This window comes from Azospirillum brasilense (assembly GCF_003349955.1).
In the GTDB taxonomy this organism is placed as follows: domain Bacteria; phylum Pseudomonadota; class Alphaproteobacteria; order Azospirillales; family Azospirillaceae; genus Azospirillum; species Azospirillum brasilense_B.
In genome coordinates, this window is sequence record NZ_QLKQ01000006.1 from 1 (window position 1) to 54,591 (window position 54,591).

Annotated in this window: 57 protein-coding genes; 25 read left to right on the forward strand and 32 right to left on the reverse strand. The window is 69.8% G+C overall.

What is annotated here, in order from left to right:
• Window positions 1-53: 53 nt before the first annotated feature.
• Together DXK32_RS03970 and DXK32_RS03975 are read right to left on the reverse strand one after the other, a co-directional pair.
• A complete protein-coding gene (locus DXK32_RS03970) occupies window positions 54-1,385 on the reverse strand; it encodes an ABC transporter substrate-binding protein (RefSeq protein WP_162801067.1) in 1,332 nt (443 codons plus the stop codon).
• Between the two features lie 51 nt (window positions 1,386-1,436).
• Window positions 1,437-2,456: an ABC transporter ATP-binding protein gene (locus DXK32_RS03975; RefSeq protein ID WP_114857352.1), complete on the reverse strand. Its 1,020-nt coding sequence runs from the start codon at window positions 2,454-2,456 to the stop codon at window positions 1,437-1,439.
• 267 nt (window positions 2,457-2,723) lie between these two features.
• On the opposite strand from DXK32_RS03975, the gene DXK32_RS03980 reads away from it, so the two are divergent.
• The 6 genes from DXK32_RS03980 (at window position 2,724) to DXK32_RS04005 (ending at window position 8,570) form a co-directional block, all read left to right on the forward strand.
• A complete protein-coding gene (locus tag DXK32_RS03980; protein WP_247876967.1) occupies window positions 2,724-3,452 on the forward strand; it encodes a GntR family transcriptional regulator in 729 nt (242 codons plus the stop codon).
• A gap of 68 nt (window positions 3,453-3,520) precedes the next feature.
• Entirely contained in the window at window positions 3,521-4,660 is a 1,140-nt protein-coding gene (gene hemH, locus DXK32_RS03985; protein ID WP_114857354.1) for a ferrochelatase, read from the forward strand.
• Between the two features lie 115 nt (window positions 4,661-4,775).
• On the forward strand, window positions 4,776-5,696 hold the full coding sequence (gene osmF / locus DXK32_RS03990; RefSeq protein ID WP_114857355.1) for a glycine betaine ABC transporter substrate-binding protein OsmF: 921 nt from the start codon (window positions 4,776-4,778) through the stop codon (window positions 5,694-5,696).
• A 17-nt stretch (window positions 5,697-5,713) separates the two neighbouring features.
• Window positions 5,714-6,886: an ABC transporter permease gene (locus DXK32_RS03995; protein WP_114857356.1), complete on the forward strand. Its 1,173-nt coding sequence runs from the start codon at window positions 5,714-5,716 to the stop codon at window positions 6,884-6,886.
• Window positions 6,883-7,821 (forward strand): ABC transporter ATP-binding protein, encoded by a 939-nt coding sequence (locus DXK32_RS04000; RefSeq protein ID WP_114857357.1) that lies wholly within the window; start codon window positions 6,883-6,885, stop codon window positions 7,819-7,821. Before DXK32_RS03995 ends, DXK32_RS04000 begins: the two co-directional genes overlap by 4 nt.
• A complete protein-coding gene (locus DXK32_RS04005) occupies window positions 7,818-8,570 on the forward strand; it encodes an ABC transporter permease (protein WP_282184563.1) in 753 nt (250 codons plus the stop codon). The genes DXK32_RS04000 and DXK32_RS04005 overlap by 4 nt, the downstream gene beginning before the upstream one ends.
• Window positions 8,571-8,573: 3 nt before the next feature.
• Here the strand turns inward: DXK32_RS04005 and DXK32_RS04010 are convergent, their stop codons facing one another.
• A complete protein-coding gene (locus DXK32_RS04010; protein WP_114857358.1) occupies window positions 8,574-9,461 on the reverse strand; it encodes a hypothetical protein in 888 nt (295 codons plus the stop codon).
• Between the two features lie 158 nt (window positions 9,462-9,619).
• Window positions 9,620-10,108, reverse strand: coding sequence for a peptidoglycan-binding protein LysM (lysM, locus tag DXK32_RS04015; protein ID WP_282184564.1), 489 nt, complete (start codon window positions 10,106-10,108; stop codon window positions 9,620-9,622).
• 190 nt (window positions 10,109-10,298) lie between these two features.
• Here lysM and DXK32_RS04020 point away from each other — a divergent pair, with 190 nt between their 5' ends.
• From DXK32_RS04020 to DXK32_RS04030, 3 genes are all read left to right on the forward strand, one after another.
• A complete protein-coding gene (locus DXK32_RS04020; protein WP_114857360.1) occupies window positions 10,299-11,279 on the forward strand; it encodes a S1C family serine protease in 981 nt (326 codons plus the stop codon).
• Between the two features lie 61 nt (window positions 11,280-11,340).
• On the forward strand, window positions 11,341-11,772 hold the full coding sequence (locus tag DXK32_RS04025; protein WP_114857361.1) for a PaaI family thioesterase: 432 nt from the start codon (window positions 11,341-11,343) through the stop codon (window positions 11,770-11,772).
• A complete protein-coding gene (locus DXK32_RS04030; protein ID WP_114857362.1) occupies window positions 11,769-12,560 on the forward strand; it encodes an oxepin-CoA hydrolase, alternative type in 792 nt (263 codons plus the stop codon). The genes DXK32_RS04025 and DXK32_RS04030 overlap by 4 nt, the downstream gene beginning before the upstream one ends.
• Before the next feature lie 113 nt (window positions 12,561-12,673).
• Here the strand turns inward: DXK32_RS04030 and gndA are convergent, their stop codons facing one another.
• Complete coding sequence (gndA, locus tag DXK32_RS04035; protein ID WP_205215642.1) at window positions 12,674-14,116, reverse strand: NADP-dependent phosphogluconate dehydrogenase; 1,443 nt, start codon at window positions 14,114-14,116, stop codon at window positions 12,674-12,676.
• Between the two features lie 65 nt (window positions 14,117-14,181).
• On the reverse strand, window positions 14,182-15,258 hold the full coding sequence (locus DXK32_RS04040; RefSeq protein ID WP_247876968.1) for a LacI family DNA-binding transcriptional regulator: 1,077 nt from the start codon (window positions 15,256-15,258) through the stop codon (window positions 14,182-14,184).
• Window positions 15,259-15,412: 154 nt separating this feature from the next.
• Here DXK32_RS04040 and DXK32_RS04045 point away from each other — a divergent pair, with 154 nt between their 5' ends.
• Entirely contained in the window at window positions 15,413-15,928 is a 516-nt protein-coding gene (locus DXK32_RS04045) for a gluconokinase (RefSeq protein WP_114857364.1), read from the forward strand.
• 43 nt (window positions 15,929-15,971) lie between these two features.
• Window positions 15,972-17,774 carry a phosphogluconate dehydratase gene (edd, locus tag DXK32_RS04050; protein ID WP_114857365.1) on the forward strand — a complete coding sequence of 601 codons (1,803 nt, stop codon included), beginning with the start codon at window positions 15,972-15,974 and terminating at the stop codon, window positions 17,772-17,774.
• Between the two features lie 173 nt (window positions 17,775-17,947).
• On the opposite strand, the gene DXK32_RS04055 is transcribed toward edd, so the two are convergent.
• The 7 genes from DXK32_RS04055 to DXK32_RS04090 form a co-directional block, all read right to left on the reverse strand.
• Complete coding sequence (locus tag DXK32_RS04055; protein WP_114857366.1) at window positions 17,948-18,700, reverse strand: 2-keto-4-pentenoate hydratase; 753 nt, start codon at window positions 18,698-18,700, stop codon at window positions 17,948-17,950.
• Between the two features lie 26 nt (window positions 18,701-18,726).
• Window positions 18,727-19,779, reverse strand: a complete 1,053-nt coding sequence (locus DXK32_RS04060; RefSeq protein ID WP_114857367.1) for a LacI family DNA-binding transcriptional regulator — start codon at window positions 19,777-19,779, stop codon at window positions 18,727-18,729.
• 12 nt (window positions 19,780-19,791) lie between these two features.
• Entirely contained in the window at window positions 19,792-20,730 is a 939-nt protein-coding gene (locus DXK32_RS04065) for a 2-hydroxyacid dehydrogenase (protein WP_114857368.1), read from the reverse strand.
• Between the two features lie 26 nt (window positions 20,731-20,756).
• The gene (locus DXK32_RS04070; protein ID WP_059399204.1) at window positions 20,757-21,545 is read right to left on the reverse strand and encodes an amino acid ABC transporter ATP-binding protein; all 789 of its coding nucleotides are present in this window, start codon (window positions 21,543-21,545) and stop codon (window positions 20,757-20,759) included.
• 139 nt (window positions 21,546-21,684) lie between these two features.
• Window positions 21,685-22,485, reverse strand: a complete 801-nt coding sequence (locus DXK32_RS04080; RefSeq protein WP_114857369.1) for a transporter substrate-binding domain-containing protein — start codon at window positions 22,483-22,485, stop codon at window positions 21,685-21,687.
• Between the two features lie 36 nt (window positions 22,486-22,521).
• Window positions 22,522-23,175 (reverse strand): amino acid ABC transporter permease, encoded by a 654-nt coding sequence (locus DXK32_RS04085; RefSeq protein WP_014197338.1) that lies wholly within the window; start codon window positions 23,173-23,175, stop codon window positions 22,522-22,524.
• Between the two features lie 14 nt (window positions 23,176-23,189).
• Complete coding sequence (locus tag DXK32_RS04090; protein WP_114857370.1) at window positions 23,190-23,864, reverse strand: amino acid ABC transporter permease; 675 nt, start codon at window positions 23,862-23,864, stop codon at window positions 23,190-23,192.
• 411 nt (window positions 23,865-24,275) lie between these two features.
• On the opposite strand from DXK32_RS04090, the gene DXK32_RS04095 reads away from it, so the two are divergent.
• Window positions 24,276-25,529, forward strand: a complete 1,254-nt coding sequence (locus DXK32_RS04095) for a molybdopterin molybdotransferase MoeA (RefSeq protein ID WP_114857371.1) — start codon at window positions 24,276-24,278, stop codon at window positions 25,527-25,529.
• Between the two features lie 181 nt (window positions 25,530-25,710).
• A complete protein-coding gene (locus DXK32_RS04100) occupies window positions 25,711-26,079 on the forward strand; it encodes a hypothetical protein (protein ID WP_247876969.1) in 369 nt (122 codons plus the stop codon).
• A gap of 135 nt (window positions 26,080-26,214) precedes the next feature.
• Here the strand turns inward: DXK32_RS04100 and DXK32_RS04105 are convergent, their stop codons facing one another.
• The 3 genes from DXK32_RS04105 to DXK32_RS04115 are packed head-to-tail and all read right to left on the reverse strand — an operon-like array spanning window position 26,215 to window position 28,060.
• A complete protein-coding gene (locus DXK32_RS04105) occupies window positions 26,215-26,541 on the reverse strand; it encodes a DUF1244 domain-containing protein (RefSeq protein ID WP_014197334.1) in 327 nt (108 codons plus the stop codon).
• A gap of 11 nt (window positions 26,542-26,552) precedes the next feature.
• The gene (locus DXK32_RS04110; RefSeq protein WP_114857373.1) at window positions 26,553-27,791 is read right to left on the reverse strand and encodes a DUF2478 domain-containing protein; all 1,239 of its coding nucleotides are present in this window, start codon (window positions 27,789-27,791) and stop codon (window positions 26,553-26,555) included.
• 32 nt (window positions 27,792-27,823) lie between these two features.
• Window positions 27,824-28,060: a sulfurtransferase TusA family protein gene (locus DXK32_RS04115; RefSeq protein ID WP_114857374.1), complete on the reverse strand. Its 237-nt coding sequence runs from the start codon at window positions 28,058-28,060 to the stop codon at window positions 27,824-27,826.
• 172 nt (window positions 28,061-28,232) lie between these two features.
• Between DXK32_RS04115 and DXK32_RS04120 the strand changes: the two genes are divergently transcribed.
• On the forward strand, window positions 28,233-29,300 hold the full coding sequence (locus tag DXK32_RS04120; protein WP_114857375.1) for an SDR family oxidoreductase: 1,068 nt from the start codon (window positions 28,233-28,235) through the stop codon (window positions 29,298-29,300).
• Here the strand turns inward: DXK32_RS04120 and DXK32_RS04125 are convergent.
• A complete protein-coding gene (locus tag DXK32_RS04125) occupies window positions 29,281-30,030 on the reverse strand; it encodes a sulfite exporter TauE/SafE family protein (RefSeq protein WP_114857376.1) in 750 nt (249 codons plus the stop codon). The two genes, DXK32_RS04120 and DXK32_RS04125, sit on opposite strands and share 20 nt — an antisense overlap.
• 158 nt (window positions 30,031-30,188) lie before the next feature.
• Here DXK32_RS04125 and DXK32_RS04130 point away from each other — a divergent pair, with 158 nt between their 5' ends.
• On the forward strand, window positions 30,189-30,593 hold the full coding sequence (locus tag DXK32_RS04130) for a four-helix bundle copper-binding protein (protein WP_114857377.1): 405 nt from the start codon (window positions 30,189-30,191) through the stop codon (window positions 30,591-30,593).
• A 13-nt stretch (window positions 30,594-30,606) separates the two neighbouring features.
• Here DXK32_RS04130 and DXK32_RS04135 read toward each other — a convergent pair whose 3' ends face one another.
• Window positions 30,607-31,482, reverse strand: coding sequence for a hypothetical protein (locus DXK32_RS04135; RefSeq protein WP_114857378.1), 876 nt, complete (start codon window positions 31,480-31,482; stop codon window positions 30,607-30,609).
• 159 nt (window positions 31,483-31,641) lie between these two features.
• Here DXK32_RS04135 and dcd point away from each other — a divergent pair, with 159 nt between their 5' ends.
• Window positions 31,642-32,226, forward strand: coding sequence for a dCTP deaminase (gene dcd, locus DXK32_RS04140; protein WP_014197327.1), 585 nt, complete (start codon window positions 31,642-31,644; stop codon window positions 32,224-32,226).
• Between the two features lie 85 nt (window positions 32,227-32,311).
• Here dcd and DXK32_RS04145 read toward each other — a convergent pair whose 3' ends face one another.
• The 3 genes from DXK32_RS04145 to gloB form a co-directional block, all read right to left on the reverse strand.
• Complete coding sequence (locus DXK32_RS04145; protein ID WP_114857379.1) at window positions 32,312-32,740, reverse strand: cupin domain-containing protein; 429 nt, start codon at window positions 32,738-32,740, stop codon at window positions 32,312-32,314.
• A gap of 38 nt (window positions 32,741-32,778) precedes the next feature.
• Entirely contained in the window at window positions 32,779-33,384 is a 606-nt protein-coding gene (locus tag DXK32_RS04150) for a glutathione S-transferase N-terminal domain-containing protein (RefSeq protein ID WP_114857380.1), read from the reverse strand.
• 86 nt (window positions 33,385-33,470) lie between these two features.
• A complete protein-coding gene (gene gloB / locus DXK32_RS04155) occupies window positions 33,471-34,232 on the reverse strand; it encodes a hydroxyacylglutathione hydrolase (protein WP_114857381.1) in 762 nt (253 codons plus the stop codon).
• Window positions 34,233-34,293: 61 nt separating this feature from the next.
• On the opposite strand from gloB, the gene DXK32_RS04160 reads away from it, so the two are divergent.
• The gene (locus DXK32_RS04160; protein ID WP_205215648.1) at window positions 34,294-35,070 is read left to right on the forward strand and encodes a class I SAM-dependent methyltransferase; all 777 of its coding nucleotides are present in this window, start codon (window positions 34,294-34,296) and stop codon (window positions 35,068-35,070) included.
• 61 nt (window positions 35,071-35,131) lie between these two features.
• Complete coding sequence (locus tag DXK32_RS04165) at window positions 35,132-35,695, forward strand: RBBP9/YdeN family alpha/beta hydrolase (protein WP_114857383.1); 564 nt, start codon at window positions 35,132-35,134, stop codon at window positions 35,693-35,695.
• An 18-nt stretch (window positions 35,696-35,713) separates the two neighbouring features.
• Here the strand turns inward: DXK32_RS04165 and DXK32_RS04170 are convergent, their stop codons facing one another.
• The 3 genes from DXK32_RS04170 to metX all read right to left on the reverse strand — a co-directional run bounded on the left by DXK32_RS04170 (window position 35,714) and on the right by metX (window position 38,243).
• Window positions 35,714-36,286 carry a PRC-barrel domain-containing protein gene (locus DXK32_RS04170; RefSeq protein WP_114857384.1) on the reverse strand — a complete coding sequence of 191 codons (573 nt, stop codon included), beginning with the start codon at window positions 36,284-36,286 and terminating at the stop codon, window positions 35,714-35,716.
• 98 nt (window positions 36,287-36,384) lie between these two features.
• Window positions 36,385-37,035, reverse strand: coding sequence for a methionine biosynthesis protein MetW (metW, locus tag DXK32_RS04175; protein ID WP_114857385.1), 651 nt, complete (start codon window positions 37,033-37,035; stop codon window positions 36,385-36,387).
• Window positions 37,032-38,243 carry a homoserine O-acetyltransferase MetX gene (gene metX, locus DXK32_RS04180; RefSeq protein WP_247876970.1) on the reverse strand — a complete coding sequence of 404 codons (1,212 nt, stop codon included), beginning with the start codon at window positions 38,241-38,243 and terminating at the stop codon, window positions 37,032-37,034. Before metX ends, metW begins: the two co-directional genes overlap by 4 nt.
• A 145-nt stretch (window positions 38,244-38,388) precedes the next feature.
• On the opposite strand from metX, the gene DXK32_RS04185 reads away from it, so the two are divergent.
• The 5 genes from DXK32_RS04185 to DXK32_RS04205 all read left to right on the forward strand — a co-directional run bounded on the left by DXK32_RS04185 (window position 38,389) and on the right by DXK32_RS04205 (window position 43,359).
• On the forward strand, window positions 38,389-39,300 hold the full coding sequence (locus DXK32_RS04185) for a chorismate mutase (protein WP_114857387.1): 912 nt from the start codon (window positions 38,389-38,391) through the stop codon (window positions 39,298-39,300).
• Window positions 39,301-39,324: 24 nt separating this feature from the next.
• Complete coding sequence (gene hisC / locus DXK32_RS04190; RefSeq protein WP_114857388.1) at window positions 39,325-40,419, forward strand: histidinol-phosphate transaminase; 1,095 nt, start codon at window positions 39,325-39,327, stop codon at window positions 40,417-40,419.
• Window positions 40,420-40,583: 164 nt separating this feature from the next.
• Window positions 40,584-41,489, forward strand: coding sequence for a prephenate/arogenate dehydrogenase family protein (locus DXK32_RS04195; protein ID WP_114857389.1), 906 nt, complete (start codon window positions 40,584-40,586; stop codon window positions 41,487-41,489).
• A gap of 193 nt (window positions 41,490-41,682) precedes the next feature.
• Entirely contained in the window at window positions 41,683-42,699 is a 1,017-nt protein-coding gene (locus DXK32_RS04200) for a sulfate ABC transporter substrate-binding protein (protein ID WP_114857390.1), read from the forward strand.
• Between the two features lie 48 nt (window positions 42,700-42,747).
• Complete coding sequence (locus DXK32_RS04205) at window positions 42,748-43,359, forward strand: helix-turn-helix domain-containing protein (protein WP_114857391.1); 612 nt, start codon at window positions 42,748-42,750, stop codon at window positions 43,357-43,359.
• 5 nt (window positions 43,360-43,364) lie between these two features.
• Here the strand turns inward: DXK32_RS04205 and DXK32_RS04210 are convergent, their stop codons facing one another.
• Window positions 43,365-44,321, reverse strand: coding sequence for a hydrogen peroxide-inducible genes activator (locus DXK32_RS04210; RefSeq protein ID WP_114857392.1), 957 nt, complete (start codon window positions 44,319-44,321; stop codon window positions 43,365-43,367).
• 234 nt (window positions 44,322-44,555) lie between these two features.
• Here DXK32_RS04210 and ahpC point away from each other — a divergent pair, with 234 nt between their 5' ends.
• Entirely contained in the window at window positions 44,556-45,119 is a 564-nt protein-coding gene (ahpC, locus tag DXK32_RS04215; RefSeq protein WP_114857393.1) for an alkyl hydroperoxide reductase subunit C, read from the forward strand.
• Window positions 45,120-45,350: 231 nt separating this feature from the next.
• The gene (gene ahpF, locus DXK32_RS04220; RefSeq protein WP_114857394.1) at window positions 45,351-46,931 is read left to right on the forward strand and encodes an alkyl hydroperoxide reductase subunit F; all 1,581 of its coding nucleotides are present in this window, start codon (window positions 45,351-45,353) and stop codon (window positions 46,929-46,931) included.
• A gap of 135 nt (window positions 46,932-47,066) precedes the next feature.
• Here ahpF and DXK32_RS04225 read toward each other — a convergent pair whose 3' ends face one another.
• The 7 genes from DXK32_RS04225 to DXK32_RS04255 form a co-directional block, all read right to left on the reverse strand.
• Complete coding sequence (locus DXK32_RS04225) at window positions 47,067-49,343, reverse strand: xanthine dehydrogenase family protein molybdopterin-binding subunit (RefSeq protein WP_114857395.1); 2,277 nt, start codon at window positions 49,341-49,343, stop codon at window positions 47,067-47,069.
• Window positions 49,340-50,338 carry an FAD binding domain-containing protein gene (locus tag DXK32_RS04230; protein ID WP_114857396.1) on the reverse strand — a complete coding sequence of 333 codons (999 nt, stop codon included), beginning with the start codon at window positions 50,336-50,338 and terminating at the stop codon, window positions 49,340-49,342. Before DXK32_RS04230 ends, DXK32_RS04225 begins: the two co-directional genes overlap by 4 nt.
• Window positions 50,335-50,871, reverse strand: a complete 537-nt coding sequence (locus DXK32_RS04235; RefSeq protein WP_114857397.1) for a (2Fe-2S)-binding protein — start codon at window positions 50,869-50,871, stop codon at window positions 50,335-50,337. The genes DXK32_RS04230 and DXK32_RS04235 overlap by 4 nt, the downstream gene beginning before the upstream one ends.
• 179 nt (window positions 50,872-51,050) lie before the next feature.
• Window positions 51,051-52,664 carry a hypothetical protein gene (locus DXK32_RS04240; protein WP_114857398.1) on the reverse strand — a complete coding sequence of 538 codons (1,614 nt, stop codon included), beginning with the start codon at window positions 52,662-52,664 and terminating at the stop codon, window positions 51,051-51,053.
• Between the two features lie 216 nt (window positions 52,665-52,880).
• Window positions 52,881-53,534, reverse strand: coding sequence for a metal-dependent hydrolase (locus DXK32_RS04245; RefSeq protein ID WP_114857399.1), 654 nt, complete (start codon window positions 53,532-53,534; stop codon window positions 52,881-52,883).
• Window positions 53,535-53,747: 213 nt separating this feature from the next.
• Complete coding sequence (locus tag DXK32_RS04250; protein WP_114857400.1) at window positions 53,748-54,167, reverse strand: hypothetical protein; 420 nt, start codon at window positions 54,165-54,167, stop codon at window positions 53,748-53,750.
• 26 nt (window positions 54,168-54,193) lie between these two features.
• Window positions 54,194-54,493, reverse strand: a complete 300-nt coding sequence (locus tag DXK32_RS04255; RefSeq protein ID WP_114857401.1) for a cupin domain-containing protein — start codon at window positions 54,491-54,493, stop codon at window positions 54,194-54,196.
• Window positions 54,494-54,591 lie beyond the last annotated feature (98 nt).

Below are 54,591 nucleotides of genomic sequence, written 5' to 3' on the forward strand. Positions count from 1 at the left end.
GCGGGGGAGGGAGGGACCCGCGAAGCGGGAGGGTGGGGGCAAGCGGGCCTAGGTTACGCCGCGACGAACTCGTTCCACTTGCGGACCATGTAGCGGTCCTCGTCCATCACCGCGTTCCAGCAGGCGACACGGCCCATGCGGTCCTGGAACGACCCGCCGTCGCGCACCGCGCCGGCCTTCTCCATCACCTTGCCCTCGGGGCTGAGGATGTCGGTCTTGGCCGGCTGGCCCTCCATCCAGAAGGCCCACTCGTCCGGCGACATGTGCTCCTTCGCGGTGTCGAGCACGGCGGAGTAATAGCCCTGGCGGTTCAGATAGGCGCCGACCCAGCCCGACAGGTACCAGTTGATGTATTCGTAGGCCGCTTCCAGCTCCAGCCCGCTCAGATGCTTGGCGATGCCGAGGCCGCCGCCCCAGGCGCGGTAGCCTTCCTTCAGCGGCTGATAGACGCACTGGATGCCCTTGGCGCGCACGGCGGCCACGGCCGGCGACCACATCGACTGGATGATGACCTCGCCCGAGGACATCAGGTTGACGCTCTCGTCGAAGGTCTTCCAGAAGGCGCGGAACTGGCCGGCCTTCTTGGCGTCGGTCATGATCTTGAGGGTCTTGTCGATCTCCTCCTTGGTCATGTTGCCCTTGTCGCCGTACTTCACCTCGCCCATGGCCTCGCAGACCATGGCGGCGTCCATGATGCCGATGGAGGGGATGTTCAGGATCGACGCCTTGCCCTTGAAGGCCGGGTCCAGCAGGTCGGTCCAGCTGGTGATCGGGCGGCCGACCAGATCGGGGCGGATCCCCAGCGTGTCGGCGTTGTAGATGGTCGGGATCAGCGTCATCCACTGGGTGGCCGACTTGGCGAACTTGATGCTGTCCTTGCCCTCCACGAAGCCGACGGTGTGCGGGGCGGTGCCCTGGGCGACGGCGCTCTCCGGGGTCAGCTTGCCGTTGACGAAGATCGGGACGATCTTGTCGAAGTTCTTGATCTTGGAGACGTCCATCGGCTGCATCACGCCGGCCGGGAAGACCTTCTTGCAGATCCAGTATTCGATGTCGGCGATGTCGTAGGACTTCGGCTGGGTCACCGCGCGCTGGGCCACCGCGTCACTGTCGAGCGCGGTCATCTGCAGCGTGAAGCCCAGATCCTCCTTCACCTTGTCGGCGACGGCGTTCAGGTTCGACACGCCGGTGCCGAACTGGCGCAGCGTGACGTTCTTGATGTTCTGCGCCCAGATGGTGGGGAAGCCGGTGATCGCCCCCGACCCGATGGCGACACCCGCGGCGGCGGCGGTGCCCTTCAGCAGCGTGCGGCGGCTGACGCCCGTTGTGGTTCCGCCCGTGGTGGTCCCGGCGGAAAGGGGCGAGCCGGTGCGCGTCTCGGTCATGCTCTGTGCCTCCAGTATGGTCGGTCGGTTTTTGGGGATTGGTCGGGGAAATCAGGCAACCAGGGGGTGGACGTCGCGCGCCTTCCAGCCCGCGGTCACGCGGTCGCCGATGGCAAGCGGGGCGTCGTAGAAGCGGGATTCGTCCAGCACCACGGCGAAGTCCTCGGCACCCGGCACGTCGAGCGTCAGGTGGACCGACGCGCCGTGATACTCCAGCGCGCGGACGGTGCCTTCCAACTGATGATCGGTGCCCTCGGGACGGCCGAGCAGGATGCGGTCGGCGCGCACGGCCCGGCGGCCGGCGGCGTCCTCCACCACGTTGTGGCCGCCGATGAAGCGGGCGACGAAGGCGGTGCGCGGCTGGTTGAAGACCTCGCGCGGCGGGCCGGCCTGCTCGATCCGGCCCTGGTTCATCACCACCACGAGGTCGGCCAGCGCCATCGCCTCGGTCTGGCTGTGGGTGACATGGACGAAGGTGATGCCAAGCTCGGTGTGCAGGCGCTTCAGCTCCTCGCGCATGCGGATGCGCAGGAAGGGGTCGAGCGCCGACAGCGGCTCGTCGAGCAGCAGGACGCCGGGCCGGGTGATCAGCGCGCGGGCCAGCGCCACGCGCTGCTGCTGGCCGCCGGAGAGTTGGGCGGGCAGCCGGTCCGCGTACTGGGACATGTGGACGAGGTCCAGCATCTCCCGCGCGCGCCGCCGCCGCTCCTCCTTCGCGACACCCTTCATCTTCAGGCTGAAGGCGACGTTGTCGGTGCAGTCCAGGTGCGGGAACAGGGCGTAGCTCTGGAACATCATGGCGGTGCCGCGGCGGGCCGGCGGCTCCCCGTTGACCACCGTGTCGCCGATCAGCAGGTCGCCGTCGGAGATGTCCTCATGCCCGGCGATCATGCGCAGCGTGGAGGTCTTGCCGCAGCCGCTGGGGCCGAGCAGGCAGCAATAGGCCCCGGCGGCGATGCGCAGGTCGATGCCGTCCACGGCGACGGTGGAACCGTAGAACTTGCGCAGCTTCACCAGCTCGACGGTTGATCCGGTGGCGGGCGATCCGGCTGCGGTCGTTCTGGCGGTCATGGCCCTCTCCGATTTTGTGCACAATCCGCAGGTCCCGCTGCGGCTGTCGAATACGTCCGCAAGTTCCATGCCAGCGTGTGAATGGCGGATTTCCGCGGCTTTCCGGCAGCGAAAATCAGCGATTGGTCAGGATTTCGGCGCTGTGGCGCGAAATTGTGCATGGGTGGGCTGTGCCCGATGCATGGGCAGGGCGCGGGAGTCGCGTTTGTCCGCTGGTCCGTTTTGTGCACAATCCGCGGCAACACATTGAACAGCGCCCGTGCCATCATGAAAACTGTCCTGAGCGCCCCCCGCCGCGCCGTCCGCGGGCGGGGGGAGGGGGCGGAGGCCCGCATCGTCCGCAGCATCGGCGAGGCCATCGCCGACCGCCGGCTGCCGCCCGGCACCAAGCTGGCCGAGGAGAGCCTGGCCGAGGTGTTCGGTGTCAGCCGCGAGCGGGTGCGCAAGGTGCTGCTTCTGCTGGCGCAGCGGCGCGTGGTGACGCTGATCCCCAACCGCGGCGCCTTCGTCGCCAAGCCCACCGCGCGCGAGGCGCGCGAGGTGTTCGAAGCCCGCCGCGTGATCGAGCGCGCCGTGGTCGAGGCGCTGGAGCGCACCGCCCGCCCCCTGCCGGACGAGATGTCGGCGAAGCTGCGCGCCCATCTGGCGCGGGAGGAGGAGGCCGACCGGGCCGGCGACCGCATGGCGCTGATCCGCCTGTCGGGGCAGTTCCATCAACTGCTGGCCGACTTCGCCGGGAACGCCACGCTGGCCGGTATCCTGGCCGACCTGATCGACCGCTCCAGCCTCGCCATCGCGGCGTTCGAGCGGCGGTCCTCCCATTCCTGCTCCGCCACCGAACACCGGCGCTTCGTCGAGGCGCTGGAGTCCGGCCCGCCCGGCGCGGCGATGCGGCTGATGATGGAGCATCTCGACGCGGTGGAGCGGCAGCTCGACCTCGACGCGCGGCCGGACGGCGCGGTCGATCTGAAATCCGTTTTCGCCGAACGAACGTAAGAGCCTGTCCGAACGGCCGGAGGATAGCCCAGCCCTATCGACCGCATAGGGACAAAGGGCTGCTTCCGATGGGTTCGGCTCGCTATTATGCTGCCCGCCGCGACATCGAGGTGACCGACATCATGCAGCCCATTCCCAAGCCCGCCGACCATCCGCCGGTTCCCGCGCGCCGCGTCGGTGTGCTTCTGATGAATCTCGGAACGCCGGAGGCGACCGACTACTGGTCGATGCGCCGCTATCTGAAGGAGTTCCTGTCGGACCCCCGCGTCATCGAGGTCCCGAAGGCCGTATGGTGGCCGGTGCTGAACGGCATCATCCTGACCGTGCGTCCGGGCAAGAGCGGCCATGCCTACAAAAGCATCTGGAACGAGGAGCGCAACGAAAGCCCGCTGAAGACCGTCACCCGCGCCCAGGCGGAGGGCGTCGCGGCGGAGTTGGCGGCGCGGCACGGCGAAGCGGTCGTGGTCGACTGGGCCATGCGCTACGGCCAGCCGGCGGTCGGCCCGGCGATCCAGCGGCTGAAGGACCAGGGCTGCGACCGCATCCTGCTGTTCCCGCTCTACCCGCAATATTCGGCGACCACGACGGCCACGGCCAACGATCAGGCCTTCCGTCACCTGATGACCATGCGTTGGCAGCCGGCGGTGCGCACCGTCCCCGCCTACCACGACGAGCCGGGCTACATCGAGGCGCTGGCCCGCTCGGTGGTGCGGCACATCGCGGCGCTGGACCACACGCCGGACGTGCTGCTGGCGAGCTTCCACGGTCTGCCCAAGGTCTATCTCGACCGCGGCGACCCCTACCACTGCTTCTGCGTGAAGACCGCGCGCCTGCTGGCCGAGCGGCTGGGCTGGGAGCCCGGGCGGGTGCAGTACAGCTTCCAGTCGCGCTTCGGCAAGGCGGAGTGGCTGAAGCCCTACACCGACAAGACGGTCGAGGAGCTGGCGCGCGCCGGTAAGACCAAGATCGCGGTGATCGCGCCGGGCTTCTCCGCCGACTGCGTGGAGACGCTGGAGGAGATCCAGTTCCAGGTGAAGGACGCCTTCATAGCGGCCGGTGGCGAGCGCTTCACCTACATTCCTTGCCTGAACGACCATCCCGACCATGTCATCTTCCTGTCCGACCTCGTCGAGCGCGAGCTGGGCGGCTGGGTGGACGGCGCCGGGGCGCGGGCGGCGCGCGATGCGGAGGACCACGTCACGGCGTGAGCCCCTTCTCCAAAATGGAGGGCCGTACCGGCGGAAAGGGTGGGTTGCCGCGGCGGCCCGGCTTCCCCATGCTGGCGGACGGACAAATTGGACGATGGTTGGGAGGATGCGGGGGATGCGGCGTGTGGTTCGGGCGGTGGCCGCCCTGGCGTTGGGAGCGCTGCTGACGGTGGGGAGTGCTGCGGCGGCGGACAAGGTCCGTGTCGGATCGAAGCTGGACGCCGAAAGCGGCCTGCTCGGCACGATGATCCTGCAGGTGCTGGAGGCCAACGGGATTCCGGTGGAGAACAAGATCCAGCTCGGCCCCACCCGGATCGTGCGCAGCGCCCTGCTGGCCGGGGAGATCGACGTCTATCCGGAATACACCGGCAACGGCGCCTTCTTCTTCAACATCGACAGCGATCCGGCCTGGAAGAACGCCGCCGCCGGCTATGAGACGGTGAAGCAGCTCGACCGCGACAAGAACAACATCGTCTGGCTGACCCCGGCGCCGGCGAACAACACCTGGGCCATCGCGCTGCGCCGCGACGTGGCGGCGCCCAACACCCTCGCCACCATGGAGGATTTCGCCCGCTGGGTCGGAGCCGGCGGCGCGGCGAAGCTCGCCGCCTCGGCGGAGTTCGTGGAAAGCCCGGCGGCGCTGCCCTCCTTCCAGAAATCCTACGGCTTCACGCTGAAGCCCGACCAGATCCTGGTGCTGGCCGGCGGCGACACGGCGGCGACCATCCGCGCGGCGGCCGAGGGCACGTCCGGAGTCAACACCGCCATGGTCTACGGCACGGACGGCGCCATCGCCGCGCTGGACCTCGTGGTCATGAAGGACACCAAGAGCGCGCAGATGGTCTACGCCCCGGCCCCGACCATCCGCGACGGCGTGCTGGACGCCCATCCGAAGATCCGCGACCTGCTGGACCCGGTGTTCAGATCCCTGGACACCGAGACCCTGCGCGGGCTGAACGCCAAGATTTCCGTGGAGGGGCAGGATCCGCGGGCGGTCGCCACGACCTATCTGAAATCCAAGGGATTTCTGAACTGACGGCCTGAACCGACGGAATGACCCGCGTCCGTCCGATCCACAACCGCGTCGCCCTGCTGCTCGCCGCCATGACCGTGGCGGCGGCGCTGGCTCTGCCGTTCCTTGGCTTCGCGCCCAACCGGCTGCTGTCGGGAAAGGCCATCGCGTTGAGCGCTGTGGCGGGCGCCGGATGGAGCGGGGCGGCGCTGCTGCCGGTCGCCCTGCTGCTGGCCGTGCCGTTCCTGCGGCCGGGCCGGGCGGTGAACATCTTGTATGTCGGGGCGGGGGTACTGGCGGCGGCGGGGCTGGTCTGGCTGGCCGGGCAGCACGCCGCGCTGCTCGCCGCGACGGCCAGCCCGGCGGCGCGGACCTCCTTCGGGGCGGGCTTCTGGGTGATGGAGGCGGCAGCTCTGCTCGCCGTCCTCGACGGGGTGCGGCGGCTGGGGCTGGGTCCCGCCGGGCGGGTCGCCGTGGGGGCGCTGGCGGCGGCGCTGATCGGCGGGCAGTTCGCCGCCGGGCACCTCGACCAGTTGTCGATCATGAAGGAATACGCCAACCAGCGGGACGTCTTCGCCGGGGCCGTGCTGCGCCACGCCGCGCTGGTCGCGGCGGCTTTGGTGCCGACCCTGGTGATCGGCGTGCCGCTGGGCATCGCCGCGCAGCGCTCCGCCGCCGTGGGGCGGCTGGTGTTTCCGGTGCTGAACGTGGTGCAGACGATTCCGTCCATCGCCCTGTTCGGGCTGCTGCTGGCCCCTCTGTCGGCGCTGGCTGCCGCCTTTCCGGGGCTGGGGATCGGCGGGGTCGGGCCGGTGCCGGCGGTGATCGCGCTGACGCTCTATTCGCTGCTGCCCATCGCGCGCAACACCGCCGCCGGGCTGGCCGGCGTGCCGGAGCCGGTGCGGGAGGCGGCGCGCGGCATCGGCATGACGCCGCGCCAGATCTTCTGGCGGGTCGAGGCGCCGCTGGCCCTGCCGGTGTTCCTGGCCGGGCTGCGCATCACGCTGGTCCAGGCGGTCGGGCTGGCCGCGGTGGCGGCGCTGATCGGCGCCGGCGGGCTGGGAGCCATCATGTTCCAGGGGCTGTTCGCCAACGCGCTGGACCTCGTGCTGCTGGGGGCGGTGCCGGTGATCCTGCTGGCCGTCGCCGCCGACGCGGCGCTGAAGCTGGCCTCGGCGCTGGCGCTGTCGCGACTGGGGAGGACGGCGGCGTGATCGCCTTCGAGGGAGTGACCAAGCGGTTCGGCGCCTGGACAGCCGTCGATAACCTGTCGCTGACCGTGGCGGCCGGGGAGTTCCGTGTGCTGATCGGGCCGTCCGGCTCCGGCAAATCCACGGTTCTGCGGATGATGAACCGGCTGATCGCGCCGGACGCCGGGACGATCCGGGTGGAGGGCGAGGACATCGCCCGCCTGAAGCCGGAGGCGCTGCGCCGCCGCATGGGCTACGTGATCCAGAGCGTCGGGCTGTTTCCGCACTGGACGGTGGAGCGCAACATCGCCGCCGTGCCGGACCTGCTCGGCTGGCCCAGGGCACGGGTGCGCGACCGGGTGACGGAGCTGCTGACCCTGCTGAATCTCGACCCGGAACGCTACCGCGGCGCCTACCCGCACGAACTGTCCGGCGGGCAACAGCAGCGCGTCGGCGTCGCCCGCGCTCTGGCGGCGGAGCCGCACATCCTGCTGATGGACGAGCCGTTCAGCGCGCTCGACCCGATCACCCGCGGCGCCCTGCAGGCGGAGATGGCGGCGATCCACACGGTGACCGGGACCACCATCGTCTTCGTCACCCACGACATGAACGAGGCGCTGGCGCTGGCCAGCCGGATCGCCATTCTGGACCGCGGGCGGCTGGTGCAGACCGGCACGCCGCTCGACATCCTGAGCGATCCCGCCGACGACCGGGTGCGCGATCTGGTGGGGCGCGAGGACTGGGGGCTGAAGCGGCTGGCCGTGGAGACGGTGGCGGAGCGGACGCGCCCCGGCGAAACGGCGCCGGGCGATCCCCTGGCGGCGGGGGCGTCGCTGCGCCAGGCGCTGGCCGCCATGGTCGCGCGCGGCACTGACCGGCTTCCCGTGGCGGACGGGCAGGGGCGCCCGATGGGCACGCTCCATCTCGCCGACCTGCTGCGCGGGCCGGACCGGCCGTGAGCCGCCTGCGGAGCCTGCTGACCGACCGGCTGGCGCTGGGGCTGCTCGTCCTGGCGGCGCTGGTGCTGGGGATGCCGGCGCTGAAGCCGCTGTTCGCCGCCGCCTTCCCGGCGCTCGACCGGCCCTTGTACGAGGCGGACGACTTCCTGGCCCTGACGCTGGACCATCTGGCGCTGGCCGGTGGGGCGAGCCTGATCGCGGTGCTGCTCGGCGGGGCGGCGGGCATCGCGGTGACCCGGCCCTTCGGCCGGGAATTCCGCGGCGTCCTCGACGCGGTGGCGGCGATGGGGCAGACCTTCCCGCCGGTGGCGGTGCTGGCCGTCTCCGTCCCCGTGCTCGGCTTCGGCCCGGCCCCGGCGCTGATCGCGCTGACGCTCTACGGGCTGCTGCCCATCGTGGAGAACACCGTGGCCGGTTTGGAAGCGGTGCCGGAGCCGGTGCGCGAGGCGGCGCGCGGCATGGGCATGGGGCCGGGCGCGCTGCTGTGGCGGGTGGAGCTGCCGCTGGCCGCCCCGGTGATCCTGGCCGGGGTGCGGACGGCGGCGGTCGTCAATCTCGGCACGGCGGCCATCGCCTCCACGGTCGGGGCGAAGACCCTCGGCCTGCCGATCATCGTCGGGCTGAATGGCTCCAACCCCGCCTACGTCATCCAGGGCGCGGTGATCGTGGCCGCCCTGGCGGTGGTGCTGGACGCCGGGTTCGACCGGCTGGCGGCGCGCCTGACCCGCTGGCGGCCCGGCGCTGTTTGAGGGTCACTTGTAACCGAGCTTGCGCAGGGCGGGTTCGCCGAGTTCCTGGGCGCGCTTCAGGGTGTCCCGGCTGACGACCAGCTCGACATGCTCCCGAATGTCCTTCAGGGCCTTCACATAGGTGCCCGTGCCGATCCCGTTGGAGAAATCGGTGCGTTGCTGGGCCGTGATGTTCAGGCTCTTCGTGCCGTTCGGGTCGATGAACAGGTTGTAGAGCTTCAGCGCTCCCCGCTGGTCGACGCCCTTGCGCGTGATCGACAGGAATTCGATGTTCTCGCCGTTGTGCTCCTTCTCGGCGCAGGCGTGCAGCAACAGCGTCAGCTTGCTGCTCTTCAGGATGTCCGCAAGGCTCTTGCCCTGGAAGGGGTTCACGAACTGGCCGCCGTTGTTTTGCTGCGCCGCCTTTTCGGCCGCCTTGCGCTGTTTTTCATGGGCCGCCTCGTCCTTGGCCAGACGGGCCTTGATGTCCTTGCGGTCCTTGTCGATGGCGTCCTCAAGGACCTTCACCAGCTTGGCTGTGACGCCCGGCACCGCCTTGGTGGCGGCAAGAGCCTTCTTCGCCACCGCGTCCTTCGGATTCGCCTTCGCCAGGGCGCCGAGATCCTTGGAGGCCGCGGCGGCCAGCGTGTTGAGCATCTTCATCTTGCGGAACACGCGGGCGATGGCGTTGTCCACCTCGCTCTCGTAGACGTGGATGGTGTCCTCGTCCAACGGCTCCGGCTTGGTGAGGGCGAGCAGCATCACCTTGTGCCACGTGATCGAGCCGAACGCCTTCTCCGCGTCGGCCATCCCGGCCAGCAGATCCGCGCATTCCTGCCGGGTCCGGTATGTCCCCAGGCTGGCCGACGCCACGCGCGGAATGAGGTCGTCCGGGTATCCGATGATCTTCATGGCCTGCTCCTCCTTGCCGGTTCGTGGCGGGGAGCCTGCCGGAGCGGCTTGGGCGGAGCAATTCGAGATCGGTCGGAATGACGGGAGAATCCGGCGCGATCTGCACCTTTGCGGACCGATCCCGCGGCGGGAGCCTCCCGCCGCGGAATGGCGTGCCCTCACTGCGGCGGGATGCGCAGGACCTGACCGGGATAGATCTTGTTCGGGTCCTTCAGCATCGGCTTGTTGGCCTCGAAGATGGCGTTGTAGCGGTTGGGGTCGCCGTAGACCGTTTTGGCGATGGCGGACAGGGTGTCGCCCTTCTCCACCGTGTGGAACCGCGTCTGGCTGGCCGGCTGCCCGGTCGGCGGCACGGTCGGCTGGTCGGGGCCGCCCGCGCTCTGGTCCTTGGCGATGACGGCGGTCTGGTCGTCCACCCGCGACACGCCCTTCACGTTGCCGAGCGCCACCGCGATCTTCTCCTTCTCCTCCTGCGAGGCGGCGCTGCCGCGCACGGTCACCGTGTCGTCGGCGACCTGGATGTCCAGCCCATTGGTCGGCAGGCCGACCTGCGTCAGGTGGGATTTCAGCTCGTCGGCGGTCGGGGTGTCCGCGGCACCGACCTTTTCGCCGTGATCGCGGCGGAAGAAATCGAACAGGCCCATCATGTCCTCCCTCGGTTGGTCGCCTTGCGAAGCGATCCCGAACAACATCGCGGCGGCCCTCTGGTTTCACGCGCGGAGGAGGGGGTGCGGAGCGCCGGGCTTAGCAGCGGCGTTCGGCGTCCCAAATAAGGTTATGGAGAGCAACGCCGAAAGGGGAGAGGATCAGACCGCCCCCTGCGCAAAGGAGCCGCCGATGAACCCGTCCGACGACTGGCGGATTCCGCCGCAATTCCAGCCCGACCCGGATGATCTGGCCTACGACCTCGACCGGGCGCTGTCCGCCGTGGTCGGGCTGCGGGCCAGCGTGCCGGAGGACGCCTACACCGCCGGCGTTCTGGGCACGGAGCGCGCCGGCCAGGGCGCCGTCATCCGCGAGGACGGGCTGGTCCTGACCATCGGCTACCTGATCGCGGAGGCCGAGGAGGTCTGGCTGACCACCAACGACGGGCGGGCGGTGCAGGCGCACGTCGTCGCCTACGACCACACCAGCGGCTTCGGGCTGGTGCAGGCGCTGTCGCCGCTGGGCGTGCCGGCGCTGATGCTCGGCTCGTCGCGCCATGTGCAGTTGGGCGACCCGGTGGTGGTGGCCGGGGCCGGCGGGCGCGAGCGGTCCATCACCGCGCGGGTGGTCGCCCGGCAGGAGTTCGCCGGTTATTGGGAATACATGATCGACGACGCCCTGTTCACCCTGCCGGCCCATCCCAACTGGGGCGGCACGGCGATGCTGGGGGCGGGGGGCGAGCTGCTGGGCATCGGCTCCCTCCAGCTCCAGTACCGGGCGGAGGAAGAGCGCGTCCTGCCGCTGAACATGAACGTGCCGATCGACCTGCTGAAGCCGATCCTCGACGACCTGATGACCCGTGGGAAGGTCAGCGACCCGCCGCGCCCCTGGCTCGGCCTCTACGCCACGCAGGACGAGCGGGAGCGGGTGGTGCTGGTCGGGCTGGCCGGCGACGGGCCGGCGCAGCGGGCGGAACTGCGGGCCGGCGACGTGGTGCGCGCGGTGGCCGGGCAGCCGGTGGGCTCGCTGGCCGACTTCTACCGCGCCCTGTGGAATCTCGGCCCGGCGGGGGTGGACGTGCCGTTGACCATGGAGCGGGAGGGCGACGTCTTCGACATGCGCGTCGGCTCCAGCGACCGCGAGCGCTTTTTGAAGGCGGCGCGGCGGCACTGACACGCCCTTTTGTGCGACATTGGCGCTCCAGAACCAAGAAGACGGGTTGGAGAGCGCTTTTATGGACGACTTGATGAAGGGGGAACCGGCTTCCGGCTTCCAGACCCTGCTCGGCTACACGCTGGTGCGCTGGGAGGACGGCGTGGCGGAGCTGGAACTGACCATCGCGCCGCAGCACCGCAACCGGGGCGGCGTCCTGCACGGCGGCGCGCTGATGACCCTGCTCGACACCGTCATGGGATTCGCGGCGACCCACTGCGCGGTGCCCGGCCATTCCCGCCGGGTGGTCACGCTGTCGCTGTCCTCCAGCTTTCTCGGCGCGGTGGCGGAGGGCACGGTGGTGGCGCGCGGCACGCTGCTGGGTGGCGGGCGCAAGATTGTCGGCTGCCGCGGCGAGGTGCGGCGCAAGGACGACGGCGCGCTGCTGGCGTCCGCCGAGGGAATGTTCAAGTATGCTCCGGGAAGCGAAAATCCGGAGGGAACAGCCCGATGAACGATAAGAAAACCGGCCTGGACATCGCGCAGGACGGCCGTGTCCTGCGCCTGACCATCAACGACCCGGCCACCCGCAACTCCATCGGCCCGGCGCTGATGGAGGCGGCCCGCGCCGCCTTCGACGCGGCGGCGGAGGACGCGAGCGTCGGGGCGGTGGTGCTGACCGGGGCCGAGGGTGCCTTCTGCTCCGGCGGCAATCTGAAATGGCTGAAGGAAGCGCGCGGCGGCGACCGCGAGTCGGTGCGGGCGGGGGTGGAGAGCTTCCACGCCATGATCCGCAGTCTGCGCGCCTGCCCCAAGCCGGTGATCGCCGCGGTCGAGGGGCCGGCGGGCGGGGCGGGCTTTCCGCTGGCGCTGGCCTGCGACCTGATCGTCGCGGCGGAGGACGCGGTCTTCACCCTGTCCTACATCAAGGTCGCGCTGACGTCGGACGGCGGCGGCACGGCGTCGCTGGCCCGCGCGCTGCCGCCGCAGCTCGCCGCGGAGATCCTGTTCGAGGGCGGGCGCGTCGGGGCGCCGCGTCTGGCCCAGCTCGGCATGATCAACCGGCTGACCGCCCCGGGCGGCGCGCTGGCCGAGGCGACCGCCTGGGCGGAGCGGCTGGCCGCCGGCCCGACCGCCGCGCTGGGCCGCGCCAAGGGGCTGCTGGAGGTGGCTTACGGCGGGCTGGCGGAGCAGCTCGACCGCGAGCGCGACGCCTTCGTGGAGTCGCTGTTCAACGACGAGGCCGGGGAGGGCGTGACCGCCTTCTTCGAGAAGCGGGCGCCGGTGTTTCCGAAGGGGTGAGTGGTCGTGCTGATGCCCCCTCCCTAACCCTCCCCCGCTGCGCAGGGGAGGGGACTAGACTCCCTCCCCTGCAATAGCGGGGGAGGGCCGGGGTGGGGGCCAGTGTCGCGGCCTCAGGACCCCTTCCACTCCGTGTGCACCATGCCCGGACGGTCCGTGCGCTCATAGCCGTGGGCGCCGAAATAGTCGCGCTGGGCCTGGATCATGTTGGCCCACAGCCGGCCGCTGCGGTAGCCGTCCCAGTAGGACAGGGCCGAGGCCATCGCCGGCACCGGCACCGCGGCCAGCGTCGCGGCGGCCACCACGCGGCGGAAGCCGGCATCGCCGCGGGTCATCAGGCCGGCGATGTCGGGGTCCAGCATCAGGTTTGGCAATTCCGGCGCGCGGTTCAGCGCGGTCAGGATGCGGTCGAGCAGGCGGGCGCGGATGATGCAGCCGCCGCGCCAGATGCGTGCCACCGCCGCCAGATCGACGTCCCAGCCGAACTGCCGGCTGCCCGCCGCGATCACCGCGAAGCCCTGGGCGTAGACGGCGATCCGCCCGCTGAGCAGCGCGTCGCCGACCGACGCGACCAGATCCTCGCGGGATGGGGCGTGGGGGATGGCCAGCGCCTCGGCGGCGCGCACGCGCTCGTCCTTCAGGGCGGACAAGCAGCGGGCGTGCACCGCCTCGGCGATGGTCGGGGCGGGCATGCCCAACTCCAGCGCGGTGGTCGCCGCCCAATGGCCGGTGCCCTTCTGGCCGGCGGCGTCGCGGATCACCTCCAGGATCGGAGCGCCGGTCTCGCCATCCTTGGTGCGCAGGATGTCGGTGGTGATCTCCATCAGGTAGGAGGCCAGCTCGCCGCCGTTCCACTCGGCGAAGATGTCCGCCAGACGCTCGTAGGAGCAGCCGCCGATCTCGCGCAGAAGATGATACGCCTCGGCGATCAGCTGCATGTCGGCGTATTCGATGCCGTTGTGGATCATCTTCACGAAATGGCCCGCCCCCTCCGGCCCGACGCGGGCGAAGCAGGACTCGCCGTCCGGGGCGCGGGCGGCGATGGCGGCCAGCAGCGGGGCGACGGGGGCCAGCGCTTCGGCGTCGCCGCCGGCCATCAGGGCGGGACCGCGCCGCGCCCCCTCCTCGCCGCCCGACACGCCCAGCCCGACGAAGCGCACACCCGCCGCGGCGGCGAGCGCCGCGCGGCGGTTGGTGTCGCGGAAGTGGGAGTTGCCGCCGTCGATCAGCACGTCGCCCGGCGCCAGGCGGGGCAGCAGGGCCGTCGTCAGCTCGTCCACCGGGGCGCCGGCGGGCACCATCATCAGGATCGTGCGCGGCGCCTTGAGCGCGCCCAGCAACGCCTCCACCGAGGCGCAGGGGACGGCGTTGCTGACCTGGGCGGCGAAGGCGCCGCGGCGGCCCTCGTCCAGGTCGTAGCCCGCCACCACGGCCCCATGGTCGGCCAGATTGGCGGCGAGGTTGCGCCCCATCACGCCCAGGCCGAGGACGGCGATGTCGGCCGAGCCGACGGCGGTGGTTTCCGCCCCGGTCCTGGTCGCGTTGCCCTGCACCATCACAACGAACTCCCGTACATTCTCTTTGATGATCCCCCCGCGGTGCGGGGGTCGGTTGCGGTCTCTCAAGTGGTCTCGCGGACCATCAGGCGAAAGCCCAGATCCACGCGGCGCGGATTTTCCCGGCTCTGCGGCGTCCGGCTCTCCATGCCCGCGATCAGCAGGCGGGCCGCCTCCACGCCGATCGCACGGCGGGGGGTGGCGACCGTGGTCAGCGGCGGGACGGTCCAGGCCGCCCCGGCCAGATCGTTGAAGCCGGCGACGGCCAGCCGCTCCGGCACCGGAATGCCGAGCCGCGCGCATTGGAACAGCGCGCCCTGCGCCAGATCGTCGTTGCACAGGAACAGCGCGTCGGTGTCCGGGTGGGTGGCCAGCGCGCGCTCCAGCAGCTCCGCGCCCAGCGCGACCGAGGTGGCGTCCGGCACCATCAACTCACGCGCCGGGTCGTGCCGTCCGGCGTCGCGCAACGCCTGCCGCCAGCCGTCGCAGCGCTGGCGCGTCCGCGAGTCGAGCTGCCCGGCGATCAACCCGATCCGCCGCCGTCCCCGCGCCACCAAGTGCGCGCCGACGGCGTAGCCGGCGTCGAACTGCGAGAAGCCGACCGTCTGCACCGGACAGTCGCCGTGCCCGCCTTCGGCCATCAAATCCCCCTCCACGCTCAAGTCCATGGTGTGGACGACCGGGATCGTCAGGCCGCGCAGCAGGTCCCAGGTGCCCGGCGTGTGGTCGAGCCCGCTCAGGATCACCCCGTCCGGATCGTGGGCGAGCTGCGTGCGCAGGACGCGCTCCTCCGCCTCCGGGCCGTAGCCGGTGATGCCGACCAGCGGCTGGTAGCCCTGCGGGCTCAGCGTCTCCTGCACGCCGGCCAGCAGGTCGATGAAGACGGCGTTGGTCAGGGAGGGGATCAGCACCGCCACCGTCATGGTCCGCGCCGAGGCCAGCGCCGAGGCCACGCGGCTGGGCACGAAGCCCAGGCGGCGGCTGGCCTCCTCGACGCGGGCGCGCACCTCCTCGCTGACGGTGTCGGGCCGGCGCAGGGCGCGGGACACGGTCATGGCGCTGACCCCGGCGGCGGCGGCGACGTCGGCCATGGTGGCGCGTCCGCTGCGCGAGGATCGGGGTTTGCGGGGGGTGGCGGTCATCGGCGTTCCAGTGGTCCGGCGGCCATTATCCCGCGCCGGATTGGGCTTTACAAGCCTCGTTTGTTAGCGGTAACATGCGCATCTCTCCCGCCCCATTTTGTTTCGAGGACCGACCGGCATGAGCGCTCTTCCGTCTCCCGATGTTACCGCTAACATGAGCGGGGCCGTGGACGCGATCGTGGTGATGGGCGTGGCGGGCTGCGGCAAGACCTCGGTGGGGGAGGAACTGGCCCGGCGGCTCGGCTGGCAGTTCCTGGAGGGCGACGCCTTCCACCCGCCGGAGAACATCGCGAAGATGTCCGCCGGCATCCCGCTCCAGGACGAGGACCGCTGGGGCTGGCTGGACACCCTTGCCGCCCACATCGTCCTCGCGAAGGAGGCCAGGGCGCCGATCGTCGTGTCCTGCTCCGCGCTGAAGCGGCGCTACCGCGACCGGCTGAGCGCCGGCGGGACGCGCGTCCTGTTCGTTCATCTCGACGGCAGCCGGGACACCATCCACGCCCGCATGGCGCTGCGCGCCGGCCATTTCATGCCGACTGCGCTGCTCGACAGCCAGTTCGCCGCCCTGGAGCCGCTGGAGTCCGGGGAACTCGGCATCGTCTGCGACATTGACGCCAGCCCGGCGGAAATCGCCGCCCGCGTCTCCGCCCGGATCGCTCCCGGCTTCTGAACATATTGCCGCCTGACCACTCCGCCGTCTGGAAGGACCCGCCATGACGAGTCTTCATCCCGTCCTCGACGCCGTCACCCGCCGCATCCGGGAGCGCAGCCACGCCACCCGCGCCGCCTATCTGGAGCGGCTGCGCGCCGCTGCGGCCCAGGGGCCGCGCCGCCTGGCGCTGGGCTGCGCCAACCGCGCGCACGGCTTCGCCGGCTGCACCGCGGCGGAGGACAAGGCGGCGCTGCGCGGCGGCTCGACACCGGCCATCGGCATCGTCACCTCCTACAACGACATGCTGTCCGCCCATCAGCCCTACGGCGACTATCCGGAGCGGCTCAAGGCGGCGGTGCGCGCGGCGGGCGGCGTGGCCCAGGTGGCGGGTGGCGTGCCGGCCATGTGCGACGGCGTCACCCAGGGCGAGCCGGGGATGGAACTGTCGCTGTTCTCCCGTGAGGTCATCGCCATGGGGACGGCGGTCGCCCTGTCGCACGGCACCTTCGACGGGGTGCTGTGCCTCGGCGTCTGCGACAAGATCGTTCCGGGTCTGCTGATCGGCGCGCTGTCCTTTGGCCATCTGCCCACCGTCTTCGTGCCCGCCGGGCCGATGCCCTCCGGCCTGCCCAACAAGGAGAAGGGGCGCATCCGCCAGCTCTACGCGGAAGGCAAGCTGGACAAGGACGCGCTGCTGGAGGCCGAGGCCGCGTCCTACCACGCGCCGGGGACCTGCACCTTCTACGGCACCGCCAACTCGAACCAGATGCTGGTCGAGATGATGGGGCTGCATCTGCCGGGAGCCAGCTTCGCCAACCCCGGCACGGCGCTGCGCGACGCGCTGACCGACGCGGCGGCGCGGCGGGTGGTCGCCCTGCGCACGCCCATCGGCGAGATCGTCGACGAGCGCGCCATCGTCAACGCGGTGGTCGGGCTGCTGGCCACCGGCGGCTCGACCAACCACACGCTGCATCTGCCGGCCATCGCGGCGGCGGCGGGAATCGCCTTGACCTGGGAGGACTTCGCCGAGCTGTCGGCGGTGGTGCCACTGCTCGCCCGCGTCTACCCGAACGGCAGCGCCGACGTGAACCATTTCGAGGCGGCGGGCGGCATGGCCTTCCTGATTGGCGAACTGGCCGACGCCGGGCTTCTGCATGGCGACGCCGCCACGGTGTGCGAGGACGACGGCATCGCCGCCTACCGCCGTCCGCTGCGGCTGGAGGGGGGCGAACTGGTGCGCGGCGCGGCGGTCCGGGAGAGCGCCGACCCCGCCGTATTGGCTCCGGTCGCGTCGCCCATGGCGGCGGAGGGGGGCTTGCGCGTGCTGAGCGGGCCGCTGGGCCGCGCGGTGGTGAAGGTCTCCGCTGTGAAGCCCGACCATCGCGTGATCGAGGCGCCGGCCCGCGTGTTCACCGACCAGGAGTCGGTGCAGGCGGCATTCCGCAAAGGCGAGCTTCACCGCGACGTGGTGGTGGTGGTGCGCTTCCAGGGACCGAAGGCCAACGGCATGCCGGAGCTGCACAAGCTGACGCCGCCGCTGGGCGTGCTTCAGGATCTCGGCTACCGGGTGGCGCTGGTCACGGACGGGCGGATGTCGGGGGCGTCGGGCAAGGTGCCGGCGGCGATCCACGTCACGCCGGAGGCCGCGGCGGGCGGGCCGCTGGGCCGGGTGCGGGACGGCGACGTGCTGCGGTTGGACACCGAGCGCGGCACGCTGGAGGTGTTGGTGGACGACGCGGAATGGACCGCCCGCCCGCTGGCGGACGCGCCGGCGGACGCCGGTGTCGGCTGCGGGCGGGAGCTGTTCGGCGTGTTCCGCCGGGCGGTCGGCAGCGCGGAGGCCGGCGCCTCGGTGTTTACCTGAGAATGATTCCCTCTCCCCTCCGGGGAGAGGGTTAGGGTGAGGGGGTTGCGCTTGTGCCGGACGTACCGCCATGCGCACCCCCCTCACCGGCCCTCCGGGCCACCCTCTCCCCGGAGGGGAGAGGGTTACAAAGGCCAGGGCTGACTACCCTGGTGTGACCGAGGGGAAGCCGATCACTTCACGGTCAGCTCATACGTACCCATCGTCCCGTACACGGCGACCGACGTGCTGCCCGCCGGGACCATGACGGTGCCGACGTGCGAGCCGGTGGTCACCACGTCGCCGGCCTTCAGACCGCCCAGGCTGACCGCGCCGGTGTTGGCCATCCACACCAGAAGGCGCACCGGCTCTCCCGCGGAGTTGCCGGCGACCGTGTCGGCCTTCGTCTCGCCGTCGACGACCAGGGCGACCCGCTCCTTCAGCGGCTCCAGCGAACGCCAGTCGGCGATGGCCGGGCCGATGACCAAGGCGCCGTGGTTGAACTGGTCGGCCATATGGCTGAGCCCGTCCTGCGAACCGAAGCCGGCGAAGCGCGTGTCGACGATCTCGAAGGCGGGATGGACGGACTCGACGGCGTCGAGGACCTCCTCGCGGCTGTAGGGCTCGGCGCGGGGCGGCAGATCCTTGGCGAACTTATAGGCGATCTCCGCCTCCATGCCGATCACCTGATAGTCCGCCGCGGGGAGCACCGTGGTGTCGAAGAACAGCGTGTCGGCGTGGATGGGGGCGCGGAACGGCTCGGTGTCCGGGGTGCGGGCGCCGACCTTCCAGGCGACCACCGGGCCGAGGCGGCGGGCCACGGCGTCCTGGATGGCGTAGGCCTCGGCCTCGCTGGTCGGGCGGGTCGGCAGGGCGGACAGCCAGTCGCGGCTCTTCCGCGCCTGGATCAGGGCATCGACCGAGTCACTGAATGCGGAATCGTTCATCTCTTCGGGCCTTCGCTTTTCTTTGGTTATTGGTGCTTGTCGGGTTGGACTCTCATGGCGCCGCAGGACTCGCGGATGACCAGCCGGGCGGGCAGGATCACGCGCTCCGGAGCGCCCTGCGGGTCGGCGATGCGGCGCAGCAGGAGGCGGGCGGCCTCCTGCCCGATCTGGCGGGCGGAGGTGGCGACGGTGGTCAGGGCGGGGCGGCTGATCGCCGCTTCGGTCAGGTCGTCGAAACCGGTCACCGCGATGTCCCGTCCTGCCCGCAGACCGCGAGCCTCCAGCCCCAGCATCACGCCGAACGCGACGAGGTCGTTGTAACAAAGCATCGCGGTGGGCGGGTCGGCAAGGTCCATCAGCGGCCCAACCGCGTCCAGCCCGCCGCGGCGGGTGGCCGGGCAGCGCACGACAAGGTCCGGGGTCAGGCCATGGCGGCGCAGCGCCGCGGCGAAGCCGGCCCGGCGCCCGGCGAAGGCGGAGTGGGACAGGTTGCCGCCGACGAAGGCGATGCGGCGATGGCCGTTCCGCAGCAGATGCTCGGTCACCATCTCCATGCCGAACTCGTAATCCACCCCGGCGTAGTCGCCTTCGCGGGCGGAGAGGAAGCGCAGCGCCTGGACGACGGGAAGCTGCCACTGGCGCAGCCGGTCCAGCAGCGCCGGCGAGGTGCCGGCGGCGGGGCAGAGGATCACCCCGTCCACATTCTGCTCGCGCATCCGCTGAAGGTAGCGGTCCTGCCGCTCCCCCGATTCCGCGGTGTTGGCGAGGAAGGCGACGACCCCCTGCTCGCCGAGAACGTCATCCACCCCGGCGGTCAGCTCGCCGTAGAAGGAGTTGTTGATCTCGCAGACGAGCAGCCCGACCGTGTCGGTGCGGGCGGCGCGCAGCGTCGCGGCGCCGCGGTTGTAGACGTAGCCCAAGGCTTCGATGGCGGCCTGCACGCGCTCCCGCGTCTCGGCGGCGACCAGCGGGCTGCCGCGCAGGACGAGCGAGACGGTCGACCGCGACACCCCGGCGTGGTGCGCCACCTCCGTCAGGGTGATGCGGGCCGGTCCGCCGCGCTCGTCGAGGATGGTCATTCACGCCGCCATTCAGACGACGGCGGTCGGCAGCGGCTGGCCGGCGAAGAAGGCCGACAGGTTCGCCAGCACCAGATTGCCCATGGCCATGCGCGTCTCCACCGTGGCGCTCGCCTGATGGGGCTGGAGGACCACATTGTCCAGGCCGAACAGGGCCTCCGGCGCGTGCGGCTCGTTGGCGAAGACGTCCAGCGCGGCCCCGCCGAGACGCCCGTCGGCCAGGGCGGCGACCAGCTCCGGCTCGTCCACCACGGCGCCGCGGGCCACATTGACCAGCAGCCCGTCCGGCCCCAGCGCCTCGATCACCGCGCGGTTGACCATGTTGCGGGCGTCCGGCCCGGCCGAGGCGGCGACGATCAGGATGTCGCTCTCCCGCGCCAGATCGACCGGAGAGGCGACGAAGCGGTAGGACACGTCGCTGCGCGGCTTGCGGTTGGTGTAGGCGATGTCCATGCCGAAGCCGGCGGCGCGCTGGGCGATGGCCATGCCGATGCGGCCCAGCCCCAGGATGCCCAGCCGCTTGCCGGTGACCTTGCGGGCCAGCGGCAGCCCGCCGCCCGGCCAGCGCCCGGCGCGCACGAAGCGGTCGCCGACCATCATGCGGCGCGACCCGGCGATCATCAGCCCGATGGCGAGATCGGCCACGTCGTCGGTCAGCACGTCGGGCGTGTTGGTGACGCGGACGCCGCGGCCGGCCGCGTGCTTCAGGTCCACCGCGTCGGTGCCGACACCGTTGATCGCGACGATCCCCAGGTTGGTGCAGGCGTCCATGATGGCGTTGCTGACGCCCGTGCCGCCGCCGGTGACGACGGCGCGGACGCGCGGCCCCACCTCCGCCACCAGCCGGTCGCGGTCGGGCGCCCCGGCGAGGCGGTGGACGGTGTAGCCCGCGTCCAGCGCCGCCTCGATGTCCGGCATCATGGATTCGACGAGGAGGATCTCCGGCTTCATCAAACGCTGTCCTTAATGGGGAAGACTCAGTGGGTGAGGATCTGGCCGAGGAAGTTGCGGGTCCGCTCGGACCTCGGATTCGTGAAGAACTCGGCGGGGGTGGCCTGCTCGACGATCTCGCCGCGGTCCATGAAGATGACGCGGTCCGCGACCGACTTGGCGAAGCCCATCTCGTGCGTCACGCAGAGCATGGTCATGCCGTCCTCGGCCAGCCCGATCATGGTGTCGAGGACCTCCTTGACCATCTCGGGGTCGAGCGCCGAGGTCGGCTCGTCGAACAGCATGACCTTGGGGTTCATGCACAGCGACCGGGCGATGGCGACGCGCTGCTGCTGGCCGCCGGAGAGCTGGCCGGGGTACTTGTCCGCCTGCTCCGGGATGCGCACGCGGGCCAGATATTTCATGGCGATGTCGCGCGCCTCCTGCTTGGAGGTGCCGCGCACCCGCATGGGCGCCAGCATGCAGTTCTCGACCACGGTCAGGTGGGGGAACAGGTTGAACTGCTGGAACACCATCCCGACGTCGCGCCGCACCTGATCGAGGTGGCGGTGGTGGGCGTCGATCGTGACGCCGTTGACGGTGATGGTGCCCTTCTGGTGCTTCTCGAGCTGGTTGATGCAGCGAATCAGCGTGGACTTGCCGGAGCCCGAGGGGCCGCAGATGACGATCCGCTCGCCCTTGTGGACCTCCAGCTCGATGTCCTTCAGCACGTGGAAGCTGTCGTACCATTTCTGGACGCCGGCCATCCGGATGACGACCTCGCCGCTGACCGGCCGCGGCGCGGGGACGTCCGTGGTATCGTAAGCCGAGGCCATGGGGGACTCCTCCTTTATCCAAACCCTCTCCCCTCCGGGGAGAGGGGAGGGTGAGGGGGATGCGCGTGTCGGAGCGTCCGGCAAAAGCGCAACCCCCTCACCCCAGCCCTCTCCCCGGAGGGGAGAGGGAGTTACGACGTTACGACTTGGTCAGCGGGGGCAGGTCGGTGCCCAGCCACTTCTTGTGGACCTCGTTCAGTTCGCCGTTCGACTTCGCGGTCTCGATGAACTCGTTGACCCACTTCAGCAGGGCGTCCTGGCCCTTGCGCATGGCGATGCCCTGGACCTGACGGTTCAGCACGAACTTCATCTCGTAGTTGGCCTGCGGGGCCAGCTTCTTGATCTCCTTGGTGACGACGTTGCTGAGGCCCAGCGCGTCCACCTGACCGGACAGCATGGCCTGCACGGCGCTGGCGTCGTCGTCGAAGCGCATGATGCGCGCGTCCTTGGGGGCGACGGCGGTCAGGGCGTTGTCCTGGGTGCTGGCGCGGGCGACGCCGACGCGCTTGCCCGACAGCTCCGCGGCCTCCTTGATCTTGGTGTTGGCCGGGGCGACCAGACCGATCTCGATGGCGGCGTAGGGCTCGGAGAACTGCACCTGCTCGGCGCGGGCCGGAGTGATGCCCAGCGAGGCGACCAGCAGGTCGACCTTGTTGGTCAGCAGGTAGGGGATGCGGTTCGGGCCGGTGACCGGAACGATCTCCACCGGGACGCCCATGTGCTTGCCCAGCAGCTTGGCGACGTCGGCGTCGTAGCCGTCCGGCTTGCCGTCGGCGGTGGTGATGCCGAAGGGCGGGAAGTCCACCAGCATGCCGATGGTCAGCTTGCCCTTCGACTTGATCTCGTCGACGGTCTGGGCAGCGGTGGGGGCGGCCAGGGCGACGGCGGCGGCCATCATGGCGCCGGCGACGGCGAGGCGGCGGGTGATCGACAAGCTCATGGGTGGTTTCCTCACGGTTCTTATGGAAAGGATGTCTTAGCGGGTGGCGAGGGCGTAGCGCCGCTCCAGGCGGGCGCTGAGCAGCGACAGCGGCCAGCACATCAGGAAGTAGAGCACCGCCACGATCCCGAACACCAGGAAGGGCTGGAAGGTGGCGTTGTTGACGATCTGCCCGGCGCGGGTCAGCTCGGTGAAGCCGATGATGGCGGCCAGCGACGTGCTCTTGATGAGCTGCACCAGGAAGCCCACGGTCGGCGGCACCGCGACCTTCACCGCCTGCGGCAGGATCACGTAGCGCATCAGCCCCGGATAGCGCAGGCCGAGCGCCGAGGCGGCCTCCCACTGGCCGCGCGGCACCGCCTGGATGCAGCCGCGCCAGATCTCGCCGAGGAAGGCGCTGGCGTTCAGCGTCAGGCCCAGAGCGGCGGCGGCCCAGGGGTTGAGGTCGAGCCCCATCACCGTGGCGCCGAAGAACACCAGGAAGAGCTGCATCAGCAGCGGCGTGCCCTGGAACAGCTGGATGTAGCCGGTGGCGGCCAGCCGCACCGCCTTGATGTCCGAGGTGCGGGCCAGCGCGATGACCAGCCCGACCGTGGCCCCGCCGATGAAGGCGATGGCCGACAGCGCCAACGTCCATTGCACGGCGCTGAGAAGGAAGAGGAATTCGTTGTAACTGAAGGCGCGGATCATGGTTCGGCCCTCCCTCAGCGCCGGTCGGTGTCGTAGGCGAAGGCCAGCTTGTAGATGCCGGCGAACAGCGCGGAGAACATCATCGCCAGCATCAGATAAATGCCGGTGACCACGATGTAGATCTCGAAGCTGCGGAAGGTCTGCGACTGGATGTTGTTGGCGACCGAGGTCAGCTCGTCCGCCGAGATCGCCGAGACCACGCTGGAGCTGAGCATCAGCAGGATGAACTGGCTGGTCAGCGCGGGGTAGACGGTGCGCAGCGCCGGCTTGATGACGATGTAGCGGAAGACCTGCAACGGCTTCAGTCCCAGCGCCAGCCCGGCTTCGATCTGGCCCTTTTGGATCGATTCGATGCCGGCCCGGATGATCTCCGTCGCGTAGGCGCCGACATTGACCACCATGGCGATCAGCGCGGCGAGGTCGGGCGACAGGCGGATGCCCAGGGTCGGCAGGCCGAAGAAGATCAGGAAGATCTGCACCAGGAAGGGCGTGTTGCGCACCACCTCGATGTAGGCGTTGATCACCCAGCGGACCGGCTTCGGCCCGGACGTCTTGCCGAGCGCGCAGAGAATCGCGACGATCAGGCCGAGAATCATGGCGCCGATCGACAATTGCACGGTCAGCCAAGCGCCCTGGAGCAGATAGTCCCAGGAGTCGATGACCGCCTTGAAATCGAAGGTGTAGTTCACGGGCTTTCCCTCCGCATCCGGGCCGGCCTCATCCGAACCGGCCGCATCCGTACGGCTTTGCGCGTTCGGTGAACGGTCCCTTGCGCGGGATTCTCGTTGTCGGCCTCTCATCGTCCGGTCGCCGTGGCGATGCCTCCGGCGCCGGATGTTGGGGGGAGCCTATTTGGATCGATCCAAACGCGCAAGACGGAAAACGCAGCGCTGCGAAAATTAATGCGCGCAGCCAACAATCATGCCGCGAAATCCCTGTGGTGATGTTAAACCGCAATGGAGCGTAGACGAACGGACGCTTGCGCCGCGCCGCGTCTTGACGATGATCAAGGTCGAACGCGGCCGCCCACCGGACTATCCGGAGTGATACGACGCGATGCCGCCCGCCCTGAGGGCGGCCCAATGGAGAAGGATTGTCGCATGGACTGCTTCGCCGCTCCCGCCCCCTCCGCCCCCCTTCCGCTGGACGAGGCGCTGGCCCGCGTGCAGCGTGCCTACGGCGCGGTGACGGAGCCGGAGGAGGTGCCGCTGCGCGCCGCGCTCGGGCGCATCCTGGCGGAGCCGGTGACGGCGACGGTCAACGTGCCGCCGGTCGCCGTCTCGGCGATGGACGGCTGGGGATACGGCAAGGCGGACGCTGCGGCTGCGGAAGGCGATGCCCTGCGGCTGGCCGTGGTCGGGCGCGTGCCCGCCGGATCCGTCTTCTCCGGAACGGTCGGACCGGGCGAGGCGGTGCGCATCTTCACCGGCGCGCCGATCCCGGCGGGGGTGGACACCGTCGCCATGCAGGAGGATTGCCGAGCCGAGGATGGCGCGGTGCTGGTGCCGGCCGGCCTGAAGCGCGGCGCCAACATCCGCGACGCCGGGGAGGACATGACGGCCGGGTCGGTCGTGCTGACTCCCGGCCTGCGGCTGCGCGCCCAGGAGGTCGGTCTGGCCGCCGCGGTCGGGCGGTCGAGCCTGTCGGTGCGCAAGCGCCTGCGCGTCGTCCTGTTCTCCACCGGCGACGAACTGCGCGAGCCGGGGACGGAGAAGCCGGAAGGCGCGATCTACGACGCCAACCGCTACACGCTGGCCGCCCAGCTCGACGCGCTGGGGGCGGAGGTGCGCGACCTCGGCATTCTGCCGGACAAGCCGGACGTGACCCGCGCCGCCCTGGCCGACGCCGCGGCGACCGCCGACCTCGTCGTCACCTCCGGCGGCGCGTCGGTGGGGGAGGAGGACCATGTGAAGAGGGTGGTCGGCGAGCTGGGGTCGGTCGATCTGTGGAAGCTCGCGCTGAAGCCGGGCAAGCCGCTGGCGCTTGGGCGCATCGGCACCACGCCGTTCCTCGGCCTGCCGGGCAATCCGGTCTCGGCCATGGTGACCTTCATGCTGGTGGGCCGCCCGCTGGTGCTGCGCCTGTCGGGGGCGCAGAGCGCGCCGGCCCCGCGCTGCCTCGTCGTCGCCGGTTTCGCGTTCAAGAAGAAGCCGGGGCGCCGCGAGTTCCTGCGTGCCCGTCTGGCGACCGGACCGGATGGCCGCCCCGTCGCCCACAAGTTTCCCAGCGACAGCTCCGGCGTCCTGACCTCGATGGTCGAGGCCGACGGGCTGGTCGACATGCCGGCGGACGCCACCACGATCCGCGACGGGGACATGGTCGAGTTCCTGCCCTTCACCGGGCTGTTCGCCTGAGTTTTTAGGCCATCACGTCGCGCAACCCCGCGTCGCGCGATGGCGGCCGCTTTCGTCAAAAACCCGATGCCCTGCGCCGGAACTTTCGGATTAAAACGTTTCCCATTCCTGTTCATCGAGTGGCTGGAGAAACAGCCGTGAAACGGGAGATGCCGGAATGCGATCTGTTGTGGTTTCGGTTATGGGCAGCCTGTTGGTTTGGGCCGTCGTTCCGGCGGCGGCCGAGACCATTGAGAAGAACCTGTTCGGCGACGGGTACATCGTGCGCGACGACGCGGGCCGGAAGGTCCAGACCATTGAGAAGAACACGTTCGGCAACGGCTACACGGTGCGCGACGACGCGGGCCGGAAGGTCCAGAGCATCGAGAAGGACACGTTCGGCAACGGCTACACGGTGCGCGACGACGCGGGCCGGAAGGTCCAGACCATCGAGAAGGACACGTTCGGCGACGGATTCACCGTGCGCGACGACGCGGGCCGGAAGGTCCAGAGCATCGAGAAGAAAACGTTCGGCGAGGGATACACGGTGCGGGACAACCGCAACCGTTAGCGTCGCTTGCCGAACTCATGCCGGCCCTGCAACCGGCGTCGGAACGCGATTCCCCGGGGCGCAGCCCACCGGAAGGGGCCTCCGCTCCCGGGGAAGAACGGCGCGCGGTGTGACACCGCGTTGCGCCGGCGGCGCTTACTTCTTCGGCATGTGGCCGCTGATCTCGGCGTGCAGGGGCTTGGTGTCCTCGAAGGTCTTCTGCTGCTCGGGGGTGGCTTCCTTCTGGTGCTTCGCCTTCCATTCCGAATAAGGCATGCCGTAGACGGCGATGCGGGCCTCCTCGTCGGTCAGCGGCACGTTCCGCTCCTTGGCGGCCGCCGCGTACCATTTGGACAGGCAGTTGCGGCAGAAGCCGGCCAGATTCATCAGGTCGATGTTCTGCACGTCGGTGCGCTTCTGGAGATGCGCGACCAGACCGCGGAACGCGGCGGCCTCCAACTCGGTGCGGGTCTTCTCGTCCATTCCAATCCCTCTCAATTCTGTTCGTTGTGCAGCGTGACGAAGCGGCCATGGCGGTGGAAGCTCTGGGACGAGCCCCCGGCCAGGATCGCCTCGGCCACGGCGTCGCGGTCCTCCACCACGAAGCCGGCCAGCGCGGCGATGCCGTAGCGGAACAGCCGCGGGGTCAGCGGCGTCCCCGGACCGACGAGGGCGACGCGGGTTCCCTCCGCCACCGACAGCAGGCGGGGCAGGCTGCGGTTGGTCAGGGTGGAGGCGGTGATCGCCGCGCCCTCCGCCCCCGGCAGCAGCCATTCCCCGGCGGTCTCCGGATACTCCCCGTCGCTGGGGTTCAGCTCGACCACATGGGCGTTGGGCAGGCGCTTGGCAATCTGCGGGAAGGCGCCGAAGACGACGACGCGCCCCTCCATGCCGGTGAACAGGTCCAGCCCGTTGGCCGAGGAGCCGGTCAGGTCGGGGCGGTTGTAATGGGCGTTCAGCGCGGCCATGCCGACCGCGGCCTCCTGCGGGTCCCAGGAGCGCGCGGCGTGGGCGGCCAGCCCGGCGAGGCCGACGCCGGCCCAGCGCGCCGGATCGGGCGGCGGCGCCGACTGCGGGCGGGCGGCCAGCCCGATGCCGGGTCCCCCGGCGCCGTCCGTCTCGACCATGATCCATTTGGCGCCGATGGTGATGGCGCGGACCTCGGCGTCCTCCACCCCGTGCAGCAGGTCGTCGTAGAGCCGGTGTGCGCCCCACCAGCGCCACAGCGCGTCTTCGTGCGGCGAGATCAGCGAGGTGAAGCCGCCGGTGAAGCTTTGCCATTCGTTGAGGAAGCGGCTGCCGACGCTGGTCAGCACCGGAATGCCCTCGGCGATGCCAGCCAGCAGCTCGTCCGCCAGCCCCTCGCCATGCGCCTCCAGCCCGGCGAACTTGTTGACCACCAGCAGGTCGGCGCGCTCGGCGATGGCGCGGCGCAGAGCCTGGCTGGCCTCCGCCACCCCCTGGGGATCGACGCGGCAGGACTGCGATTCGCGGCCGAGATGCTGGGAGATGTCGTAGGCTTGGCCGGTGGCGACGTCCACCAGCTCCATCAGGTCGGCGCAATCGCCGGGCGCGCCGGTGTTGCGCTGGATCACGCCGCCGACGCGGAAGCCGCGCCGCCGCAGCTCCATCACGAAGCGGTCGATCATCGCGTCGACGGCGATGGAACCGGGGCCATGGACCACCGCACCAGGACGCAGCGGGGGCGGGACCGCGGGGCGCAGGGTCGGCATGGGGCGGACTCCTTCAGGGATGGGGATGAAGGTCAGGCGGCGGAGGCGCCGCGGCGGATGTGGTACACGAACACCTCCCCGCGCGTCTCGTGCGCCAGCAGCACATGGTCGGTCGTGTTGCAGAAATGCTTGAAGTCGATGATCGACGCCGGGTCGGTGGCGTAGACGATCACCTCCTCCCCCTCGGCCATCTTGTCCAGCAGGGCGCGCGTCCGCAGGATGGGCAGCGGGCAATGCAGGCCCTTCACGTCGAGTTCCTTGGCCGCCACGGACGTAACCTCTTCTTCTGCATGGGCACCGGACGCCGCGACTGTACCGGGTTCCCGCCTCCGTCTCCACAGTTCCCGACAGTTGGGCGGTCCGGAGAGCCGGGGCACCTTTGCCGGGCTGGGATGTTAGCCAGGGAAACGGATTCGAACGAACAATGCGGGAGCAACGCTTATGGCCGGTCGGCATTTCGACAAGGTGGTGGTCATCACCGGGGCGTCCAGCGGGATCGGCCGGGCGACCGCGGTGGAGTTCGCGCGCCACGGCGCCGCGGTGGTGCTGGCGGCGCGGCGCCACGCCGCCCTGCACGAGGTGGCGGAGGACTGCATCGAGGCCGGGGGGCGGGCGATGGTCGTGCCCACCGACGTGCGCGACCAGGAGCAGATGAACCGGCTGGCCGAGCGCGCCATCGAGGTGTTCGGCGGGATCGACGTCTGGGTGAACAACGCGGGCGTCATCGCCTTCGGGCGCTTCGAGGAGACTCCGCAGGACGTGTTCGAGGAGGTGATGCGCACCAACTTCTTCGGCACCGCCAACGGCTGCCGCGCCGTGCTGCCGCATTTCCTGGAGCGGGGGGAGGGCACGGTCATCAACGTCGCTTCGCTGGCCTCGCTCGTCGGGCAGCGCTACGCCGCCGCCTACGCCGCCAGCAAGTTCGCGGTGCGCGGCTTCTCCGAGACGCTGCGGCAGGAGCTGGTGGAGGACCCCGGCATCCAGGTCTGCACCCTGCTGCCCGGTCCCATCGACACGCCGCTGTGGCAGCATGGCGCGAACTACACCGGCCGCGCCGTCAAGGCGATGACTCCGCTGCGCCCGCCGGAGGAGGTGGCCGAGGCCATCCTGCGCCTGGCTGAAAACCCCAAGCCCGAGCTGTTCGTCGGCGCCGCGGGGCGCTCCGCCGCCCTGCCGCACGCGGTGGCGCCGGCGCTGGCCGACCGCATGCTGGCCCACCGGATGGACCGCGACATGTTCGACAACCGCCCGTCTCACGACACCTCCGGCGGCGTTCTGGAGGCCATGCCGGACTACCGCGAGGCGAGCGGCGGCTGGATGGAGCGCGCGGCCGCGCAGGCGCCGCAGCAGGGCCGGGGAGACGGACGCCGCGCCTTGTGCTGGACCAACGTCGCCCTGTTCCTGCTGCCCATCGGCCTGATGAGCCGACTGCCCGCCCATGTCTGGGAAAGGCGGGTCTGGGAGCGGCGGGCGTGGGAGAATTCGCGGATCAGGCCGTCAGCATCTTGAGGCCGGACAGGGCGAGGAGCGCCGCCAGCAGATAGCGCAGCACTGCGGTCGGCAGATGGCGGCTGCCCAGCCAAGCGCCGACCGCCCCGCCCACCCCGGCGGCGGCCAACCACCAGGGCAGCGCCGCGGGCAGCGTCGTCGCGGTCGTCCAGGTCCCGGCCAGCGCCGCCGCCGAGTTCAGCAGGTTGTAGGCGGCCGACACGGCGGCGGCGCGGCGCGTCTCGACCCAGCCCATGAGCAGGATCAGCGGCGCGAGGAAGATGCCGCCGCCGGTGCCGGTCATCCCGGATAGGAACCCCACGGCGGCCCCGGCGGCGAGCGCCGGCAGGAAGGGCGGGGTGGTTGCGTCCGCCCGTTCGGGCGTTCCGCGCGCCGCCCAGGTGGAACGCGCCAGTTCCAGCGCCGCCAGCAGGAGGATCGCCCCGACCAGCGGGTAGTAGAGATGCGGCGGCAGGTGCATCGTGCCGCCGAGGAACGAGAAGGGCATTCCCAGCACGCCGAACGGGTAGAAGGCCCGCCACGTGAACAGCCCGGCGCGGGCGAAGCGCACGGTGCCGATGGCCGCCACCAGCAGGTTGAGGGCGAGCGCCGTCGGCTTCATCGTCGCCGGGTCGAGCCCGACGATGCCCATGACGGCGAGATAGCCGGAGGCTCCGGCCTGTCCGACCGCCGCGTACAGCGTGGCGACGGCCAGGATCAGCGCCGTCAGACCGACCGTCTCGTTGAACACCCGCGTTTCCCTTCAAGCCGTGCCGGTCGCTTGTAATCCGGGCGCGCGGACGGGGCCAGGGAAAGGGCGGAAAATTTCCGAACCATGGCGGCGCAACGCTGTTGGCGGGAGAGGGCACGACACCCATCCCTCTCACCCCTGCCAATCGGAGGCTGCCCATGCACGCCCGCGAAATGATCAGCACGCACCCGCATGTCCGCGGCAACACCAACGACGCTCTCATCCGCTGCATCGAGGCCTGCTACGACTGCGCGCAGACCTGCACCACCTGCGCCGACGCCTGCCTGGGCGAGGATCAGGTGGCCGAACTGGTCCAATGCATCCGCCTGAACATGGATTGCGCCGACGTCTGCACGGCGACCGGCGCCGTCGCCACCCGGCGCAGCGGCTCCAACGAGGCGGTGATCCGCGCCATGCTCGACGCCTGCGCCACCGCCTGCCGCCTGTGCGCCGAGGAGTGCGAGCGCCACGCCGGCATGCATCAGCATTGCCGCATCTGCGCCGAGGCCTGCCGGACCTGCGAGGACGCCTGCCGCAAGGCCCTGCAGTCCCTGAGCCATTGACGGTGGTGGCGGTTTATCCGCCGTTGCCGAGGATCACCCGGTCCAGGTAATCGGCGAGCAGGGGGCCATCGCCCAGCCCGAGCAGCAGCTTGGACGAGACGTTGCCGTTCTCCGTCCGCAGGCCCGGAACCGCCGCGTGCCGGGCCAGAAAGCCGTCCAGCCCGGCGTTCCAGGCGGCGTCGGCGTTGCGGCAGAAGATCTTCGACAGCGAGAAGTGCGGCACCTTGCGGAAGGGGCCGGCGAGGCGCTTGCCCTGGAAGACCGCCGGCGGGTTGCCGAGAGCGCGGTAGCGGGATTCCAGCGTCTTGCGGAAACTTTGGAAGGTCGTCCCGCCGCTCTCCATGCCGATGGTGACGACCGGAACGCCGAGCAGGGCCACCGAGTCGGCGATCAGGCGGGCGTTCTCCTCCTGGTCGCGCCGGATGGCCTCGGCGAGCGCCGGATCGCCGCGCATCGCCTCGGTCAGCCCCACCGTGCGCGGCGTGTGGAAGGAGCTTTTGTTCAGCACCATCACCTTGCCGCGGAAGGAATTGGCGCCGAAGATTCCGTCGAAGAAGCTGTGCGCCATGGCCCCGGCACGCCCCTGGACGCAGAGATAGACGGACTGCTCGAACTCCCGGCGCCCCGGATTGTCGCCGACCAGGACGAGTTCCGGCAGCGGGCCGTCGTCGACGCTGTAGGCGGTCAGGTCGGCGTTCTCGACGAACAGCGGCGACACGGAGTTCCGCAGGGCGCGGACCCGTTCGCCGTGCTCGGCGACGCGGGTTCGGAACAGCGAAACCGCGTCCGGCCGTCCGTCCTCCGGCGGGACATCGCCCAGAATGACGGACAGGTGCCGCAGCTCGGCCTCATGGTCCGATGCCGCCGCGTCGATCGAGGATACCGCCATTCCCATCACCCCTTGTGCAAAGCAGCCCCATCTAAGGGACTGGTGCCTTCTAAAAGACTGGTGATTGTGTTGTCGAGAGGCGTCGATCCGGCTATAGAATGCGCCAGGAAAGCGACCGGAGCCGCGCCGTTTGCGGGTTCGCCAGGAGGTTCGGAAGGTATGAAGCTGTCAGACGTCGATATTCGCCGATACCTCGCCGAAGGACGCATCGAGATCGACCCGTTGCCGGCCGAGAGCCAGATCGGCGCCATGTCGGTCGACCTCCAGCTCGGGAACGCCTTCCAGGTCTTCCCGCCGGGCAAGGCGGCCTTCGTCGACCTCGCCCCGCCGGAGGGCCATCCCAGCCAGGTTCCCGACAAGCTGATGGACCGCGTCGAGGTTCCCGTCGGCGAACCCTTCTTCCTGCATCCGGGCGAGCTGGTGCTCGGCATCACCGTGCAGCGCATCGGCCTGCCCAACGACATCGCCGGCCGCCTGGACGGCCGCAGCAGCCTCGCCCGTCTGGGCCTGATGGTGCACGCCACCGCGCACACCATCGATCCGGGCTGGAACGGCCGCATCACGCTGGAATTCTTCAACTGCGGACGGCTGCCGCTGGCGTTGCGTCCGGGCATGCGCATCTGCGCCCTCAGCTTCGAGACGCTGATGTCGCCAACCTCCAAGCCCTACGCCGCGCGCCCCGACGCCAAGTACCGCGACCAGCTCGACCCGCTGCCCAGCCGGATCAATCTGGAACAGCCCTGAGGGCTGATTTCCGAAGGCCGACAAGTAAAAGGCGCCCCGTTTCCGGGGCGCCTTTTTCGTTTGCGGGGGTGCTGAACGGGTTCCGTTACCCGGGTTCCCACCCCTCCGGTGCCATCTCGAAACCGGCGAATTCGAAGGCGGGGGACACGGTGCAGCCCACCAGCACCCAGCCCGCCAGCGGCCGCGCCGCCTGCCACGCGTGCGCCGGAACGACCCCCTGCGGGCGCTGGCCGCCCGCAAGGTCCATCCCCAGCGTCACCCGCTCCACCGACCGTCCGTCGGTGGAGATGGACAGCTCCAGCGGCCCTCCCGCGTGCCAGTGCCACATCTCGATCGCGTCCACCCGGTGCCAGTGGGAGCGCTCGCCCGCCTGGAGCAGGTAATGGATGCCGGTCTTGACCCCGCGCCCGCCGCCCGGCGGGACGTCCCGGAAGGTTTCCACATAGTGGCCGCCTTCCGGATGGGGCTGCATGCCCAGCGTCGCGATGATGCGCTCGGGCGTCAGGGACTCCATGGCCTCGGCCTTTCTCACGGGGGCTCTCACGGCGGCCGTCACGCCGGCGGCGGCGCGGTGTGGCGGAAGCTGTCGAGGTCGGAAGCGGAGGCGAACCACGCCGCCAGCTCCGGACGGCCCACCCGCCAATCCTCGTGCCCGAACCGGAAGTCGAGGTAGCCGAGCGCCACCAGGATGGACAGCGTGCCGATGGTCAGCGTGCCGTCGAGGGCCGGCGCCTCCGCCTCCAGCACGTCGAGCGCGCGGGCGACGGCGCGGCGCTGGCGGTCCGCCCAGGTCTCGGACCGCTCGCCGTCCGGACGCTGAAGCTCCAGGCGGCGCAGGATGGCGGCGTCGCAGATGCCGTCCGCCAGCGCCTGCTGGCGCAGCGCCGTCCAGCGTGCCGGGCCGGCGGCCGGGAACAGGCGCGGTCCGTCGTGCAGCGAGTCCAGATACTCGGCGATCACCGGGCTGTCGTAGAGCGCCGAGCCGTCGTCCAGGATCAGGGCCGGCACCTTGCCCAGCGGGTTGTCCGCGGGCAGGTCGGTGTCGGGCGCCCAGGCGTTGGTCACCTGCTTCTCGACCGCCGAGTCCAGCCCGCTTTCGATGAGGACCATCGCGACCTTGCGGACGTAGGGCGAGGTCGGGCTCCAGCGCAGCTTCATCAAACTCTCTCCTCCCGTATTGTGGGCGTCAGCGTAGCGCGCGGACGCGCCGTCTTGAAAGCGGTCCTTCTTAAAAGCGGTCCTTCTTAAAAGCGGTCCTTGCGGCCGCGGATCTCGGCGAAGACCGTCACCGGGTCGGCCCCGGCCATGCCCAGCGCCGCCTGGACCTCCGGAACGTCGGCGCGCAGGAAGGGGTTGGTGGCCTTCTCGATACCCAGGATGGACGGGATGGTCGGCTCCCCGCGCTCGCGCAGCGCGGCGATCTCCGCCGCGCGGGCCTTCAGGGCGGCGTTGCCCGGCTCCACCGTCACGGCGAAGCGGGCGTTGGACAGGGTGTATTCATGGCCGCAATAGACGCGCGTGTCGTCCGGCAGGCCGCGCAGCTTGATCAGAGAGGCCCACATCTGGGCCGGCGTGCCCTCGAACAGCCGCCCGCAGCCGAGCGCGAACAGCGTGTCGCCGCTGAACAGCGCCTTGGCCTCGGGAAACCAGAAGGCGATGTGGCCGGAGGTGTGGCCGGGGACGAAAAACACGTGCGCGGTGTACGATCCGAACGAAATGGTCTCGCCTTCGCCCAGACACGTCTCCATATCGGGAATGCGGGCGACGTCGGCGCGCGGTCCGATCACGTCGGCGCCATAGCGCGCCTTCAGCGCGTGATTGCCGCCGATGTGGTCGTTGTGATGGTGGGTGTTGAAGATGTGCGTCAGCGTCCAGTTGCGCCGCTCCAGCTCCGCCAGAACGGGCTGCGCGTCGCCGGGATCGACGACGCCCACGGCGCCGCTGGCCGGGTCGCGCAGGAGGTAGATGTAGTTGTCGGCGAAGGCCGGAATCAGGTGGATGTCCATGGGCTTGGGCCCCTCCCGCATGAATGGACGTTTGATCGAAACGTGATAGCCTGGGATGACCATGTACACCGATATCGTCGATCTTCGTGAATTCTACGAGTCCGGGCTTGGTCAGGCGGCGCGGCGGATGATCCGTCGGCGCATCCGCACGATCTGGCCGAACCTGCGCGGGCAGATCGTTCTGGGGGTCGGCTACACGACGCCGTACCTGCAACCCTTCCGCGACGAGGCGGAGCGGGTGTTCTCGATCATGCCGGCGACCCAGGGCGTGACCTTCTGGCCGCCGGGCGGGCCGGGGCTGGTGGCGCTGGGCGACGAGGCGGACCTGCCGCTGGCCGACATGTCGGTGGACCGCGTGCTGCTCGTCCACGGGCTGGAGGGGACGGAGCAGCTCCGCCCGATGATGCGGGAGATCTGGCGCGTGCTGGCCGGCGGCGGCCGGGTGCTGGTGGTGGTGCCGAACCGCCGCGGCCTGTGGGCGCGGGCCGACTGGACGCCCTTCGGCCATGGCTTTCCCTATTCGGCCTCGCAACTGAAGCAGGTTCTGCGCGACACCATGTTCGTGCCCGAGCGCACTGGGCACGCCCTGTTCCTGCCGCCGCTGCGCTCCCGCTTCCTGATGAAGACCGCCCCGGCCTGGGAAGAGGTCGGCTGCCGCTGGTTCAAGGCCTTCGCCGGTGTCACGATGATCGAGGCGTCCAAGCAGATCTTCGCCGGGGTGTCGCGCAAGACCCAGCAGCCGGCCAAGCGCCGGCTGATCGTTCCGCTTCCCGGTGGGGCGGCCCCGGCCCGCCGCCCGGCGGGGTCCGGCGCGTGGCGGGTGTCGGAGGAGCCGTAGGCCTTGCCCTGGGGCCGTTGCGCTTTGTAACCTTCCCGGCCACCGCAGCGGATCGGACCCCATGGCCAAGGCGAGCGTTCTCATCGTGCCCGGACTCGGGAATTCCGGTCCGGAGCATTGGCAAAGCTGGTTGCAACGTCGCCACCCATCCTTCACGCGGGTCGAACAGGCCGACTGGGACGCGCCGGCCCTGGAAGACTGGGTGCGGTCCCTGGAGGGTGCCGTGGCCGCCGCCGCCGCTCCGGTGGTGCTGGTCGCCCACAGCCTGGGCTGCATGGCGGTGGCCCATTGGGGAGTGCGCGAGGGGTCTTCGGTCGGCAAGGTCGCCGCCGCCCTGCTGGTCGCTCCGCCCGACGTCGAATCGGCGGCGCATACGCCGCCGGAGGTCCACGGCTTCGCTCCGGTGCCCACCGATCCGCTGCCCTTCCGCACGGTGGTGCTGGCCAGCCGCAACGATGCCTACGCCCCGGTCGCGCGCTCCTGCGGATTCGCTGTGGGGTGGGGCGCCGACTTCATCGACGGCGGCGACCTCGGCCACATCAACACCGCCGCCGGCTACGGCCCCTGGCCGGACGGGGAGCGGCTCGTGCTCGACCTGCTGCGCGCGGTGGAGAGCGGCGCCTGATCGGTCACTTCCGAACCGTCACCGCGGCTGGCCGGTCACCGTCTTCACGCCCTCGCCATAGGTGAATTCCGGCGCCCGCGCGAGTTCGGCGGCCGGCAGGTCCAGCGTCGGCGGCGTCGCGCCATCGCCGCCGGGGGCGGCCCCCGCGATGTCGGTGCGCAGCATGCTGACCGGCAGGGAGCGCAGCTTTCCGTCCGCCCCGCTGCCCTCGGCGGGGGCCAGAACGATCCGCTCGATCGCGGCGGCGCTGCCGTCCAGCGTGAAATCCTTGATGGAGCCGCCGGGCTGGCCGTCACGGGTCCGCACCTCCCGGCCGATCAGGGTCCGCGCCTCCTCCGGTGTCAGCAGATGCGGGATCGCGGCGACGGAGGGAGCCGCACGCTTCATCTCGTCGGAAGGCGCGTCGCCGCCCAGCCCTTCCTGCGAGGCGGCGGGCGGAGTGGCCGGGGTGTCGTCCGGGCGCGGCGCCGTCATCAGCGGGGGACGGGTGGCGTCCGGTGACGCCTGCGGAGTCTGCGCCGACGCCGCGGCGGCGGACAGCAGCAGGGCGGCGGCCGATGCGGCGAGGACGGACGTGGGGACGAGGCGCATGGTGCGTGGCTCTCGCTGGTCTGTTGTTGAACGGACTTTGGGTATCAACAGCGCCAGCGGGGCAGGGGTTGCATCGCCGGGAACCGGCGGCCTTATGGTCAGTCCCGGCGGAGCATGAAGACGCCCTGCTCGCCCAGCAGGTTGGCGAGCCCGGAATGGGCGTGGCCGGTGACCCGGCCGGCGCCGTTCACGATCAGGCAGCGCTCGATGCGGAGGCCCATCTCCCCGGCCAGCGCGACGAAGTCCTTGATCGTGCAGAAGTGGATGTTGGGCGTTTCCCACCACTGGTAGCCCAGCTTCTCCGTCACCGGCATGCGTCCGGTCAGCAGAAGCTGCGCGCGGATGCGCCAATAGCCGAAATTCGGCACCGACACGATGGCCCGCCGCCCGATGCGGGTCATCGTCTCCAGCACCGTCCGCGGCTCGCGCATCGCCTGGAGGGTCTGGCTGAGGATCACGTAATCGAAGGCCCCCGGCGGGTAGTCCTTCAGGTCGGTTTCGGCGTCGCCCTGGATGACCGGCAGGCCCTGCGCCACGCACTGGTGCACGCCGTCCATCGACAGCTCGATCCCGCGCCCGTCCACCCCCTTCCGGCGGGACAGGAAGGCGAGCAGGGCGCCGTCGCCGCAGCCGACGTCGAGCACGCGGCTGCCCGGCTCCACCATCTCCGCGATCAGCTTCAGGTCGGTGCGGATGCCGTTGCCGGAAGCGCTGCGGTCGGCGGCTTGATTCCCGTCGAGGGGGCTCATGGCCAGGACACCCGAGTCAGACCCCGGTGTTCGGCGCAGCCCTCCAGGAAGCCGCGGATCACCTGATGGAATTCCGGCTCGTCGAGCAGGAATGAGTCGTGGCCCTTGTCGGTGCGGATCTCCACGAAGCTGACGTTGGCCGCCACCGCGTTCAGAGCGTGCACGATGGCCCGCGATTCGGAGGTCGGGAACAGCCAGTCGCTGGAGAAGCTGGCGAGGCAGAAGCGCACCGGCGTGCCCTTGCCGTCCTTGCGGAAGGCGTTGGACAGGGTGCCGCCCCCGTAATCCGCGGCGAGGTCGAAATAGTCCATCGCCCGCGTGATGTAGAGGTAGGAGTTGGCGTCGAACCGCTCGACGAAGGTGATGCCCTGGTGGCGCAGATAGCTCTCCACCTGGAAGTCGGCGTCGAAGCCGTAGGTGACGGTCTGGCGGTTCTGCAGGTTGCGGCCGAACTTGCGGTGCAGCGCCGGCTCCGACAGGTAGGTGATGTGCGCGGCCATGCGCGCCACCGCCAGCCCGCGGTGGGGGCGGGTGCCCTCCAGCAGGTAGTTGCCGCCGGCCCAGTCCGGATCGGCCATGATCGCCTGCCGGCCCACCTCGTGGAAGGCGATGTTCTGCGCGGAATGGCGGGCCGCCGTGGCGATCGGCACCGCGGCGAAGACCGATTCGGGATAGGCGACGGCCCATTGCAGGACCTGCATGCCGCCCATGGAGCCACCGATCACACAGAAGAGCTGCTGGATCCCGAGATGCTCCACCAGCAGCTTCTGCGCGCGCACCATGTCGCCGATGGTGATGACGGGGAAGCCGAGGCCGTAGGGCTTGCCGGTCGCCGGATCGGTCTCCTTCGGGCCGGTGGAGCCCATGCAGCCGCCGATGACGTTGGAGCAGATGACGAAGTAGCGGTCGGTGTCGACCGGCTTGCCCGGACCGACCAGCATCTCCCACCAGCCGGGCTTGCCGGTCACCGGGTGGCGGTCGAGCACGTAATGGTCGCCGGTCAGGGCGTGGCAGATCAGGATGGCGTTCGACCGGTCCGCGTTCAGCGCGCCGTAGGTCTGGTAGGCGACCTCGAAGTGACCCAGCTCCGCCCCGCTGTCCAGCCGCATGGGCCGCTCCACCCCGAGCGTGACCCGGTGGCCGGGCATCGTCGCGGGCTCGGCAGGCACGGCGGCAGACACGGCGGCAGCGGGGTTCGGCGCGGACATGACGGGTCGGTGGCCTCCGGAAAACGGGACGGTATAGCTACGGATCGTCGGTTGGGAGTGTCAACGTTTTCTTTGATTTCGCGTCGCTTGCGGACTACTACTATCCGGCTTTGGATTCGCCCTGGATTTGACGGTTTCCCGCCCCATGCCTCCGCCCAAGTCCCCGCTCGACGATCTGCGCCGCGAGATCGATCACATCGACGATACGATCCACGACCTGCTGATGCGCCGCGCCGCGGTCGTGGAGCGCGTCGGCGTCGTCAAAGGCCAGATCGAGGCCGCGGAAGGTCAGGTCAGCGGGAATCCCCAGACCCCGATCTACCTGCGCCCGGCGCGCGAGGCGGTCATCCTGCGCCGCCTGATGGCGCGCCACGCCGGCTCCTTCCCGGCGATGGCCGTCACCCGCATGTGGCGGGAGATGATCACCGCCTTCACCCGGCTCCAGGGCCCCTTCGCCGTCGCGGTCTACGCGCCGGAGGACCGCCGCGGATTCTGGGACGTGGCCCGCGACCATTTCGGCAGCGTCGTTCCGATGACCGCCGTCAACTCCCCCGCCGCGGCCATCCGCGCGGTGTCGGAGGGCACGGCCACCGTCGGCGTCGTTCCCTACCCGGCGGAGGACGACGCGGACCCCTGGTGGCGCTTCCTGGTGTCGTCCGACGCGCGCACGCCGCGCGTGGTGGCCCGGCTGCCCTTCGCCGGGCGCGGCAACGCCCGCGGCGAGGACCGCGACGCGCTGGCCATCGCGCTGGTCCCGCACGAGCCGACCGGCGACGACCGCACCCTGCTGGGGATCGAACTGGGCCATGACCTCAGCCGCGGCCGGCTCAAGGACCATCTGGAGACGAGCGGCCTCGCCCCGACCTATTTCTGCACCTGGCACGCCCGCGACCCGTCCGGCCCGTCGATCCATCTGGTCGAAGTCGCCGACTTCGTCGACCACACCGACCCGCGTCTGGCCGCCTTCGCCGGCCGGCTGGGCGAGATCCCGGTGCGGATCAACATCGTGGGCGGCTACGCCGTCCCGCTTCATTTCTCCACCTCGTCTTTCCAATAATGCCCGCAAGGTCTGAGACCTGACATGACCCAGCCGAACAACGGCCCGGCGCCCCGCCCGGGGATTCTCGACATCGCCCCCTATGTCGGCGGCGAGCATGCGGGGCACATCCGCCTCGCCTCCAACGAAGGCGCGCTCGGCCCGAGCCCGCGCGCCGTGGAGGCCTACAAGGCCGCCGCGGGCGAGCTGCACCGCTACCCGGACGGCGGCTCCGCCAAGCTGCGCAAGGCCATCGCGGAGCGCTTCGGCCTGGACGCCGACCGCGTCGTCTGCGGCGCCGGGTCGGATGAGCTGATCGCCCTGCTGATCCGCGCCTATGCCGGGCCGGGGGACGAGGTGCTGTATTCGCAGCACGGCTTCCTGATGTACCCGATCGGCGCCAAGTCGGTCGGCGCCACGCCGGTCCAGGCGCCGGAGACGAACCTGACCACCGACGTGGATTCCCTGCTGGCCCACGTCACGCCGCGCACCCGGCTGGTCTTCGTCGCCAACCCGAACAACCCGACCGGCACCTACATCACCGCCGACGAGATGGCCCGCCTGCACGCCGGCCTGCCGGAGAACGCCATTCTGGTCATCGACGCGGCCTACGCCGAGTATATGAACCACAACGACTATTCGGCGGGACAGGAGCTGGTCGACCGCTTCCCCAACGTGGTGATGACCCGCACCTTCTCGAAGATCTTCGCGCTGGGCTCGGTCCGGCTCGGCTGGGCCTATTGCCCGGCGGGGATCGCCGACGTGCTGAACCGCGTGCGCGGTCCCTTCAACGTCTCCTCCGCGGCGCAGATCGCCGGGGTGGCGGCGCTGGAGGACACCGAATTCCTGGAGCGCTCGCGCAGCCACAACATCGAATGGCGGGAGTGGTTCGTCCAGCAGGTCCACGGGCTGGGGCTGAAGACCCATCCCAGCGTGACGAACTTCGTCCTGGTCGATTTCGCCGGCCAAACCGCCGGCAAGGACGACGCCGAGGCGGCGCGCCTGTTCCTGAAGGGCCGCGGCATCCTGGTCCGCCAGATGCCCGCCTACGGCCTGCCGAGCTGCCTGCGCGTCACCATCGGCACGGAGGCCGAAATGCGCGAGGTGGTGCGGGCGCTGAAGGACTTCCTGGCGGCGTAACAAGGCCGTCGGATCGAACGGAAACAGGCCGGGCCTTGCGCCCGGCCTTTTCGTTTGGGGCGTTGCGAGCGTCAGGCCGGGCAAACTTTCCCTTGGTCACAGAGCGCCTTGGTGCTTTATAGCGGGGCGTTCTGCAACCCATCCGCAGCCGGTGCCTTGAGACCATGACCGAGACCGCCATCCCCCTGGCCGCCCCCCTGTTCGACCGCGTCGCCATCGTCGGCGTGGGTCTGATCGGTTCGTCCCTGGCGCGGGCGCTCACGCATTACGGGGTGGCGCGTCAGGTCGTCTGCGCGGACCGCAGCCCGGAGCATTGCGCCAAGGCGATGGAGCTGGGCATCGTCGAACGCGCCACCACCGATCTGGCGGACGCGCTGGAGGGTGCCGACGTGGTGGTCCTGGCGACTCCCGTCGGCGCCTTCGCCGAGGTGGGGGAGCAGCTTGGGCCGCTGCTGCGCCCGGGCATGATCGTGACGGACGTCGGCTCGGTGAAGCAGGCGGTGCTGCGCGACGTCGGACCGCACATTCCGGACGGCGTGCATCTGATCCCCGGCCACCCGGTGGCGGGCACCGAGCATTCGGGGCCGGAGGCCGGCTTCGCCACCCTGTTCCAGGGCCGTTGGTGCATCGTCACCCCGCCGCCCGGCGCCAACGAGGGCGCGGTGGACAAGGTGGTGACGATGTGGCGCCGCATCGGGTCCACCGTGGAACTGATGGACGCCAACCATCATGACCGCGTGCTGGCCATCACCTCGCACCTGCCGCACCTGATCGCCTACACCATCGTCGGCACGGCGTCCGACCTGGAGGACGACACCAAGTCCGAGGTCATCAAGTTCTCCGCCGGCGGTTTCCGCGACTTCACCCGCATCGCCGCCAGCGATCCGGTGATGTGGCGCGACGTGTTCCTGAACAACCGGGAAGCGGTCCTGGAAATCCTCCAGCGCTTCACCGAGGACCTGACCGCCCTCCAGCGCGCCATCCGCTGGGGCGAGGGGGAGCAGTTGCAGGACCATTTCACCAAGACCCGGGCCATCCGCCGCGGCATCATCGACGCCAAGCAGGCCTGACCGGTCCGGTTGCGCCGTTCGGCTGGCGGCGCCTTCCGATCCCCTATTTTCACATATAAATTTTGATAAATGTGAATTGAGCATATGTGAATTACACACAAGACCGTAAAAGACGACTTGCCTGATAGGGATCGTCCGTGTTCAATAATCCCCGGCGCCACGCCATCGACTGTCAGCCTGGGGAACACCGTTCATGCCGTCGCGCTTCAGCCAGAGCCTCATCGCCGTCGGGCTGGTGACCTTGGCCGCCCTGGCGACCGCCAGCGCCGCGAGCCGCAGCACGATCCTGAACGTCTCCTACGACCCGACTCGGGAACTGTACGAGGAGTTCAACCCGGCCTTCGCCCGCACCTGGGCGGACGCGTCGGGGGAAACCGTGGTCATCCACCAGTCGCACGGCGGCTCGGGCGCGCAGGCGCGCTCGGTCATCGACGGGCTGGACGCCGATGTGGTGACGCTGGCTCTGGGCTACGACGTGGATGCGATTGCCGACGCCGGGCTGATCGCCAAGGACTGGCGGACGCGCCTGCCGAACAACAGCTCCCCCTACACCTCGACCATCGTGTTCCTGGTCCGCAAGGGCAACCCGAAGGGGATCAAGGACTGGGACGATCTGGTGAAGCCAGGCGTCGAGGTGGTCACGCCCAACCCGAAAACCTCGGGCGGGGCGCGCTGGAACTACCTCGCCGCCTGGGCCTACGCGCTGAAGGCCAACGGCAACGACGAGGCCAAGGCCAAGGAGTTCATCGCCGAGCTGTACCGGCATGTCCCGGTGCTGGACAGCGGCGCACGCGGGGCCGCGCTGACCTTCACCCGCAAGGGCGTCGGCGACGTTCTGCTGGCCTGGGAGAACGAGGCCTTCCTGTCGCTTCGGGAGTTCGGCGCCGACCAGTTCGAGATCGTCGTGCCGTCCCTGTCCATCCTCACCGAGCCGCCGGTGGCCGTGGTGGACAGCGTGGTCGACCGCAAGGGCACCCGCAAGGTGGCCGAGGCCTATGTGCAGTATCTCTACACCCGCGAGGGGCAGGAGATCGCCGCGCGGAATTTCTACCGGCCCCGCCATCCCGAGCTGGCGCGGCAATACGCCGGGCGCTTCTCGCCGGTCGCGCTGGTGACGGTGGACGACGTCTTCGGCGGCTGGCGCAAGGCCCATGCGACCCACTTCGCAGAGGGCGCCCTGTTCGACCAGATCCAGTCGGCGCCCCGCTGACCCCCAGGAATTGAGCACGGATTCAACAGAACGGGAGGGCCAGACACCATGAGCACGACATCGACCCCCCGGAGCGCGGACTCCCGGACCGCGGACGGCGACGCCAACCCGCTGACCGGCGTGATCGCCGAGAACATCCGCAATTTCCGGCTCCGCCAGGGGTTGTCCGTGGATGCGCTCGCCAAGCTGTCGGGCAACAGCCGGGCGGAGCTGACGGCGGTCGAGGCGGGGCGGGGCCCGTCCAACATCGATTTCCTGTGGACCATCGCCCGCGCGCTCGACGTGCCCTTCTCCAGCCTGCTCAGCAGCGGGGGCAGCGGCGGAACCACGGTGATCCGGCGGGCGGACAGCCGGCCACTGGCCTCGCGCGACGGGCGGTTCAGCTCGCGGGCGCTGTTTCCCTTCCACGGCGAGCGGCAGGTCGAGTTCTACGAGCTGCGCCTCGCTCCCGGCACCGACGAGCGGGCCGACGCCCACACCATCGGCACCGTGGAGAACATCCTGGTCGGACGCGGCGTGGTCGAGATCGAGACCGGCGACGGCACCCACCGGCTGGAGGAGGGCGACACCATCCAGTTCGACGCGGACGCCCCCCACGCCTACCGCAACGCCGGCGACGGCGAGGCGCTGCTGTATCTGGTGATGACCTACGTGCTGTAGCCCGATCAGGCGGCGGTCCGCACGCTGGCGTCGCCGTTGGCGGGGGCCTGCGGACCGCTGTCGCGGGACATCTCCGTCTTCAGGGCGGCGGCGAGCTGCCGGAAGGTCTCTTTGCGGCCGGAGGTGCGACGCCAGACCAGCCCGATCCGGCGGAACGGCCGCTCCCCGCCCAGCGGGCGGACCACCACATCCAAACCGCGCAGAATCCCCGAGTCGAGCGCCATCTGCGGCAGCAGCGTCACCCCCAGCCCGTTGGCGACCATCTGAACCAGCGTGTGCAGGCTGGTGCCCTGGAACGCGGCGCTTTGCCGCGCCCCCTCCATGGAGCAGGCGGCCAGCGCGTGGTCGCGCAGGCAGTGCCCATCCTCCAGCAGCAGCAGATCCTCCAGCGCCACGTCGGACGGGCGGGGCGCTGTGACGTCGCTCAACCGGTGCTCGGGCGTGCAGACCACGGAAAAGCGGTCTTCGGCGATGTCGATCGATTCCACGTCGCCGGACGGATAGGGCAGGGCCAGGATGGCCGCGTCCAGCTCCCCCGATTCCAGCCGGTCGAGCAGACGCGCTGTCTGGTCCTCGCGCAGGAACAGCTTCAGCTTGGGAAAGCTGTCGCGCAGGGCCGGCATCACGCGGGGAATCAGAAAGGGGCCGATGGTCGGGATCACGCCCAGATGGAGCGGTCCGGACATCGGGTCCTCCACCGAGCGGGCCATGTCCACCAGCTCCTCCGCCCCCTTCAGGACGGTGCGGGCGCGGTCGGCGATCTCCCGGCCCAGGGGGGTCGGCAGGACGGTGCGCCGCGTGCGTTCCAGCAGCGGTGCGCCCAGCAGATTCTCCAATTCCTGGATGCCGGCGCTGAGCGTGGACTGGCTGACGAGGCACGCCTCGGCCGCCTTGCCGAAATGGCAGCGATCGACGACGGCGACGAGGTAGTGGAGCTGACGCAATGTGGGGAGGGGCTTCATGCACCGCACAATAATCGGTTTTATCGATCAAAGCGATTGGTATTTTTCGCTTCCATCGCTGACCCATTGCCCCTAACTTCCCTGGTGTCAAGCGACCAACGAGGGGGGAGCAGACTTCCGGCAGGGATGCCGCGGCACCGGTAGCCCGGATGGGACACCATCGGGGAGACGGCGCCAAGCGGGCAGGACACCGGAGTGACGCTTGCTCCAATCATTCAGACTGATGGAGATATCATGTCCTTGATCAACACCGAGATTAAGCCGTTCAAGGCGACCGCTTTCAAGGGCGGCAAGTTCATCGACGTCAGCGACGCCGACCTGAAGGGCAAGTGGTCGGTCGTCTTCTTCTACCCGGCGGACTTCACCTTCGTGTGCCCGACCGAGCTGGAAGACCTGGCCGATAACTACAGCGAGTTCCAGAAGCTCGGCGTTGAGATCTACAGCGTTTCGACCGACACGCATTTCTGCCACAAGGCCTGGCACGACACCTCGCCGGCCATCGGCAAGATCGCCTACACCATGGTCGGCGACCCGACCGGCACGATCTGCCGCAACTTCGAGATCCTGATCGAGGAGAAGGGCCTCGCCGATCGCGGCACCTTCGTCGTCGACCCGGACGGCAAGATCCAGATCGTCGAGATCACCGCCGGCGGCATCGGCCGCGACGCCCGCGAGCTGCTCCGCAAGGTGAAGGCCGCCCAGTACGTCGCCTCGCACCCGGGCGAGGTCTGCCCGGCCAAGTGGGAAGAGGGTGAGAAGACGCTCGCCCCGTCGCTCGACCTCGTCGGCAAGATCTAAGCCTCCCCGGCTTGATCCTCTGGGAACCGCCGGCCGCAACCGCGGCCGGACGGTTCGGCCGCGGCCACGCTGGCCGCGGCGCCACGGCTTCGGGCCCGGATCGATTCCGGGCCCGGATCACGAGTGGCCTTCATCCGTTCAAAAAAAGTCTGTTCAAAGACACTCTGCTGCCCGGACCCGCCCTGGCGCCACCGGGCTCGCTTCGAAAAACCACTTTCGGGAGCCCTCGCCGTGTTGGATAGCAACGTCAAAGGCCAGCTCAAGGCCTATTTCGACAAGATCACGCAGCCCATCGAACTGGCCGCCTCCCTGGACGACGGCGCCAAGTCGCAGGACATGCAGGCTCTGCTGCAGGACATCGCGTCCCTGTCGGACAAGATCACCTTCGTCCGCACCGACGACGACGCGCGCAAGCCGTCCTTCGCGATCAAGCGCACCGGCTCCGATGTCGGCGTCCGCTTCGCCGGCCTGCCGATGGGCCATGAATTCAATTCCCTCATCCTCGCCCTGCTGCAGGTCGGCGGCCACCCCTCCAAGGAGTCGGCGGAGGTCATCGAGCAGGTGAAGGCGCTGGAGGGTGAGTACCGCTTCGAGACCTACTTCTCGCTCTCCTGCCAGAACTGCCCCGACGTGGTGCAGGCCCTGAACCTGATGAGCGTCCTGAACCCGCGGATCAAGCATGTCGCCATCGACGGCGCGCTGTTCCAGCAGGAGGTCGACTCGCGCAAGATCATGGCCGTCCCGTCGATCTTCCTGAACGGCGAGCCGTTCGGCCAGGGCCGCATGGGGCTGGAGCAGATTCTCGCCAAGATCGACACCGGCGCCGCGCAGCGCGACGCTGAGAAGATCAAGGCCAAGGACGCCTTCGACGTTCTGGTGATCGGTGGTGGCCCGGCCGGCGCCGCGGCGGCGATCTACGCGGCCCGCAAGGGCATCCGCACCGGTGTCGCGGCGGAGCGCTTCGGCGGTCAGGTGCTCGACACCATGGCCATCGAGAACTTCATCTCCGTCTCCCACACCGAGGGGCCGAAGCTGGCCGCCGCGCTGGAGCAGCACGTCAAGGAGTATGAGGTCGACGTGATGAACCTGCAGCGGGCGGAGAAGCTGATCCCCGCCGAGGGTCCGGGCGGCCTGATCGAGGTTCAGCTCGCCAACGGCGCCTCGCTGAAGTCGAAGACGGTAATCCTGTCCACCGGCGCCCGCTGGCGCCAGATGGGCGTCCCCGGCGAGGACGAGTACCGCAACAAGGGCGTGGCCTACTGCCCGCACTGCGACGGTCCGCTGTTCAAGGGCAAGCGCGTGGCGGTCATCGGCGGCGGCAACTCCGGCGTCGAGGCGGCCATCGATCTGGCCGGCATCGTCGCCGAGGTGACGCTGATCGAGTTCGACAGCCAGCTCCGCGCCGACGAGGTGCTCCAGCGCAAGCTGCGCAGCCTGCCCAACGTGCGCGTCATCACCTCGGGCCTGACGACCGAGGTGCATGGCGACGGCATCAAGGTGACCGGCCTCAGCTACAAGAACCGCAACACCGGCGAGGTGCACCGCATCGATCTGGAAGGCATCTTCGTGCAGATCGGCCTCGTCCCCAACACCGAGTGGCTGAAGGGCGCGGTGGCGCTGAGCCCGCGCGGCGAGATCGAGGTGGACGCCCGTGGCCAGACCTCCGTACCCGGCGTGTTCGCGGCGGGCGACGCGACGACGGTGCCCTACAAGCAGATCGTCATCGCCATGGGCGAAGGCTCGAAGGCCGCCCTGTCGGCCTTCGACTACCTGATCCGCATGGCGCCGGTCGAGGCCGTCGCGGCGGCGTAAGGGGGACGATGGCTGGGGGGGGCGCGACGCGCCCCCCTCCCGACCTCCCCCCGCTTCGCAGGGGGAGGAGAAAAGCCCTCCCCTGCAAAGCGGGGGAGGGTTTGGGTGGGGGCCCGACGCGACCACTTTCCCTTATCAGCGCAACCCCGCCAGCACCTTGTCCAGGGTGATCGGGAAATCGCGCACGCGCACGCCGGTCGCGTGATGGATGGCGTTGGCGATGGCGGCGGGAACGCCGACGATGCCGATCTCGCCGACCCCCTTGGCGCCCAGCGCGTTGACCATGTCGTCGTGCTCCTCGACGAACAGCACGTCGATCTCCGGCACGTCGGCGTTCACCGGAACATGGTACTCCGCGTAGTCGTGGTTCATCACCCGGCCCAGCCGGTGGTCGGTGAAGGCCTCCTCCTCCAGACCCATGCCGATGCCCCAGACCACGGCGCCCTGAATCTGGCTGCGCGCCGTCTTGGGGTTGATGATGCGCCCGGCGGCGATGGCGCTGACCACGCGGGCCACCCGGATGGTGCCGAGATCCTCGTCCACCCGCACCTCCACGAAGACGGCGGAATGGGTGGCGAAGGTGTGCCGCGCCCGCGCCAGCAGATAGGGCAGGGCGCGCGCCTCCTCCTCGATGGAGAGGGTGCCGGAGCCGCGCATCACGTCGGTGATGGACAGCCGCCGCGACCGGTCGTCCCGGACGATCAGATGGCCGTCGGCGAAGAGAATGTCCTCCTCCGCCACGCCCTTCAGCGGGCTGTCGTCCAGCTTCCCGGCCAACGTGACCAGCTGTGAGCGCACCCGGTCGCACACCGCCTTCACCGCCGACCCGACGGTGGAGACGGTCCAGGACCCGCCCTCGATGGGGGCGGTGGGAAGCGAGGAATCGCCCAGGCAGAAGGTCACCTCCTCGACCGGCAGGCCCAACCCGTCGGCCGCGATCTGCGTCATGACGGTGTAGGTGCCGGTGCCGATGTCCGCGGTGGCGCTGGACACCACCAGCTTGCCGTCGACGCCCAGCACCGCCTTGGCGGCGGCCTGCCCCTGCATGGCGTCCCAGACGCCCGCCGCCATGCCCCAGCCGATCAGCTCGCGGCCCTCGCGCATGGAGCGCGGCGCGGGGTTGCGCCGCGCCCAGCCGAACCGCTCCGCCCCGTGCCGGAAGCAGGCGCGCAGTTCCTTGCTGGAGAAGGGGTTTCCGGTGTTCGGATCGGTCTCCGCGTAGTTCTTCAGGCGAAGCTCCAGCGGGTCCATGCCGAGCTTGACGGCCAGCTCGTCCATGGCGATTTCCAGAGCCGGGACGCCGGTCGCTGCCCCCGGCGCGCGCTGGTCCAGCGGCGTGTGCACGTCCAGCCGCGTCAGCGTGTAGTCCAGCCGGACGTTGTCGCAGGCGTATTGCTGGCCCGACCAGTTGACGACCACTTCCACATAGTTTTCGTGTTGGGAGCTTTCCTGAACCGCCTCATGGATCAGCGCGCGCAGCGTGCCGTCGCGGTCGGCGCCCAGGGCCACCCGCTGGATGGTTTCGGGCCGGTGGCCGAAGCTGAACATCTGCGGGCGCGACAGCTCCACCCGGACGGAGCGTTTCAACTGCGTCGCCGCCAGCATGGCCATGAAAAGCTGATGCTGCGGCCGCAATCCGGAGCCGAAGGCGCCGCCGACGAAGGGAGACATCACCCGCACCGCGGATTTGGCCAAGCCGAAGACGTTGCAGACGTAGGTGTGGCAGTTCTGTGCGCCCTGGGTCTTGTCATGGACGGTCAGCGTGCCGTCGTCGTGGTGCAGGACGGTGGTGGCGTGCATCTCCATCGGGTTGTGGTATTCCGCGGCCTGGGTGAACTCCGAATCCACCTGGACGGGCGAGTCGAGGAAGGCCTGCTCCGGGTTGCCGCGCGGCTTCGGCGGGGGCTGGAAGCCGCCCTTGTCCTTGCCGGGGGTGAAGCTGTTCGCCCGGTTCGCGCGCAGGTCGGTCTGGTGGGGGGCCGCCTCATACTCGATGTGGACGAGGCGGGCGGCGTAGCGGGCCAGCTCGAAACTCTCGGCGATCACCAGCGCCACCGGCTGGAGCGCGTGGTGGATTTCCGCGTCGTAGAGCGGGCGGAAGGGCGCTCCCTTGGGCGCGTCGTCGTCCTTCCATTTGCGGTCGAACCAGGCGAGGCTCGGCCGGTTCTCATGGGTGAAGACGTGGATGACGCCGGGCAGGGCGAGCGCCGCCGCCGTGTCGATGCGGGTGATCCGCCCGCGCGCGATGGCGCTGGAGACGATGAAGCCGTGAGCGAGGTCCGGCAGGGTGAACTCGGCGGCGTAATGGGCGTCGCCGGTCACCTTCTTGCGCCCGTCCACCCGGTTGACGGGCTTGCCGATGGGGCCGTTGGGCTCTTTCAGGAAACCGGGGATGCTGGGAATGGCGATCATGGGCGGGGCGCTCCCTTGCGCTCGGCGGCGTCGGTCAGGGCGCGGACGATGGCGCGCTCGGCGAGGTCGATCTTGAAGCTGTTGTGCTCGTGCCCCTTGGCGTCGCGCAGCAGAACACGCGCGGCGGCGCGGAAACTGTCGGGTGTGGCCGGCTTCCCGACGAGAGCGGCCTCGGCCTCCGGGTCGCGCCAGGGCTTGTGAGCGACCCCGCCCAGCGCCAGACGGGCCTCGCGGACGGTGCCGCCGTCCATTTCCAGCCCCGCCGCGACCGACACCAGCGCGAAGGCGTAGGAGGCGCGGTCACGGATCTTCAGATAGGTGGAATGCTCGGCGAATCCCTTCGCCGGCAGGTCGATGGATGTCACGAGGTCGCCCGGCTGCAAGGTCGTGTCGATCTCCGGCCGGTCGCCGGGCAGGCGGTGGAACTCGGCGAAGGGGATGCTGCGCTCACCCTCCGGACCGGTCACCTGGACCACCGCGTCAAGGGCGGCCAGGGCGACGCAGAGGTCGGAGGGGTGGACGGCGATGCACCGGTCGCTGGCGCCCAGGATGGCGTGGATGCGGTTCACCCCGCCGATCGCGCCGCAGCCCGACCCCGGCTCCCGTTTGTTGCAGGGGGTGGCCGTGTCGTAGAAGTAGTAACAACGGGTCCGCTGCAGCAGGTTGCCGCCGTTGGTCGCCATGTTGCGGAGCTGCGCCGAGGCGCCGGCGAGGATCGCCATGGACAGCATGGGGTAGCGGGTCTGCACGCGGTCGTCGTAGGCGGTGTCGGCGTTGCGGGCCAGCGCGCCCAGCCGCAGGCCGCCGTCCGCCGTCTCTTCGATGCGGTCCAGCGGCAAACGCGAGATGTCGACCAGCCCTTCCGGCCGCAGCACGTCGGCCTTCATCAGGTCGAGCAGGTTGGTCCCCCCGGCGACGAAGGCCATCCCCGTGGCGCCGGCCCGTCCGACCGCGTCCGCCGCGCTGCCGGCGCGGGCGTAGGTGAAGGATCTCATGGCGCGCCCTCCGCCTTCGGGCCGGCGATGGCCATGGCTTGGCGGATGGCGGCGACGATGTTGGGATAGGCCCCGCAGCGGCAGAGGTTGCCGCTCATCAGCTCGCGGATCTCGTCGTCGGTGGTCGCCTTGCCCTCGGCGATCAGCCCGGCGGCGGAGCAGATCTGGCCTGGCGTGCAATAGCCGCACTGGAAAGCGTCATGCTCGATGAAGGCTTCCTGGAGCGGGTGGAGCGAGTCGCCGGTGGTCAGCCCCTCGATGGTGGTGACCTTGCGGCCGTCCTGCATCGCCGCCAGCGTCAGGCAGGCGTTGATGCGCCGCCCGTCCACCAGCACGGTGCAGGCCCCGCACTGGCCGTGGTCGCAGCCTTTCTTGGTGCCGGTCAGGTCGAGGTGCAGGCGCAGCGCGTCCAGCAGCGTCGTCCATGGCGCGAGGTGAAGCGTCCGCTCCACCCCGTTGACGTTCAGCGTGACGGGAATCGGTTCTGGGGGAGGCGCGGGGGCCGGGCGCAGGCTGGCGTTGAGCTGTGCCATGGAGACTCCGGATCTGCGGGGGAGCGCCGGACGCCGCCACGACGAAGGACGGCGCCGACTTCACATGTCCGGACAACAGGAGGTTGGCACCGCCGTTCCGCTGTCGAAATGAACAAGCCGGGAACGGGAATGCCGCGTCCTCGGCACAGGCTGGACGGTGGGGTTTCGGCGGCCCGCCGTTACTTCTTCGCGGTGCCGGCGATGCCGGATTTCTCCGCGGCGTCCAGCAGGGTGACGACCTCCGGGGCGACCCACCAACGGCAGCGCTTGCGCTCGTCGCTCGACACGGCGATGACGCGGTCGATCAGGCGGGTTTCGGCAGCGCCGAACGTCTTCTGCTGCCGCAACGCCGCCTCGATCACCCCGGCCAGCGCGATGTCGAGCGCGGTGATCTCGATGGGGTAGCTCAGCATGTCCGCCAGCTCGGCGAGCTGGCCGAGCGTCCGCAGCCCTTCCGCGGAGCCGGTGGAGGACAGACGACGGAACACCGTCGCGACGTGGTTGCCGTCCTCGGCCCGCCACGGCTTGCCCGACGACACGATGCCGCGCCGCGCCAGCTGTGCCTGGAACTCGTTGACGAAGCGCACGCGCTCCATCAGCGGATCGAGCACGCTGTGCATGGTCAGCGCCTCGATCCGCCGCGCCAGGACGGGGGCGAGGTCGTCGTGCACTGCGTTGCTCAGCTCACGGAACGCCTGATGGACCATGGCGCGTTCGCGGTCGGTGGTGTCCAGCTCCAGCGCGTGGACGGCGTCGTACCAGGCCAGGAAATGCTGGAGCTGGGCGGAGGGATGGTCGCGGTCGTCCACCGCGTCCGCCACCAGCAGGCCCGGCTTGCTGAGGAAGCTGCCGGTCAGCGTGGCCTTCAGCGCTTCCGCGGCGACCAACAGGCGGCCGATGATGGCGTCCTTGGCGATGGCGACGGGGAAGGCTTCGAACAGGCGGATCGCCAGGGCCGCGTCGTCGCGCCGGTGCAGGCCGGCCACCGCGAACATGGCCGCCCCTTCGCGCGTGCAGTCGCCGCGCCGCACCATCTCCCGCGCCAGACGCACCGGGTCGCCGTGCAGCAGCGACGGCAGGGGCTGGTCCGCCCAGGCGGGGGCCGCCAGAAGGATGGTGTCCATCCGCTCCAGCTCCGCACGGGCGACGCCCTCGCGCTGGCGCACGCCGTGGCGTTTCAACATCTGCGCGCGGAAGCCCGACACCTCGGCCAGGAAGGCGGTCGCCTCCGCCGGGGTGGCGCGCAGGCGGGCCAGCACGGCGAGGCTGCGCTGGCGCAGCTCGTCGGCCCAGACCTGCGCCTCGGCGGAGGCGAAAATCTCGTTCAGCGGCTGGTCCTTGGCGAGCCGGGCCACCGTCTCCTGGACGCGGCCGACCGCCGGCTCCATGCGGGGGGCCAAGGCGAACCACCAGGCGCTGACGTCCGCCAGATGCAGGGCGCCGGCCAGCCGGACCCCGCTGGTCAGCAGGGAATCGTCGCGCAGGATCAGCGCGTCGAACAGGCCGGTCCAGACCCGTCGCGCGTGCTCGGAGCGCCGACCGTTCAGCATGGTGACCAGCATCTGGGCGACCGGCTCGGCCATGTCCTCCAGATACCCGTCGCGGATCATCTTGTAGAGCTGCAGCTTCTGCCCGTGGTCCAGCGGGGCCAGGACATCGGACACGCGCTTCAGGCTGTCGTCCCGTCCGCCGGGCAGGTCGGGCAGGGCGAGTCGGAGCGGCATCGCCGTCACCGCGTCGGGCGGAGCGCCGTCGACCGCCTGCGTCTCTTTCGACATCCGAAGCTTTGCCATGGTCGGATCCGTCCGCATCGAAGCGTGTGGAAATTCAATCTAAGATCGATTGGATATGGTCGTTAGAATATGCCTAAAAAGCCTAACGAATCGCTAAGCGGTGATGAAGACAGATTTTCACGGTCTCTATGACGAAATGCAACAAGGTTGACGAAACAGAAGGCAAAGATGAATCATTGACCGTTACATTTAAAACACAATCCAGGCGTTCGTGACTCAGCCTTTCAATGGGCGGGTCTTCGCCGGTTCGGCGGGCTTGCGCGCGGGGATGGGCGGCGCACTGCGTTCCCGCCCTTCCTCCCCAAGAAATCCTTGCGCCGCGACGACGGCGGAGCGCCAGGGGCGGTCCATCGCCATCCAGGTCTCGAAGGGCAGGCGGTCGAAGGGCAGGCCCGGTCCGGAGCCGGAAAACAGGCCGGAGATCATCCAGCCGGCGAGCAGCGTGACCGCCAGCTGCTCCGAGAATCCGCCGGTCTTCAGGATGGGCAGCGCGAAGTTGCGCCGCCGCTTGATCGGCCACAGCAGCGGCAGGCCCGCCGGGGTCAGCAGGTCGCCCGCCAGATGGGTCAGGTAGCCGATCAGGAAGGGCAGGATCAGATGCGAGTAGTCCGCATACTCGTGGAGAGCCCAGAAGCATCCCGCGATGGCCAGCGTGGAGTGGGTGACGCCGCGATGCCCGAAGACGGCGGAGATGATGTTCGACAGGGGCCGCATCAACTGGCCGAGCGTCGATTTGGGATGGTCGATGTCCGGCGCCAGCGACCCGACCACCGCCGCCCCGAACGCCACCACGTCGAAGGGCAGGCCGAAGCGCGCCGAGGCGTAGAACCACGCCGCCCCGCCGACGATCATGTGGGAAGAGGCCATCATGGGCGGTCACCGCCGGACGAACGATGAGGCACAGGGCGTTTGAACGCGCGAAGGCTGTGCCTGGGTGACGGCCACTCTGTCGGATGCTCCCGGATTCCTGGTTCCTAACATTAGGACAGAAGTCGCGACCGCACAACCCCAGCGTGATCAAGAGGGATTCCGAAACGACATGGCCCCTATGCGTTCACAGGCGTCCGTGATGGAAGCACGCCCTCAGCCCGCCGGGCCGCGGCTGCAGGTGGCGCCGATGGCGCGCAGGGCGTTGCGCACACGTCCGACGCTCTCGCGGTCGGGCAGACTGTACCACGTGATGGTCAAGGCGACCGGCGCGGCGCGGCGCAGGCCATGCACGTCGCCGGGGGCGGCCTCGACGACGCGGCCCTGGCTGCCGACGAACCAGCGCCAGCGCTGGCCCTCGCCGTCGGCCAGAGACTGCCAGACCTCGCGGGAATCCCGGTAATAGGCGCCGCCCCCGGCGTCCGCCGCGTCGGCGTAGAGGTAGAGCGGGTTCTCCGGCGACAGCGAGAGCAGCAAATGCTGGACGGACCGCGGCCCGCCGGTGCGGATGACGGCGTCGGGGAGCGGCTCGTCGCCGTCCTGGCCATAGTCGAACATGGTGGAGCCGCGGTGCATCGGTCAGTCGGATCGGGCGTGAGGGGTCAGCCGGGCTGGAGGAATTCGACCTCGACGAAGACGATGTCGCTGTCGCCGTCGTTGATGACGTTGTGGCTGACGCCGGCCTTGCGGAAATAGGAGCGGCCCGGCTCCAGCGGGAATTGGCGGGCGTTGCCGTCCGGATCGACGATGGTGAAGGCGCCGGCCGTCACCGGAACGATCACATAGTCGTAGCCGTGCACATGGGCGCCGGTCTCCGCCCCCGGCACCAGACGCCATTCGGTGACGCGGGTGCGCTCGTTCTCGATATGCTGGGTGGAAACCGCCTGTGGACGGGTGCTCATCTCCTGGTGCCCTCCTTGCTCGTCTCGTTGGGAACTTTTTAAAAGAACAATTCGTGTACCACGAAGCCCGACCCACGCCCAGACCGAAGCTTTCCTTC

Bases quoted from the DNA above. Each gene is read 5' to 3' on its own strand.
- DXK32_RS03970 (WP_162801067.1), bottom strand. From the start codon at position 1,385: ATGACCGAGACGCGCACCGGCTCGCCCCTTTCCGCCGGGACCACCACG.
- DXK32_RS03975 (WP_114857352.1), bottom strand. From the start codon at position 2,456: ATGACCGCCAGAACGACCGCAGCCGGATCGCCCGCCACCGGATCAACC.
- DXK32_RS03980 (WP_247876967.1), top strand. From the start codon at position 2,724: ATGAAAACTGTCCTGAGCGCCCCCCGCCGCGCCGTCCGCGGGCGGGGG.
- hemH (WP_114857354.1), top strand. From the start codon at position 3,521: ATGGGTTCGGCTCGCTATTATGCTGCCCGCCGCGACATCGAGGTGACC.
- osmF (WP_114857355.1), top strand. From the start codon at position 4,776: ATGCGGCGTGTGGTTCGGGCGGTGGCCGCCCTGGCGTTGGGAGCGCTG.
- DXK32_RS03995 (WP_114857356.1), top strand. From the start codon at position 5,714: ATGACCCGCGTCCGTCCGATCCACAACCGCGTCGCCCTGCTGCTCGCC.
- DXK32_RS04010 (WP_114857358.1), bottom strand. From the start codon at position 9,461: ATGAAGATCATCGGATACCCGGACGACCTCATTCCGCGCGTGGCGTCG.
- lysM (WP_282184564.1), bottom strand. From the start codon at position 10,108: ATGATGGGCCTGTTCGATTTCTTCCGCCGCGATCACGGCGAAAAGGTC.
- DXK32_RS04020 (WP_114857360.1), top strand. From the start codon at position 10,299: ATGAACCCGTCCGACGACTGGCGGATTCCGCCGCAATTCCAGCCCGAC.
- DXK32_RS04025 (WP_114857361.1), top strand. From the start codon at position 11,341: ATGGACGACTTGATGAAGGGGGAACCGGCTTCCGGCTTCCAGACCCTG.
- DXK32_RS04030 (WP_114857362.1), top strand. From the start codon at position 11,769: ATGAACGATAAGAAAACCGGCCTGGACATCGCGCAGGACGGCCGTGTC.
- gndA (WP_205215642.1), bottom strand. From the start codon at position 14,116: ATGGTGCAGGGCAACGCGACCAGGACCGGGGCGGAAACCACCGCCGTC.
- DXK32_RS04040 (WP_247876968.1), bottom strand. From the start codon at position 15,258: ATGACCGCCACCCCCCGCAAACCCCGATCCTCGCGCAGCGGACGCGCC.
- DXK32_RS04045 (WP_114857364.1), top strand. From the start codon at position 15,413: ATGAGCGGGGCCGTGGACGCGATCGTGGTGATGGGCGTGGCGGGCTGC.
- edd (WP_114857365.1), top strand. From the start codon at position 15,972: ATGACGAGTCTTCATCCCGTCCTCGACGCCGTCACCCGCCGCATCCGG.
- DXK32_RS04055 (WP_114857366.1), bottom strand. From the start codon at position 18,700: ATGAACGATTCCGCATTCAGTGACTCGGTCGATGCCCTGATCCAGGCG.
- DXK32_RS04060 (WP_114857367.1), bottom strand. From the start codon at position 19,779: ATGACCATCCTCGACGAGCGCGGCGGACCGGCCCGCATCACCCTGACG.
- DXK32_RS04065 (WP_114857368.1), bottom strand. From the start codon at position 20,730: ATGAAGCCGGAGATCCTCCTCGTCGAATCCATGATGCCGGACATCGAG.
- DXK32_RS04070 (WP_059399204.1), bottom strand. From the start codon at position 21,545: ATGGCCTCGGCTTACGATACCACGGACGTCCCCGCGCCGCGGCCGGTC.
- DXK32_RS04080 (WP_114857369.1), bottom strand. From the start codon at position 22,485: ATGAGCTTGTCGATCACCCGCCGCCTCGCCGTCGCCGGCGCCATGATG.
- DXK32_RS04085 (WP_014197338.1), bottom strand. From the start codon at position 23,175: ATGATCCGCGCCTTCAGTTACAACGAATTCCTCTTCCTTCTCAGCGCC.
- DXK32_RS04095 (WP_114857371.1), top strand. From the start codon at position 24,276: ATGGACTGCTTCGCCGCTCCCGCCCCCTCCGCCCCCCTTCCGCTGGAC.
- DXK32_RS04100 (WP_247876969.1), top strand. From the start codon at position 25,711: ATGGGCAGCCTGTTGGTTTGGGCCGTCGTTCCGGCGGCGGCCGAGACC.
- DXK32_RS04105 (WP_014197334.1), bottom strand. From the start codon at position 26,541: ATGGACGAGAAGACCCGCACCGAGTTGGAGGCCGCCGCGTTCCGCGGT.
- DXK32_RS04110 (WP_114857373.1), bottom strand. From the start codon at position 27,791: ATGCCGACCCTGCGCCCCGCGGTCCCGCCCCCGCTGCGTCCTGGTGCG.
- DXK32_RS04120 (WP_114857375.1), top strand. From the start codon at position 28,233: ATGGCCGGTCGGCATTTCGACAAGGTGGTGGTCATCACCGGGGCGTCC.
- DXK32_RS04130 (WP_114857377.1), top strand. From the start codon at position 30,189: ATGCACGCCCGCGAAATGATCAGCACGCACCCGCATGTCCGCGGCAAC.
- DXK32_RS04135 (WP_114857378.1), bottom strand. From the start codon at position 31,482: ATGGCGGTATCCTCGATCGACGCGGCGGCATCGGACCATGAGGCCGAG.
- dcd (WP_014197327.1), top strand. From the start codon at position 31,642: ATGAAGCTGTCAGACGTCGATATTCGCCGATACCTCGCCGAAGGACGC.
- DXK32_RS04145 (WP_114857379.1), bottom strand. From the start codon at position 32,740: ATGGAGTCCCTGACGCCCGAGCGCATCATCGCGACGCTGGGCATGCAG.
- DXK32_RS04150 (WP_114857380.1), bottom strand. From the start codon at position 33,384: ATGAAGCTGCGCTGGAGCCCGACCTCGCCCTACGTCCGCAAGGTCGCG.
- gloB (WP_114857381.1), bottom strand. From the start codon at position 34,232: ATGGACATCCACCTGATTCCGGCCTTCGCCGACAACTACATCTACCTC.
- DXK32_RS04160 (WP_205215648.1), top strand. From the start codon at position 34,294: ATGTACACCGATATCGTCGATCTTCGTGAATTCTACGAGTCCGGGCTT.
- DXK32_RS04165 (WP_114857383.1), top strand. From the start codon at position 35,132: ATGGCCAAGGCGAGCGTTCTCATCGTGCCCGGACTCGGGAATTCCGGT.
- DXK32_RS04170 (WP_114857384.1), bottom strand. From the start codon at position 36,286: ATGCGCCTCGTCCCCACGTCCGTCCTCGCCGCATCGGCCGCCGCCCTG.
- metW (WP_114857385.1), bottom strand. From the start codon at position 37,035: ATGAGCCCCCTCGACGGGAATCAAGCCGCCGACCGCAGCGCTTCCGGC.
- metX (WP_247876970.1), bottom strand. From the start codon at position 38,243: ATGTCCGCGCCGAACCCCGCTGCCGCCGTGTCTGCCGCCGTGCCTGCC.
- DXK32_RS04185 (WP_114857387.1), top strand. From the start codon at position 38,389: ATGCCTCCGCCCAAGTCCCCGCTCGACGATCTGCGCCGCGAGATCGAT.
- hisC (WP_114857388.1), top strand. From the start codon at position 39,325: ATGACCCAGCCGAACAACGGCCCGGCGCCCCGCCCGGGGATTCTCGAC.
- DXK32_RS04195 (WP_114857389.1), top strand. From the start codon at position 40,584: ATGACCGAGACCGCCATCCCCCTGGCCGCCCCCCTGTTCGACCGCGTC.
- DXK32_RS04200 (WP_114857390.1), top strand. From the start codon at position 41,683: ATGCCGTCGCGCTTCAGCCAGAGCCTCATCGCCGTCGGGCTGGTGACC.
- DXK32_RS04205 (WP_114857391.1), top strand. From the start codon at position 42,748: ATGAGCACGACATCGACCCCCCGGAGCGCGGACTCCCGGACCGCGGAC.
- DXK32_RS04210 (WP_114857392.1), bottom strand. From the start codon at position 44,321: ATGAAGCCCCTCCCCACATTGCGTCAGCTCCACTACCTCGTCGCCGTC.
- ahpC (WP_114857393.1), top strand. From the start codon at position 44,556: ATGTCCTTGATCAACACCGAGATTAAGCCGTTCAAGGCGACCGCTTTC.
- DXK32_RS04225 (WP_114857395.1), bottom strand. From the start codon at position 49,343: ATGATCGCCATTCCCAGCATCCCCGGTTTCCTGAAAGAGCCCAACGGC.
- DXK32_RS04230 (WP_114857396.1), bottom strand. From the start codon at position 50,338: ATGAGATCCTTCACCTACGCCCGCGCCGGCAGCGCGGCGGACGCGGTC.
- DXK32_RS04235 (WP_114857397.1), bottom strand. From the start codon at position 50,871: ATGGCACAGCTCAACGCCAGCCTGCGCCCGGCCCCCGCGCCTCCCCCA.
- DXK32_RS04240 (WP_114857398.1), bottom strand. From the start codon at position 52,664: ATGGCAAAGCTTCGGATGTCGAAAGAGACGCAGGCGGTCGACGGCGCT.
- DXK32_RS04245 (WP_114857399.1), bottom strand. From the start codon at position 53,534: ATGATGGCCTCTTCCCACATGATCGTCGGCGGGGCGGCGTGGTTCTAC.
- DXK32_RS04250 (WP_114857400.1), bottom strand. From the start codon at position 54,167: ATGCACCGCGGCTCCACCATGTTCGACTATGGCCAGGACGGCGACGAG.
- DXK32_RS04255 (WP_114857401.1), bottom strand. From the start codon at position 54,493: ATGAGCACCCGTCCACAGGCGGTTTCCACCCAGCATATCGAGAACGAG.